The following is a 46,218-nucleotide window of genomic DNA, read 5'->3' as shown; positions in this document are numbered from 1 at the left end:
CCTTTCTATTAATTCCATTTTAATAGGTTTGAGAGTTTACACAAAGAATTTTACAGCCTCAGCATGCTCAGAAATCCAGAAAGAGTTGGATCGGATCCGAATCCTCATACCTGGATAGCCCACACATCGAGAATCGTTATGGAACATTCTATCATGTCCAACCTCTCAAGCATTTCAGCTAATTGAGCGATCGATCCTCGATATATTTACATCGGAGCCGTTTTTGTCCGAGTGCAGGAGATTACAAGGGGAAGCTTCCTGCTTGATCTGTTTGCGCAAGGAGAACTACGTGTGGTGGCTGTCCGTTGGAGACTGTATGTTATTTCTATCGCACGCGGAGCTGGCACGCTGGGGACAAGCCATGCTCAATCAACGGAATTTTTACGAATGGATTGGCAGGGTTAACACCTTTGAGCTTTCCGTTCCTTGCTACTCTTCAGGACGAAGGCAGCTGCGATCAGGGACTAGCGAAATCATAATGATTACCGATGGATTTTTGGATACTGGGTATGGATTAAATGGAATAGCGGACGTTCTGCAAGGCAGAATTAACATGAACAAGTTCTTTGAAATGCTCCACAATGAAAGTACCGTAGACAGTACAACGATGATTTATTGGTCGGTTGTTAATCCAAAATCGGCTGCCATTCCAAGTAATTGAAAGCGAGGCGTTACCATGTCGTGGAGCGAGCTGCGCATAATCCCAAATGAATACAATGATGAGATCAAAGCTATAACAATGGGCTGCCGATTTCAACATGGACATTTCTCAAATGAACTGGATCTTTCAAAGTCTTGCTGAACGTAACACCCCTGCTCGGCCCGATGGACCGGGCAAATTGCTGACTGTGCTGCCGCTGCTCAAAACATCCGTAGTAGATGGCTTCGAGTACGAGCTGACGCATGCCATGCAGCATGAACATGGAAGTATCGTGTTTCTCGAAATCAATCGATGTCAACTGGATGAAAGTATCGGCCCCATTTTCCCGCATTTGTTATTAGAGGTGAACGGGGGGCAGGAGTACAGCGTCCGCAGAAATGGTTCTCACAGTTTGCCTTGATTCCGTATGCTCATCCGTTGGAGATGCCTCCTAAGGAAGTCATTTTGGATCAAGAGGTTTCCTTCTAGCGGTTGCCTTGTTTTTACAGTCTTCGCCCCCATTCCCGATCCAGGTCAAATACGTTATAGTAGACTCATAACGGATTCCGAATACGAAATCGATTTCAATGATCGGGGAGAAGAGCTTGCATGAACTTTCTTGAATCAATATGGCACCATATCCAGTCCAAATCGATAATTAATTATCCTAACCCGATCGCGTTAAATATGGGGATGGCCTATACGGTAAAATTACCGGATGGGGTAACGAATCTGTTCTGGCTTCCTTATGAATATACAGGGCTGGCTTATCGCGATTTTGCCGGCGGGCAGTGCGTCGATGTCATGCCGTTTTACCGCGGAGTCATCATCGAAGAGGTCGTGCTGTCCAGAGGGACCGATTTACATAAGCCGAAGACCGAGCAAGCCTTCCTGCAATCGCTGTACGAGCATTCTTGGGAGATTCAAAAAGTGGTGTCCTCTGAAAAGTTCCAAGCGGCAGGCGGCTGGGGGATGGCTGCGGATTATTTGTATAAAATGCATTTCTTCTGCGATTGGCTAAGATATTACAATTCGGCAGTAACGATACCTAAGAGGTAGTGCGTGCTTTCACGCTCCAGCAAGTGGAGACTCCGCAAAATTGGTCAATACAGCCAGATACAGCTTCAGGGGGATGCACAGATGATCAAAAAACAGCACGTGGTATTTTTTGGGGCGGGGATTCTGCTCGGATTCGTATGGCTAGGGATTTCAGCTTGGTTTCATATTCCGTTTCATACGTCAGTTCCGATATATTTGTTACTCGATGCCGGAGGAATCGCCTATATCGGGTTTCGAGCAGCCAAAGTGCAGCGCTTGGCGGCCATGGGCGTTGTCTGCTATGCGCTTAGCGCGTTGTTCATATCGGTTGCATATTCGGTGTCGACAATACTGTAAAATAGACAAATTAGCCGTGCCGCACTTCACTGCGGTCACGGCTTTTCATATTTCTCTCTTCAGCCTGCACTGGCTGTTGCAGAGGAATGCGGCTTCACCAGTGCTTTGCGCTCCCAGGCGCGGCTTCGCCAGCGGAGCAGCATCAGCAGACCCCGGATCCATTCGTCGGCTGTAAACGCGATCCATACGCCGAGCAGCCCCATCTCCATCCGAATGCCGAGCCAATAAGCGAGAGGCACGGCGACGCCCCACATCGACAAGACGCCCATCAATACAGGGAATCTGGCGTCTCCCGCGGCGCGCAGCGAGTTGATAACGACAAGATTAAACGTGCGGCCCGGCTCCAGGATGATCGAGAGCAGCAGGATGGAAGAGCCGATCGCGATAATTTCCGGATTGGCGGTAAACAGCCCCAGCAAACCCTCGCGGAATATCGAAGCGGCCCCGACGATCCCGAAGGTCACAAGAAAGCAGAAGCGGAGGCTTCGCAGCAATCTTCGGTAAGCCAGTTTGTACTCCCCCGCACCGACCATATGGCCGATGAGGATTTCCGTACCCGCACCGATCGCCATGCCAAGCGCCATGTAGTAATTGGAGATGTTCATGACATAGACATGGGTGCTTAACGCAGCCTGCCCGATTAGGTTAATAAAGCTGACGATCATCATGTGCTGCGATTGCCAGGAGAGGTGCTCGCCCGCAGCCGGAAGCCCGACGCTGAGCACCTGCTTCAGGTGCTGACCTTTAATGGATACATAATCCTTCCAGCGAATCGGAACGGTAATGCGCCGGTATAGGAAAATAAACAGCACTGCCAGTCCTAGCAGCCGGCTGCCGACCGTTGAGACCGCCGCTCCCGTTACGCCAAGCTCGGGAAATCCGAAATGGCCGAAGATCAGCAGGAAATTACCGGCGACATGGATGATATTGACGCCGAGCGTCACATACATGACATCCCTGGTGTACCCGTAAGAGCGGATGACGGAAGAAATCGCATTCGACAGCGCCTCAACCCATATGAATGCGCCGATCAGACTTAAATACTTCACGGCAATGGCGATCTGATCCTGAGGCAGATTCATCAGACGCATGATCGGCTCGCCGAAGGAGAAGAGGAGCAGGCTCACGACGATACCGAACAAGCCGTTGACCGTGATGGCCAGAGCGGAGATGCGGCTCGCATCCTGCGCCCGTCCGGCGCCGAGATATTGGGTGACGGCGACGCTGGTGCCGATTCCGACAAAGCCGAACATCAGAATGCAAAAGACGATGATTTCATTAGCGAGGCCAACCGCCCCCGTCACTTGGTCGGAGATGCGGCTGAGCATAAAGACGTCGGCCGAGCCCAGCATCATGCGCAGCACCATATCGACGAATATCGGCCAAGTGACTGCGAATAGACTCAGTTTCTTCCATGAAGGTAAAGCGGATTCTTGAAGACTCACAACGGTTCGCTCCCCGGTTTCCTAAATGCTCAAAGTGTAGGATATGAGAGCGATTGCAGTCAAATGTTACTTCTAGCCATTGCTCAATACACGAACCGGCGTCCCTGCCAAGTAAGCCTCGATGTCCTCTACAACCCCCTGATAGAACGCCCGATAGCTGGATTCGGTCACATAACCGATATGCGGCGTGGCGAGCACGTTAGGAAGCGAACGCAGCACATGGTTGTGAGGCAATGGCTCGATATCGTATACATCCAGACCAGCCCCGGCAATCCACCGATGGCTCAGCGCTTCCAGAAGAGCTTCCTGATTTATGATCGGTCCGCGGGACGTATTGATCAAGTAGGCAGTGGGCTTCATTCGCTTCAGTTCGCTCCGGCCGATTAGCCCTCTGGTACGTTCGCTAAGAACCAAGTGAATCGAAACAAAGTCGCTGCTCGCGAGCAGCTCCTCTTTCGATGAGGCCAATTGGGCTCCTGCAGCTTCGGCCTTTCGCCGGTTAAATTTTGACTCCAGGCGACAACCTTCATCCCGAACGCATTGCCGATACGAGCGACATTGCTTCCGATACGTCCGAGCCCTAACAGGCCGAGTTGCTTGCCGAACAAATCAGTGCCGATCGTACGCTGCCACGGGCCGTTCGACCGCAGGGCCTCGTTCTCTTGAACGAGATGTCTGGCCAGACCTAATAGTAACGCCCAAGTCAGCTCTGTCGTTCCTTCGCCGCCGCCGCCCGTGCCGCATACGGTTACACCATGCCTTTGTGCGGAAGCCAAATCGACCGATGCGTTCCTCATTCCCGTCGTTACGAGCAGCTTCAAGCTGGGGAGACGCTGAAACAGAGCATCGTGGAAAGGCGTGCGTTCACGCATAATGACGACAATTTCACTGTCACGGATCGCGGCGATAAGATCGTCTTCATTCGTAAAATGCTCGGAGAAGACACGCAGATCCAGCTTCCCGTCAAGCCGCGACCAATCTGCCATAGATAAGGAGACTTGCTGGTAATCGTCCAAAATAGCGCAGCGATAAATCATTGTCATTGTGCCGGCCTCCTTCAGGTAAGGTTTGCATAATCATTGTACCTGCATAGCATATTCCGGACAATGAGCCTGGCTCCGCTGCGGAAGCCTACGAAAGGATCGCGCTTCGGAGCCAATCCGCCGTTGGAAGCGGAGCTTCGATCGGGAATTGGTGACCATAAGGGAGCGAGTGAATGTCGAAGCGCCGGAACGGTTCCGGCAGAAAAAACGCGCGTTCCCGCTCGCCCCGCAGCATCAGCACCTTGTCCCGATTCCAGGTTTCCGGCCGCAGCTCGAAGGAGCGGGTTCGCGTGAGGAGCGACATCGCCCACGCGTTCGTATGGCGGATGCGCGGCGATCGAAGCTCGCGGATCGTTGCTGCGACGTACCCTTCCATCAGCTCTCCCCCCTCGGGGAAATCGCCGCCCTTACGCAGCTCGCTTCCGAAAGCGGACGACTTCAACCGCTTTAAGATCGTACCGGTGAGAGCCGAAGACCTATATTTCAGCGATAAAGGGTGCAGAACGGGCTGCAGCAGCGCCAGCTTCCGAATGCGGGGCTCGATACGCTCCATGACCTTCGCGGCGATCAGTCCGCCGAACGAATGACCGGCCAAGACGACCGGCTCCTCCAGCTGGGCAATGAGCGCGGTTACGGCTTCCACGCAGTCCTCGATCAAAGAAGAGCCGCGCGAGACCGGCGATCGGCCGAATCCCGGCAAGTCTATCAGAATTGTCCGATGACCGTTCAGCCGCTCGGCAACAGGGACGAGCCGGTCTGCGCTGCTGAACGCGCCGTGCAGCAGCACGACCGGCGGCCCTTCTCCTTCTCGTTCCAATGTGACGACCTTCGATCTTCGCTTCTGCATGAACGGTTCCGGCACTGCGGATTGAGGGTGGGTTAACCGATAGTCCAGATCGGCGATAACGAAAGGAAGGGTGTCCTTCGCCAAAGAGGTGCGCTCTCCATGCTTCTCCTCGATGTCCGTCTTCGAGCGAACCGGGAAGTCCCGATCCACGATGAAGTTTAAAGATTCTGAGGGAATGCCAAGCCGTTCCCCGATGCCTGCGCCAAGGGCCGCTTTCAACAACCTCGGCGGCACGCTGCCGATCGGCTGCATCGTCCGCAGCTCGGTCGCGATGGTGCGGATCAGCTCGCGCATGGTCGGACTGCCGCTCCGGGGATCCAGCAAGTAATACGTATCGCTGGAGATGTTTTCCGTGCTAACGAGGTTGGCGACAAAGGAAGCGACATGGTCCAGGTGCACCATTGGAAGCCAGTAACGGTCTCCTCCGGGTACGAGGGGCATCAAATTTCTGCGCACGGCGTCGACCAAGATCCCGAGTCCTCCGAGCTGTTCCGTCATCCCGGTTAAGGAGTCGCCGATCACGACGCTCGGATTGACCGTGGACAACGGGATCGAGTGCTGGTAGAGCGCTTGCCGAAGGTAGGCGTCCGCTTGAAACTTCGAACGTTCGTACGGCGGGGCATGCCCGAGTGCAGCGTCTTGGTCCGTCAGCGCGTTCGCTTCGTCGTACGGACTCATGAACCCGACGAGATGGATAAATTGCTTGAGCCCTTTGTTCCGATGAATTCGCACGGCCAATTCGGCCAGCTCCTTCGCCGGATGAAGGAAGGCACGCTCCGCCTCCGCTGCGCCCAGGCGAATGTTCATGGGACCGCCCGCATGTATGATCATGTCGGTGTCAGAGACACGCTCATAATTGGCCGAACTCAAGCCCAGGCGCGGTTGTGATAAGTCCCCGGCGATCGGCACGACCGCCTGCGATACGCTTAACGGCAGCTGCGCGACCGCCTGGCGGAAGCGTGGCAGATCGCGCACCAGCGCATACACCTCATACCCCTGTGATGTTACCGTGGCCAACAAGGCCTTTCCGATGAAGCCGGTTGCTCCAGTTAGGAAAATTTTCATTATGAAGTCCTCCTTGATACTGGAATTAGTACTGATTAGTACTATTTAATCCGAAAAAAGCGCCTAAGCGATTAAAGCTTAAGCATAAGCATGGAAACCAGACCTAGATACAGCTCCTCCAGCAGCTGTGGACGTCCGCTGGCTTTAGCGACGAACAGCGCGCCTTCGACGGATGACACGATCAGTGCGGCCGCGGCCGCCGCAGGCATATCCGCAGGGAGCTCACCTCTGCTCTTCGCATTCTCAAGCATGCGTTCGACCCCGCTCAATTGGCGGTCGAAGAACGCTTTGATCTTCGCCGCGACTTCCGGGGAGTCGTGAGCGGTTTGCGTATACAGGGTGAGGAAGGGGCAGCCCCCCAGAATGTCCTGCTGTTCCTGTTGGTCGGCGAACAGGCGGAGCATTCGTTCCAAGCGATCCGGAATGGACCAATCGTCCTGCGACAACACCAGCGAAATTTGCCGATCGTAACGATCGATGAATCGATCAACGATGGCGAGTAACAGTTCTACTTTGTTTTTGTAGTGATAATAGATGTTGGTCTTCGAGACGCCGCTTACGGCGACAATTTCGTCCATGCTCGTCAGCTGATATCCGCGAGTCAGGAAGAGCGACGCAGCCGTCTGAAGCACGATCTCCTTGTTGGACAGACGTGATGGGTTCTTTTTCATATTTGCTACTATACAGTACTAAAAATGAACGGTCAAGCCGGGGGGAGAACGCATGCCGGAATATGCGTTTGTCTGCAGGGATAGTCAGTGTACATAAGCTGCGTCAATGGCCTCCCATAGAAAGCGTCGTCGGGGCGGGCCTCGCACACGTAGTGGCCAAATGCAGGCCGCTGGCGACGGTTAAAGGTGTATAAGGGTCGCCGACAGGGCCGTCTTCAGGCCATTGCACCGCGAGTGCGGTTTCATGCAGTTTTCACGGCATCTGCTTCACATTGTTAACCTTCGGAACTAGTCTGGCATTTCCCATCAAGATGCAGGCAATCAGAGCGATGATGACAAAGCCGAGCCCTAGGAGGAAGATGCCATTCAGGGCATCGCCCAGTATCATTTTATCGACCAATTCGTTTACGCCAGATCCGATTCGCTGTGTCAACAAGCTGCCCAGCACGCTAACCCCAATGGTTCCTCCGATAGAGCGGAATAATTGGGATGATGCGGTGGCGACACCTCGGTAAGTAGGCCCCACAGCACTTTGGGCAGCAGTTCCGATGACCGGATAAACCGCACCCATGCCCAGGCCCGTAACGATCATGTACAATACCAGCTGCGGCGGAGTCGTATCAGCCGTCATCCCGCCTAGCAGCCCGAATCCGATTGCCATCAGAGCCAGACTGGGAACGAGAATGGCCCGATACGAGACCTTGCTCATGAGCTTGCCGCCGAGTGTCGTCGTCACGACTACGGACAGCATCAGCGGGATCAGGATGGAGCCGGCATAGGTCGGGCTCACTTCCATCACGTCTTGGGCAAACAGAGGAATGAACGTAATGGCACCGAACATACCGGCGCTCATAAAAAATCCGGCAACGTTGCCGAAAGCGATGACGCGGATTTTGAACAGGTGAAGCGGAAGCATCGGCTCTGTCGCTTTCGTCTCGATCCACAGAAACAAAGCAAGAAAGAGGGCGCTTAGACAGAACAAGGCGATAACGCTGGGCGAAACGAAAGTGCTATGACCGGAGCTCCCTGAGGAATCCCCGCCGAAAACGAGCGCCAGTAAAAGAGAGACGATCGAGATGGTGAACGAGACGACTCCGGCCCAGTCGAAAGGTTTTCTTGTATAACGCTTGGTTTCTTTCCAAGCAGCCATCAAGCAAATGGCCGGAACCCCCAACGGGAGGTTGATCAAGAAAATCCAGCCCCAGCCTAAGTGTTGGGAGATCAGTCCGCCGAGTGCGGGTCCGAGAATGCTGGAAATCGAGAACACGGCGCTAAACAAGCTCATGAACTTCCCTCTGGATTCCGGCGGGTACAGATCCCCGACTATGGTGAATGCGATTGGCATTAAGGCGCCGGCGCCCAATCCCTGAATTCCTCTGAAGACAATCAATTGCGTAATGCTTCCCGCGAATCCGCAAAGCACGGAACCGGTCAGGAAGAGGGATAAGCCGATTACGTACACATTTCTGCGGCCGAATACATCCGCCATTTTCCCGTAAACCGGGATCGTCGCCGTCGAAGCTAACATATAGACCGTGAAAACCCAGCTGTAAAGGGATAATCCGTCTAATTGATTGATGATGGTCGGCATGGCCGTGGATACGATAGTCTGGTCTAGAGAGGCTAGGATCAGTCCCAACAATAGGCTGATGGTGATTGATTTTACTTGCGGCTGCCGATGTGGAGCAGAATGTTCGCTGGACATGGCATTGTACGCTTCCTTTCCATATATTGCTGGCCCGCGGAAGCAGCAACAACAATATACCGGGAAACCGAAAAAAAGAATAGACTTATTCTTTCCGGTGAATTATTCTATAGCTAGAGAGCGCCCCGAGAGAAGGTGCTCCTTTTTCTATTTTTTGGGATAAAATTGTGATAAGATAAGTAACAACGATCTATGAGAGGATTGAACCGTTATGATTTTCAGCGATATTAGACTTTTCGAAGAGGAAAAGCATACATACCCCGCGGCCGTCCGCAGAGGGCTCGAGTATATTAGAAGCCAAGATTTTAGCCGAATGGAGCTCGGGAAATACAGCATCGAAGGCGATGACATGTTTGCGCTCGTGCAGGAAATGAACACAGGCCCGAAATCGGAACGAAAGCCGGAATCTCACCGCAAATATTTGGATATTCAGTACTTGGTGAGCGGAACGGAAATCATCGGCGTGGGGAAGAAGAACGAAGCTAACGAGGTGCTGGAGGACGATTTGGCGAATCGGGATATCGTGTTTTATCGCAACTTGACGGACGAGACGGATTTGCTGCTGAAGCCCGGCATGTTCGCGGTATTTTACCCAACGGATGTCCATCGTCCCGGTGTCATGGCGGCAAGCGAAGAACGGATCCGCAAGGTCGTCATCAAAATTGCTATGAGTTTGTTGTAATGGATAGACGAGGCAAATAACAGCTATGAGAGACTCGGTTTCGTTGAGTCTCTTTTTCATTTTATGAATAGATAGAAGCAGCTTATCCGTGGATAAACCTATATCGCTGAGTTGAATACGATTGTATCGGAACCATTTGAAATAACCGCTCAGTGAAATGGTTGCCGGCAATTCAATCAATGTCAAGATCGAATTTTGAAGGGATTTGACGTTTAATATCGAAACCTTGATCAAATTGAGATATTATTTGAGACGAGGTAAAGAGAACATGCATCCAAGACTAGCATTTTTTCTGGAAAATTTAACTGCCATTCAGAATTTATTTTTTGATGGGGCTGCTATGCTCTTAGCAGATGATAAAATTGTTCTGGAGTCATTATCTTCCGATAAAATCTCCTTTAACAACAAAGGGATGCCAGTAGATCGGTTTAAGGGAAGCGTGTCGTATAAAGCCTTAACAACGGGGAAGTTGATCAAGGAGGAACGCGGACCGGAAATGTTCGGATTCCCTTATTTCTCAACGGCTGTACCGATCTTTGACGATGACGGAAAAACGGTAATTGGTGTCATATCTGCTTCAACAACGAACGAAATGCTAAATAAAATACGGCACGAGGCTTCTAATTTGTTCTCAATTGTGGAGAAGATGTCTGCTACAACCGTACAAATATCTTCCGGTTCTCAAAGTTTGGCCAATGATATGAAGGGGTTCTCGGCAGTATCCCAGGCGATGGTGGAAGATATCCAGAAGATCAGGAAAACGCTGGAGTTCGTTCAAGAAGTAGCCGGCCAATCAAACCTGCTTGGGTTGAATGCAGCTATTGAGTCCGCAAGAGTTGGGGAAGCGGGTCGGGGATTTTCCATAGTAGCCCAAGAGATTCGCCGGATGGCTGATAAATCGAAAGAAGCTTCTTTGATCATCAAAGAACAACTTAGCTCAATCCAAGCATCTGTAAAACAGTTTGAAAGCTTCATTCACACGATTACTCACAATACTGACCTGCAGGCCATGAGTCTGTTTGAGTTAAATCAGTCTTTTGAACATATTGTTTCTACGGCAGAAAACTTGGCTAATAATTAATTCCCTTCTTCAAGACTGGCTCTATTGCGTTGGCTGAGCCAGTTTTGTTCATGCAATGGCCTGTACCGCAGGAGCTCATTCACTGTTCAGCTCATCGTTATAGCCGGAACGCGCCATACTAGGCGATTTCCGGTCTTCGATGTAAATCAAACTTGACATAAAGAATATTATAGATTACATTATGTACATAAAACTTAACTCGATGTAAAAAATACCGAACGGGTGGTGCCGCGAATGACTTATCAAGAAAAGAAAAGCATCGTTACTTTGATTAGCGCCATAGTTATTTTCGTAGGTTATGGTGCTTACATGTACCCGAAGCTGCCCGAAGGGGGGCTGGAATCGGCGGAAACGTTTCGTTACTGGGGCTCCTACGTACTCATCTTGACTTTGGTTTCCATTATCGCTCATATCGTGATCAGCATTGGATTTAACATTGTTTTTAGGATTACGACGGGGGAGAAGGAGCCGAGCTTCGCGGATGAGCTGGATAAACTCATTGATTTGAAGGCAGCCCGAAATTCATTCTTCGTATTTATCGTCGGCTTTCTTATCGCTATGGGATCGCTGGTTTTCGGCGAACCGACGCAGGCGATGTTTGTGATCCTGATCGTGTCCGGGTTTATGTCCGATGTGACCGGTTCCGTTACAAAACTTTATCACTACAGGAGAGGAGTCTAAGATGGGCAAATATCTTGTCGGCAATCATATTCGAAAATTACGTTTCAACCATAACGAAATGACACAGCAGCAGCTGGCTGACAAGGTGGGCGTGACGAGGCAAACGATCGTCGCGCTGGAAAAGGGCAATTACTCCCCGTCCCTGGAGCTGGCCTTCCGCATTGCCCACGCCTTCAATTTGCCGCTGGAAGAAGTGTTTTTTTACGGGGAGCCGGCTAAGGAATAATTACATGACTATGGAGGAGATCAACGGTGTTTGCTAACCAGCTATCTGCGAAGATTGTAGGAGTGCTGTTTATCCTGGCGGCGGTTTCGTCGATCATCGGGTTGATGTTATACGATCCGATCTTGAACGGGCCGGATTATTTGCTTCAAGGTTCCGCCTACGGGGGCCAGGTGACCCTGGGGGCGCTGATGGAGCTGATTCTCGTCGTTTCGGCTGTCGGTACGGCAACGTCCATGTTTCCGATCTTAAGAACATACAATGAAACGATAGCTCTATGGCATGTTTGCTTCAGGTTTCTTGAGGCCGTAGTTATTACGGTCGGTATCATCAGCGTACTGGCGCTATTGACCTTGAGCCGGGAGTTTGCAGCGGCGGGAGCCCTCGATACCGCCTCGTTTCAAGCTGCAGGCACGTCATTGAAAGCGATACATGACTGGACATTTTTGCTCGGTCCCAATTTCATGCTGGGCATTAATACGATGATGTACAGTTATATCTTTTATCGAACGAAGCTCGTACCGAGGTTTATCGCGATTCTGGGAATGACGGGGCAGCGCTTATTTTTCTGTGCGCCTTATGCGTGATGTTCGGGTTATTCTCGCAACTTTCGGTTTGGGGCGGTTTATTGGCGGTGCCGGTAGCGGCGACTGAGATGACGCTGGCCGTATGGCTCCTTGTGAAAGGCTTCAACTTCGCTTCGATCCCAAACAATAGACAGCCAGGGATTTCCGTGCCCGCCCGTTGATGATCGGCGCCTAAAAGACTTACCCCGCATGGATTCAACTACACCCAATGAGAGGACCTCATTCCCGCTTGTACGGCGGAATACGAGCCCGGACTTGCTGGCCTGGACGTTTCCGCAGCAAGCTCGAGCTCAGCTCCGACCGGGTGATTGATGCTTGCCTATATCCGCAGCCCGCGGGAGGATTCCGGATGTGGTACAAGGATGAGGCGAACGGCTCGGCGACGTACGCGGCGGACAGCGCGAATCTGTACGATTGGCAAGTTATCGGCCCCGTGATCACCGGCCGGCCGCACGAGGGGCCGAATGTATTTTACTTCAAGGACAGCTATTGGATGATCGTGGATGCGTTGAGCCTGAGACCGGAATAAACGGCAAGCGAATCCAACGGAAGGCGCAGCCTAACCGAATCAATGGAATGAATCGGGGACATAATGGTAGGGGTAGAGAAAGGAAAATCGCTCATGCCTAATTATGTCCCTTATTTGGTGCTCTGTCTCATCCATATCCCGATGCTCATTACGGTTGCGGTGCGCAAACGGCAGTACAGCGTCATCGTCGTCAGTCTCGGTTTTTCCGGAATCGTCTATGTTGTGGAATATGTCATTCTTGTTCTTCTGGGGAGCTACAGTTACTATCCCGGGCTGCTTCCCGACCGATTTCAGGACAGTGTGCTGGGGGCCGTAGTGTCCAACCTCATCGCTATCCCGGTTACCGCCACGGTCATCGCCGTTAATCAACTGAGCAATAAGTGGATTATGGGAGCCGTACTATTATTTGCGTGTACAGAATGGCTCTTTGTCAAGCTCGGCGTTTATGAGCTGCACTGGTGGAGAATTCCATACACCTCGATCTGTTTGGTTGTCTTTTTTTCGTTCGGGAGGCTGTGGTACAAGGGTTTGATGCGAAGAAACCGATGGTGCCGGTTCGTTACTTTACATATGCAAACGTGGAGCATGGTTGCGACAATCATGTTTTTGTTTAACATTTCAGGTATACGGCTGTTTCATCTGGGCCTGGTGGAGGAAGTGCACCGCGACGATATTATGCTGGCCTCAATCTTCGGTTTTGCGGTATCTTTGCTGATCGCAGCTGCGATTTTGTTCACGAAGCACATCCTGTGGAAGCTCGGGGCGCTGTTGTTGATCGTTGCATTGAATGCGATCATGGCGCATTTCGGATACTTGGACATTAAGATTTCCAATTGGCTGTACTACGCAATATACATACCGAGTATGGCTTTGTGCATGTGGCTGTGCGAGGTCGCGCAACGCTCCTTACAGCGAATTGCACGCGCTGGAAGCAGTGTGCCGCAATAAGCTCTATTTTTCCTAATGAAAGGCCTCATTCCCCGCTTGAAGTGGAGACGGAGGTCCTTTTTGCTAGCTTTGGGTTATTCTCACGTCAGGCGAAAGCGTCTGAAGCAGCCTCTAGCTAATTGAAAGCCGCTTACTTATTGTACTAGGAGTTAATAAAATATTGGCAACATCAATGATGACGAAATCGCCTTTTCCTTCAATTGATCGTGAAAGCGCTTTTGCATTAGGATGAATACAGAAGCAGTTAACTACAAATGACTAACAATAAAGGGAGGTAATCCTAGTGGCAACAACTTCAGCTTCAGGCACGACTGCAGAAGCCGCAGGGGATTTGAAAGTCAAGGTACAGCGTTTCGGCCGCTTCTTGAGCGGAATGGTCATGCCGAATATCGGCGCTTTTATCGCATGGGGGATTATTACGGCGCTGTTCATTCCGACCGGCTGGATCCCGAACGAATATTTGGCCAAGCTGGTCGATCCGATGATTAAGTACTTGCTGCCTGTCCTCATCGGTTATACCGGGGGGACGATGGTGCACGGTACGCGCGGCGGCGTCATCGGTGCCGTAGCCACAATGGGCGTCATTATCGGAACCGATATTCCGATGTTCCTCGGCGCCATGATTGTCGGTCCTTTCTCGGCGTGGGTGCTGAAGAAGTTCGACAAAGCGATCGAAGGCAAAGTGAAATCCGGCTTCGAGATGCTCGTCAACAACTTCTCCTCAGGCATTATCGGTGCGATTCTTGCGCTTCTCGCCTACACGGTTGTCGGACCGGTCGTGCAAATCTTCAGCAAGGCGCTGGCATCCGGCGTTCAAGCACTTATTAGCGCAGGGCTGCTGCCGCTGGCTAACGTTCTGATCGAGCCGGGCAAGATTTTGTTCCTGAACAATGCGATCAACCACGGAGTGCTGAGCCCGATTGCGCTGGATCAGGCAGCCAAGACCGGCAAGTCCGTCCTGTTCATGCTCGAATCGAATCCGGGCCCGGGCTTGGGCGTACTGCTCGCCTACTGGCTCGTCGGCAGAGGCTCCGCCAAGCTGTCGGCGCCGGGTGCGGCCATTATCCATTTCTTCGGCGGGATTCATGAAATTTATTTCCCGTATATTCTGATGAACCCTCGTCTCATCTTGGCTGTAATGGCCGGGGGAGTTACCGGTACGTTCACCTTCCTGCTGTTCGGCGCGGGCCTCGTTGCTCCGCCTTCCCCGGGAAGCATATTCGCCTACATTGCGATGGCGCCTAAGGGCGGGCTTCTGCCGGTATTCACCGGTGTCATTACGGCGACGATCGTCTCGTTCCTTATTGCGGCTCTGCTGCTGAAAACAACGAAGAAGGATGAGCAGGAAGACGATCTGGAGCAGGCGACCGAGAAAATGAAGCAAATGAAAGCGGCTTCCAAGTCGGAAGCGGCCGGCGCTGCGGCAGCACCAAGTGCCGAGCCGAAACCTACGGCGACGGCGGATGTGCGGAAAATCGTCTTCTCCTGCGACGCCGGTATGGGCTCGAGCGCAATGGGGGCATCCATTCTGAGAAAGAAAATGAAGGATGCGGGAGTCGACGTGACGGTCGTGAATACGGCAATCAGCGAAATTCCGAGCGATGCCGACATCGTTATCACCCACAAGTCGCTCACGGATCGTGCCAAAGCCCAGCAGCCTCGGGCCGAGCACATCTCGATCGATAACTTCATGAAGAGCCCGGAATATGACGAATTGGTCAAACGTCTGAGCTGACGCCGTCCCTGTAATCTACTTAACGCTGGCTGCCGCCGGCGTTAAGTCCATTTTATTTACGAGGAAGATTCGTTATGCAGGTAAAGGGACGGCAACGCCAAATTTTGGAGCTGCTGCTGCGGCGCCGGGACGAAATGACGGCAGGAGAGATTGCGGAGGATATCCGAGTCAGCGTCCGCACGGTGCATCGGGAGCTGGCCGAATTGGAGACCTTGCTGGCAGCCAGCGGGGTAACGCTGCAGAAGAAATCCGGTCGGGGCATTCAGCTGCAAGCGGAAGAACCCGAGCTGGAGGCGCTTCGGGAGCTGCTCGCCAGCGGCGAGACGTCGAATTATTCTTCGGCGGAACGCAAGGTGCTCATTGTTTGCGCGCTGCTGAAGGAGCCGGAGCCGGTGAAGCTGTTTGCGCTGGCCCATGACTTGGGCGTTACGGTAGCCACTGTGAGCCACGATCTGGATGAACTGGAGAGCTGGATCGAACGAAGCAGCCTGAAGCTTGTGCGAAGAAGGGGCTACGGCATTGAAATTACGGGCCCGGAAAGCCGGATGAGAGATACGATTCGTCTGCTGGCGCGCAATCATCTCGATGACGACGAGCTGTTCGGCCATACCGCGGCAGCCGGCTTATACCCCGTGAAGACGGAAGTTCTCGCTTTGATGGGAAGAGAGCATATGCCGGCCGTGGAGGAAGCGCTCTGGAATGCGGAGGAAGGCTGGCTGAACGAGCTGTCGGAAAGCGATTATACGGACTTGCTCATCCGGCTCACGGTAGCTGTGAACCGGATTCGGCAAGGGAAGCTGATTGAGCGCGGAGAGGAAGCGGGCGCTGCGCATGAGGAATACGGCGCAGGATCGGGCAATTGGCTGACGCGGCTTTCGGAAGCGCTGGGGATCGATTTCCCGCCGGCGGAAACGCGGCATTTGATCGGTCTTGTGGAGCAGATCAGGAACGCCGGGCCGGATCGGCTGCTGCCCGAGCATGCGCTTACCATCAGGGAGCTCGTTCAGCGGCTGACGGAGAGGATGGAAGCGGAGTGCCGCGTTCCATTCGGCATCGACAGGCCGCTGCGCGAAGGGCTCGTTACGCACTTGGAGCATGCCGTTCATCGGCTGGAGGAGGGAGCGACGATCCGCAATCCGCTGCTCGCTTTAATCAAGCGGGATTATGAGCCGCTATTTGCCGCCGTCCGTAAGACGGTCAATGCGACGATTCCGGATTTGCCGGTTCCGGACGAAGAGATAGGCTTTCTTGTTATGCATTTCGGTGCGTCCGTCGAGCGTCTGAAGCAGCCGGGACGCGAGGTGAGAGCGCTGATCGTCTGCACGAGCGGAATCGGTTCGGCGAACATGCTGGCGGTTCGTCTCGGCAAAGAATTTCCGCAAATCCGGATTGTGGGCAACAGCTCGTGGTTCGAAGCGCCCCGCATTCCGCAAGACAGCTATGACTTCATGATTTCGACCGTGGATTTGCCGATTGAAGCGGAGCGCTATATCAAGCTAAGCCCGCTGCTGACGAAGGAAGAAACCGACAAGCTGAGAAGCTTCATTCAGGAAGTGACCTTGAAGCTGACTCCGGCCAACCGGCCTGAAGGACCTCCGGCAGCGGAAGGCTCGCTGGAACGGCTGGTTCGGCTGCAATCGTACCTGTCCGGCATCGTCAGTCTTGTCGGCCGATTCGAGGTCTACGAGCTTGATCCGTCAGGGCGAACGCTGGAGGACACGCTGCGGGAAGCGTGCGGGCGGATTGCACATAGGGAGGACGGCGGGCTGCACGATGCGGAAGCGGTCGTACAGCTGCTGATCGAGAGACAGCGGGCCAGCAGTCAGCTCATTCCGGACACACGCATCGCGTTGTTCCATACGCGGAGCGAGAGCATCGACCGCCCCTCCTTCAATTTATTCAGGCTTACGACGAGCCTGGAGCTGGAGCCGGACGGGTCGGGTACGATCGATCAGCTGCTGCTGATGCTGGCCCCTCGACAATTGTCCAAAGAAAGCTTGGAGATTTTGAGCGAAATCAGCTCGCTGCTGCTGAACGAAGCGCTGGTGTCGCTGCTCGAGACGGGACGGCCGCACCGGATCAGGTCGTATTTGGCACAAGCGCTTGAAGAATTCATCATCCATAAAAAATATTCGGTTATAAGGAGAGACCTGCGATGAGTGTACTATCGGTCAATAAAGTGAAGCTGAATGCGAAGGCTGAAGATAAGTTCGAGGCGATTCGATTGGCGGGCAAGCTGCTCGTCGATGCGGGCCATGCCGCTCCGGAATATATCGAGAAAATGATCGAGCGCGAAAATACGCTGTCCACTTACATGGGAGGCGGGCTGGCGATTCCGCACGGCACGCAGGATTCGAAAGGGCTGATCAAGTCGACCGGATTGTCGATCGTCCAGCTCCCTGAAGGGGTGGATTTCGGCGACGGCGAGAAAGCGCAGCTTGTAATCGGCATTGCCGCTCTTGGCGACGAGCATATGGAAATCTTGACGAACGTGGCGATGATTTGCTCGGAGGAAGAAAATATGGAGCGCATCGTCAAAGCGGAATCGGCGGAGGAAATCATCGGTATCTTCGAAAGCGGGATGGGGGCATGAGGGCGGTCCATTTCGGAGCGGGAAATATCGGCAGAGGCTTTATCGGACTGCTGCTGTCGCAGGCGGGGTACGAGGTCGTCTTTGTCGACGTGAACGATGCCGTCGTTGCGGAGCTGCAGCGGCGGAAGGAATACGTCGTAACCTTCGCCAGCGATGCGGGGGAGAAGATTCGAGTCGGCGGCGTAACGGCTGTCGACGGCAAGGACTTGGCGCTAGTGGCTGCTGCGGTGGCTGAAGCGGATTTGGTCACAACGGCTGTTGGCGTCAACATTTTGAAGCACATCGCCGAAGGCATCGCCCGCGGAATCGAGCGGAGACTGGAGAACGGGTCTGCGAGCCCGCTTCACGTCATCGCCTGCGAGAACGCGATCGGCGGCAGCACGCAGCTGAAGCATCACGTATATGAGCGCCTGAATGCGGAATTGCGCGGCAAAGCCGATCAGCATGTCGCCTTCCCGGACGCTGCCGTAGACCGCATCGTTCCGCTTCAGCACCACGAAGATCCGCTTGCCGTGACGGTAGAGCCTTATTGCGAATGGGTGGTCGACCGTTCCATGATGCTCCCCGGCGCGAAAGAAATTCAAGGCGTCCATTACGTCGACCGCCTGGAGCCTTATATCGAGCGCAAGCTGTTCACCGTCAATACGGGCCACTGCTGTGCCGCTTATTTCGGATATATCCAAGGCTGTGCGACGATTCAGGAGAGCATGGCGGACGATCGGATTGCGCAGCGGGTACGGGCAACGCTGCAGGAAACCGGCGCATTGCTGACGGCGAAGTACGGCTTCGACCCGGCCGATCATGAACGGTATATCGGGAAAATTTTAGAGCGTTTCCGAAATCCGCACCTGGCGGACGAGGTCGAACGAGTAGGCCGGTCGCCGATCCGCAAGCTGTCTCCGGACGACAGACTCGTCCGGCCGGCGCTGCAGCTCCATGAGCAGGGAGGCAATCCGGAGCATCTGGCGGAAGCGATGGCCGCTGCGCTGATGTTCGATCCGGAGTCCGATCCGGAGGCGCAGGAGCTGCAGAAGTCGCTTCATTCGGAAGGCTTGGAACGGACGATCACGGCCTATACGTCGCTGTCCGCAGACCATCCGATTCATCGCCGTATCGTTCATCATTATGAACGGCTGCGGGAACACGCTGCACAACAGTAATTCGGGGAGGGAAACCGATGGCGAAAATGATGGCGAAGGAACTGACCGGTACGGCCGCATCCCCCGGCATTGCTATCGCGAAAGCATATCGATTGAAGCATTCGGCATATGTGCCGACAAAAGTTACGGTAAGCGACAAGGAAAAGGAGAAGCTGCGGCTGACGAAGGCGGTAGAGGAAGCGCGTACGGAGCTTGAGGGGATTCGGGAGCTGACGGAGCGGCGGCTGGGGGCGCAGAAGGCGGAAATTTTCGAAGCGCATATGCTGCTCCTCGAGGATCCCGACTTGATTGATGCTACACGCGAGAAAATTGCCGACGAAGGCATCAATGCGGAATATGCGCTGCATGAGGTGGCGCAAAGCTTCATTGAGATTCTGAAAGGCATGGATAACGAGATGCTGCGGGAGCGGGCCGTCGATGTCGGCGACGTCGCGGGACGCGTAATCGCCCGCTTGCGCGGCGAGACCTTGGCGACCGCTGCAGCCATCAGTGAAGAGTCGATCGTGATTGCCGAGGATCTGACGCCTTCGGACACGGCGCAATTGAATCCGGATTACGTTCTCGGCTTTGTTACGGAAATCGGCAGCCGCACGTCCCATTCGGCGATTATGGCCAGATCGCTGGAGCTTCCGGCGATCGTCGGGGCCGGCTCCGGCGCAGCGGAAATCGAGAGCGGCGTAACGGTCATTCTGGATGCGCTCGACGGGCGCGTGCTGATCGATCCGTCCGAGGAGGAGCTCAGCCGCTACCGTCTCAAGAAGGAAGCTTACGAAACGAGACGGAAGGAGCTGCGCAAGCTGGTCGACCGTCCGACCGTGACGAAGGACGGCCACCATGTCGAGCTTGCAGCTAATATCGGCAGCGTCGAAGATCTTCAGAAGGTGCTGGAGAACGGCGCCGAGGGCATCGGCTTGTTCCGGACGGAGTTTCTGTATATGGGCCGCAGCTCGCTGCCAACGGAGGAAGAGCAGTTCCAAATATACAAGCATGTGCTCGAGAAGATGGCCGGCAAGCCGGTTGTCATCCGGACGCTGGATATCGGCGGGGACAAGGAGCTGCCTTATATGAAGCTTCCGTCCGAAAGCAATCCGTTCCTCGGCCTCCGCGCCGTACGGCTGTGCCTGAGCCGCCCGGATTTGTTCCGCACCCAGCTGCGGGCGCTGCTGCGCGCCAGCGTGTACGGCCAGCTGCGGATCATGTTCCCGATGATCGCCGTCATGGAGGAGCTGAAAGCAGCGAAGCGGCTGCTGCAGGAAGAGAAGGAGAAGCTGCTGAGCGAAGGGGTCCAGGTGTCGGACCGGATCGAGGTCGGCATGATGATCGAGGTGCCCGCCGCGGCGCTCGCCGCCGATTTGTTCGCCAAGGAAGTGGATTTCTTCAGCATCGGCACAAACGATCTGATTCAATATACAATGGCGGCCGACCGGATGAACGAGAACGTGTCTTATTTATATCAGCCTATTCATCCGTCCATTCTACGGCTCATCCGGACGGTCATCCAAGCCGGCGAGCAGGCGGGCAAATGGGTCGGCATGTGCGGGGAAATGGCCGGCGACCCGAAGGCGATTCCGATTTTGCTTGGGATGGGGCTGTACGAGTTCAGTATGAGCGCCAGCTCCATATTGCCCGCGCGGCAGTTTATGCTGCAGGCCTCGCGAAGCGAATGGGCGGCGTCCGTTGCCGAGATTATGGCAATGGACAGCCAGGAGCAGATCGAGCAGTATGTAAACACGAAGCTAAGGAGCGAAGCTTAATGAAAACACAAACTTATACCGTGCTGAATCCGGCCGGATTTCATGCGCGTCCGACGAAATTATTCGTTCAGAAGGCAAGCGGCTTTCCATGTAAGGTGAGTGTCGGTAAGGGAGACAAGAAGGTGAACGGGAAAAGCTCGCTCAGCATGCTGACTCTCGGCATTGAGGTAAACGACCGGGTGACGCTGGAAGTGGACGGCGAGCAGGAAGATCAAGCTCTGGCTGAGCTGGGAGAAATGCTGACGAAAATTTACGAAGAATAAATGGAATGTTTGAGGAAGGGCGCTTATCGAGGCGTCCTTTTTGCGTCCGGGGGCTGTCTGGACGAACCTATGCATCCGCTCTGTGTTCTATGGTAGAATAAGGCTGACAAAGTAACGGATTTGGCATTGGCATGAAACGGAATTGCTAGAGAAGAGGTGCGACTTATGAGCAACGACTGGGCTGCCGGCACGTCCAAGGCGGTCGGACAAACCGCTTCCGCCGGCTTTCAGATCGGCGTGCGCAGAACGCTGCCGATGACGGAGGAGCAGGCGTGGTCTTTCCTTACTTCCGCCGAGGGACTGAAGCTGTGGCTCGGCGAAGTGTCGGGTTTTGCCCTTCAAGCAGGGGAATCGTTCGTATCCGAGGAAGGCATCTCCGGAGAATTCCGGGTCGTCAAGCCGAAGCAGCAGCTGCGGCTCAGGTGGAAGCCCAGCGGCTGGGCGGCTCCTTCCACGCTGCAGATTCGATTGCTGCCTGCAAGCTCCGGCCGAACGACGATCAGCTTCCATCAGGAGCAGCTGGATGGACCGGAGACGCGCGAGCGGATGAAGCTTCATTGGGAACACGTATTGGACGAGATTCGGCGTTATACCGGCGAGTGATTTTACATCTATAGATTGGAGCAAGCGGATGAGTTATCGAAGTTTGGAGCAGTGTGTGATTGATTTGGAAAAGCACGGTCATCTCGTGCGGATTCGGGAGGAAGTGGACCCGCATCTGGAGATGGCCGCCATTCATTTGAAGGTACATGAAGCCGGCGGGCCGGCTCTGCTGTTCGAGAATGTGAAGGGTACGAAGTTTCGGGCCGTGTCCAATCTGTTCGGTACGGTGGAGCGCAGCAAATTCATCTTTCGCCATACATGGGAACGGGTGCAGCAGGTTATCGCGCTTCGAAACGATCCGATCAAGGCGCTGAAGCAGCCTTGGGCGCACCTCGGCAACGGGCTCGCCGCCATGAAGGCGCTGCCGCTGAAGACGTCGTCCGGTGCGCCGGTTTCCGCCCAGGAGATCAGCATTACCGACCTTCCGCTGATTCAGTCTTGGCCGATGGACGGCGGCGCATTCGTTACGCTGCCTCAAGTATATTCCGAAGACCCGGACAAGCCGGGCATTATGAATTCCAATCTCGGGATGTACCGCATCCAGCTGAGCGGCAACGACTATGTGCCGAACCGGGAAATCGGCTTGCATTACCAAATTCACCGCGGAATTGGCATCCATCAAGACAAAGCGAACCGGAAGGGGACTCCGCTGAAGGTCAGCGTGTTTATCGGCGGACCGCCTGCGCATACGCTGTCCGCGGTCATGCCGCTGCCGGAAGGAATGAGCGAAATCACGTTCGCGGGCTTGCTCGCCGGGCGCCGTTACCGCTACAGCTACATCGATGGACATTGTATCAGCAACGACGCCGATTTCGTTATCACCGGCGAAATTCGCCAGGGAGAGACGAAGCCGGAGGGCCCGTTCGGCGATCACCTCGGCTACTACAGCTTAACCCATCCTTTCCCCGTCATGCACGTGCATAAGGTGTATGCGAAACCGAACGCCATATTTCCGTTTACGGTCGTAGGACGGCCGCCACAGGAAGATACGGCGTTCGGCGAGCTCATTCACGAGCTGACCGGAGATGCGATCCGGCAAGAAATTCCCGGCGTGAAGGAAGTGCACGCCGTCGATGCCGCGGGTGTCCACCCCCTGTTATTTGCGATCGGCAGCGAGCGGTACACGCCTTACGAGCCCGTGAAGCAGCCGGCCGAGCTGCTGACGCTGGCGAATCGGATTCTCGGTACCGGGCAGCTGAGCTTGGCGAAATATTTGTTCATTACGGCGGAAGAGTCCCGGCCGCTTGACACGCACGATGTGGCGGATTTCTTGACGTATATGCTGGCCCGGATCGATTTGCGCCGGGATTTGCATTTTCAGACGAACACGACGATCGACACGTTGGATTACTCGGGTACGGGGCTTAATACCGGCAGCAAGGTCGTATTCGCAGCAGTCGGCGACGTGAAGCGGGAGCTGTGCGCGGACGTTCCCGGAGCTTTGCGGGAGCTGCGGCGGTTTGCGAATCCGCGGCTCGTCATGCCGGGCGTTGTGGCAATTCAGGGTCCGGCGTTTACGAGCTACGAGGAAGCGCAGCAGGAGCTGGACGAGCTATGCGCAGCGATTGCGGCGAGAGGGCCGGTTCCGGGCTGTCCGATGATCGTGCTCGGCGACGACAGCGGCTTCATTAGCGAGACGCTGAACAATTTCGTCTGGACCACGTTCACCCGCAGCAATCCGTCCCATGATCTGTACGGCGTGAACAGCTTCTACGACAACAAGCATTGGGGCTGCGACAACGTGATTATCGACGCCCGCCGCAAGCCTCACCAAGCGCCGCCTCTGGTCGAAGATCCGGCTGTAGCGAGGCGCATCGAGCGCTTGTTCGTCAAAGGAGCCAGTCTGGGCGATCTTGGTATTTGAGATTGGCTCTCTTGGGGGTTCTCTTGATCGTCATAGATGATGAAGAGAAGCCTCTTTTTCTAATTAACTAGAGGTGAAACGATGACGGATAAGAAGTGGTTCCTATGTATCGGGCTGGTCATGGCCTTATTTTTCTATTTATTCCTGCAATTCGTTCAGCAATCCCGGCAAATTCAGCATATCGTCAATCAACTAAAACAAGACAAGAAGCTGGAAAATCGGCATATCGTGTTGATTGTGCAGGAATTGGGGCATCCCTATTGGCAGATGGTGGCTAACGGGGCAATTGAAGCGGCGAAAGCCGATAACATTTCCATCGAAATCGTAGGCCCGGTCCGCAATAGTGTGGAGGAACAAATCAAATTGCTGGAGAAGGCGATCTTGTCCAAAGTGGACGCAATTATCGTACAAGGATTGAACGACGAAAAATTCACACCAATCATCAATAAGGCGATGGAACGCGGAATTCCGACATTAACCATCGACACGGATGCTCCGAACAGCAAACGGCTGGCTTATGTCGGTACGGATAATATGAGCGCAGGCAAAACATTAGGACAACTCGTCGTTCAAAAGAGCGGGGGCACAGGGGCCATCGGCGTCATCATCGGCAGCGAATCCGCCGAGAACCAACTGCTGCGGTTGAATGGCTTGAAAACTGTTGTAAGCGAATACAAAGGACTGCGAATCGTCGATGTCCGGGCTTCGAACATATCTATGATGGTGGCGATCCAACAGGCTACGGAAATGCTGCAGAAACACCCCGATATTTCCGTCATGGTAGGGACAAGCGCTACGGATGCTCTTGGAATTCTGCAAGCGATGAAGAGCTTGAATCGAAACGACATCGCGGTGATCGGATTCGATAATTTGCCGGAAACCTTGGACGCCATTCGCATCGGGGAGATCGAAGCATCGGTCGTACAGCAGCCTTATTGGATGGGGGCGACATCCGTCCATCTTCTGCGCGATTATTTTCGCGGACAGAGCCTTCCTTCTATTCAATTTGCCGAAGTAGAGATTCTCGATAAAACCGACAATAACAAGGGGATGCTTCCATGACCATTCGGAAAAGGCTGTTCATTTTCATCCCTTTGCTCGTATTGCTGATGAGTTTCGTTTCGTACTTTTTATTCGTAAGCAGCAAGAGCGCACAGGAAAGCTATCATTTACTTATGGATCGCATTTTGCTCTATAAGGAGGTTTCCAGCGAGAGCAAGGAAGTGGTACGGTACTTAAACCGCTATGTGATTCAAGTCAGCAAGGAGAGCTACCCCGAATTGGAAAAGCATTTGAACAGACTGGAATATTTACGAGAACAGTTAATCAATTTGGAAAAAAACGAAACAAACGCGCTTTCCGTTCAAAATTACATTAACATGATCAGTACGTTTCTGGAGCAGGCCTGGAACATAATTGAACGAACCGGCAATCAAGGCACCAACGTGAAGGCGAGCGCTTACATTCAGGTTGAGCAAATTTCCCGGTTCATCGGCGAAGACGGTCAAGCGCTGGTGGATTTGGAGCTGGAGAGCTATCGCCCCTTATATGAGAAACTGATGAAGTCGACAGCGGACATGAATATACTTGGCGTGTATTTGGTCGTTACGGTCGGATTGTTGAGTATACTATTTTCGTTTTGGTTGTCGAGCAGTATTAGCCGTCCGATATGGCTTCTGGTACTGACGGCCAAACAAATTTCCAAGGGGAATCTGCATATGAAGGCTCCCGAAATGCAGACGACCGATGAGATTGGCATCTTGTGCAGAACGTTTAACCAGATGATCGATAATATTCAGGAGCTGATGAATAAGCATGTGGAGAGCTTGAAGAACGAGCGTATGGTGAAAGAACTGGAGCTCAAGATGCTGCAAAGCCAAATCAATCCTCACTTCTTATTCAATACGCTGAATATGCTCGCGAAGCTGGCTTATATCGAAGGGGCGGAGAAGACAAGCGATTTGACGGTATCCGTATCCCGGTTGCTGCGCTATAATTTGCAGAAGCTCGATCATCCGGTGACGCTGCGGGAAGAGGTTCGCAATGCAATCGAATATATGACGATTCAAAGGGAACGGTTCGGCGACAGAATCCGTTTCATCACCGAGATCGATGAATGGAGCGTTGACCAGCATATCCCTTGCTTAACGTTGCAGCCGCTATTGGAGAACGCCATCATACACGGCATCGAGCATATGGAAGAAGGCGCCGTTCTGAAGCTGTCCATCGTGAAGAAGGAGGATCGGGTCTGTATCGAAGTAGCGGATAATGGCGTGGGGATGGATCAAGAAACCCGGGACCGTCTTTTACAGTCCGTCTGGGAGGACTCGCCGCGACCTCACACCGGAAAGAGCCATTCGTCCGGACTCGGAACCGCGAATGTGTTTAAGCGGCTGCAGCTGTTTTACGACGGCATGCAGTCGATCGAAATTGTAAGCGGTATCGGTCAAGGTACTACGGTAAGACTCCATTTACCCTTACATACGCAAGCCCAGGTCATTTCGAAATGAGGAGATCCGATGTATAAATTATTGATAGCCGACGATGAATTGCGGGAGCGGGAAGGTTTGGAGCTGATGGTTAGCCGGATGATGCCTTGCCAGTTTGAGATCCTGCATGCGGAGAACGGGCGGAAGGCAATTCAGATAGCGGAAGAACGACGGCCTGACATTATATTCATGGATATTCAGATGCCTGGCATTCAAGGATTAGACGCGGTGAAAGAAATCAACAGAATGCTGCCGGGAGCCCGCATTATATTGGTTACGGCTCACGAATATTTTGCCTATGCCAAAGAGGCGGTAACGCTGGGGATTAAGGAATACATACTCAAGCCGGCCAAGCGGGATGAAATCATTCATATTCTTCGCAAGCTGATCCATGAATTGGACGAGGAGAGAGGGAAGCGGCGGGAAGAGCTGGAAGTCAAAGAAAAGCTCAACCGGCTGCTGCCGCTCGCGGAAAATGAGATGGCACTCATGCTGCTGATGGACAGCATTCATGAATTTGATTGCGAACAGCTTGCAGAGCTGTTAGATATTCGCTGGGAGCAAGGCTACGCGATGGTGCTTTCCTTCCCGTTCAAAGAACAACAGGATTGGAACGTTTTTCAAACCAGAAGAAAAGAACTGTACGAAGGGGTCAAGCCGTACATCAAGTCTCAGCTCGGATGCTTGATTAGTCCGTTGATCGGCAGCAGAATGGCCATATTTATCCCTGCGGCGTCGTGGGAGGCGGGAAAGTCCCCGCGGGCACAATCCTTGAACTGGGGGGAGCGGTTGCACGCATGGATAGAGGCCAGCTTCGGACTGTCCGCTGCGATCGGGATCGGCTCGCTGAAGAAAGGCTTCGAAGGATTGCGGCAGTCCTATCAAGAAGCGGCTGCAGCTGCGTCGACTGCATCGAGTGCCGAGCCGATATGCCATGCGGACGATCTTCTGCTGAACGGCGGGGGAAGGAGCAGAATTACGCCGGAGGAGGAGAGAAAGCTTCTTGATTCCCTCTATCGGCAAAATCGGGAAGAAGCCGGGATGCGGTTCTCTCAAGTGCTCGAACGTCTGTTTGCCGAAGCCGGGGACAACGTGCCGCAATGCAGAGATGAGATCATAGCCCTGCTGATCTCGATTACGCGGCAACAGGTCCATTGGTCGCCTGCCGATTTACTTGCTCATTTTGACAGTGCTGCGAATATCGCCATGCTGCGGCAAGCTGCTATAGAACAAATGGAACGAATACTGGAGGAGGTCGGCAAAGAGCGGGAGAAGCGCAAGTTCCACGCGGTCGAGAGGGCGAGAATGTATTTGGCCGAATGCTACAAGTCGGATATCTCGCTGGAACAGACAGCCGAATACGTCAATTTGAGCCCGTTTTATTTCAGTAAACTGTTTAAGCTTCAAACCGGGGAGACATTCATTGATTACATTACCCGGCTGCGAATCAACGAAGCCAAACGATTGTTAGAGCTTGAGGAACTGAGCTTCAAGGAAATATGCTACGAAGTCGGGTACAACGACCCTAGCTACTTCAGCAGGATTTTCAAAAAAACGACCGGCTTCACGCCTTCCGAATATCGTCAACAATCCGCCCTCCTATAGCATTCTTTTGCTGTGGGAGACAGGAAAATGCAAGTTCCTGAAAATGAAATGGCACCGCTTTCAAGACAAAGCAAAGGAGTGCTGATTCAAGGCAAAGAAGTGCAAGCCTCCGCTGTGGGAAGCCCTATTAGCGTTTGCTACAATCAACTTGTAAGCGCATTCCGCTTGCTAATCTGCATAATAGGGGAGAATGGGAAGATTGAAAACGTTGTATAAAGTAACGGGCTGGGGTCTCGCTGCATTGCTGCTGACCGTAGCTGCAACAGGCTGCGGCGTCGTATCGACGGACAGCAAAGAAACGAGCGGTACCGGAGCTGGAGCCGCTGCCGAGACAAAAGCAGACGGTAAAATCGTGATCGGGATGTCGATGGATACGTTGAAGGAAGAACGCTGGCAGAAGGACCGCGACTTGTTCACCGCGAAGGTGAAGGAACTCGGCGGTGAAGTGAAAGTACTTGCGGCCAACGGTGACGATGCAACGCAGCTGAGCCAAGCGGAGCAGCTCATTTCGCAAAAAGTCAACGTACTCGTCGTCATTCCGCACAATGCGGAAGCAACAGCGCCGATTGTAGAGAAAGCGCATAAAGAAGGCATTAAAGTGATCTCCTATGACCGGCTGATCAAAAACTCCGATGTTGATTACTACGTTTCGTTCGATAATGTTCGAGTAGGCGAAATACAAGCGAAAGCGATTACGGACAAAGTGAACAAAGGAAACTTTGTTTACATCGGCGGCGCGGATACGGACAACAACGCTCATATGTTCAAGCAAGGCGCCATGAATATATTGAAGCCTTTGGCGGATAAAGGCGATATCAAAATTGTATACGATCAGTTCTCCAAAGACTGGAAGCCTGAGGAAGCGCTGAAGAATATGGAAAATGCGCTGACTGCCAATAAAAACAACATTCAAGCGGTCGTTGCAGCCAATGATGGAACGGCCGGAGGCGCCATTCAAGCGCTGACAGCTCAAGGCATGGCGGGGAAAATTCCTGTATCCGGCCAAGATGCCGATTTGGCGGCCGTTCAACGGATAGCAGAAGGTAAGCAAACGATGACCGTTTACAAGCCGATCAAATCGATTGCGACCAAAGCGGCCGAAATGGCGGTTGCTCTTGCGAAGAATGGCAAAGTAGACGGTGCTTCCAGCAAAGTCAACAATGGAAAAGTTGACGTTCCTTCCGTTCTGCTGGATCCGATTGCGGTAGACAAGTCCAACTTGGCGGATACGGTGATCAAGGACGGCTTCCACAAGGTAGAGGACGTTTATAAGAACGTGCCGAAGGATCAATGGCCGAAGCAATGAGTTCAATTGGGAGGGGAGGCGGCGCTGGCAGCCGCTTCCGCCTCTACTCTTTGAGATGCGAATTGGTTAGGAGCTGGAGTTATGTACGCACTGGAGATGATTGAGATTACCAAGGAATTTCCCGGTGTTAAGGCGCTTAACAACGTGAATTTCAAGGTGCGTCAAGGAGAAATACATGCTCTCTGCGGCGAGAATGGGGCAGGCAAATCCACTCTGATGAAAATATTGAGCGGTCTATACGCCGCACGGACGTATACGGGTGAAATACGCATTAACGGGGACAAAAAGGAATTTCACAACATAACGGATGCCGAGAATGCCGGGGTTTCGATCATCCATCAAGAACTGGCACTGGTCAAAGATATGACCATCGGGGAAAACATTTTTTTGGGCCGCGAGCTGAGCAAACGGGGTCTCATCCAATGGGATCAGCTTTATCACGACGCGTCCGTCTGGTTAAAGCGGGTAGGACTTCATATGAAGCCGGATACGAAAATAGGATCACTGGGTATCGGCCAGCAGCAGCTCGTCGAAATAGCGAAGGCGTTATCCAAGCATACCAAAATACTTATTCTGGATGAGCCGACAGCCGCATTGACCGAAAGCGAAGTCGAAATTCTGATGGGCATCTTGCATGATCTTCGCCGCAGCGGTGTTTCCTGCATCTATATTTCACATAAAATGCCTGAAGTTTTTCGTATTTCCGACAGCATCACCGTACTTCGTGACGGACATACGATCTCCACGCTTGACACAAAACTTACTAATGACGATCATGTGATTTCTTTGATGGTCGGACGCGAGCTGACCGACCGCTATCCGCGAGTCGAGCATAAGCCGACAGAAGTCGTTCTCGAGGTTCGCAATTATTCAGTATGGCATAAAGAAAATAAAGATCAAAAGATTATTCGAGACGTTAATTTCTCAGTGCGAAAAGGCGAAATTTTAGGAATTGCAGGCTTGATGGGGGCAGGACGTACGGAGCTCGTCACTTCCATCTTCGGGGCTTACGAGGGAAGGACGGAAGGGGAGGTACGGATCGAGGGGCGAACCGTCAGTATTCGATCGGTATCGGACGCTATTCGTGCGGGCATCGGACTCGTATCGGAAGATCGCAAGCGCCAAGGGCTAGTCCTTACTATGGATGTGAAGACCAATACGACAATGGCTACGATGGATCGGGTTTCCAGATTCGGTATTATTAATGAGAATGAAGAGATTAAGTGGGGTCAGAAGTATGTACAGGAACTGCGTACAAAGACGTCGTCTCTGGAAACTCCGGTCGGCACTTTATCCGGAGGGAACCAGCAGAAGGTAGTCATCGGGAAATGGCTGATGTCCGATCCGAAAATATTAATCATGGACGAACCAACGCGGGGAATTGATGTCGGGGCCAAATATGAGATTTATAATCTGATGAATCGGCTGGTCGAACAAGGTGTCGCTATTATTATGATCTCATCGGAATTGCCGGAAGTGCTCGGGATGAGCGACCGGATATTGGTGATGTGCGAAGGGCGGTTTATCAAGGAATTCGACTATCGGGAAGCGACGCAGGAAAATATTATTTTAGCCGCTACTGGGGGGAAATAAACGTGAATTCGTATTCGCATCAGACGGAAATCGGAAAGCATCAAATACAGTGGAAATCTTTATTCAAAATGGATGTCCGTGCATACACGATGGTGGGTGCATTAATATTAATATGGATATTATTTGGCGTATTGAACGAAACGTTCCTGACCCCTCGCAACTTGTCCAACCTATTTACGCAAATGTCGGTAACATCGATTTTGGCTATCGGCATGGTGCTGGTCATCGTAGCGGGCCATATCGATTTGTCCGTAGGCTCGATCGTCGGATTGACGGGCGGGATTGCGGCCATACTTAGCAATTGGATGGGACAGCCGACGATCATAGTCATTCTCGGAACGATCGCGGTCGGCTTGGTGCTCGGCATGCTGCAGGGATGGCTTGTCGCCTATAAGGCGGTTCCGGCATTTATTGTGACATTAGGCGGTATGCTAGTGTTTCGGGGCTTATTGATGGGGATAACCGAATCGATGACGGTCCCTATTTCCGATCCCGTATTCGCGCTGATGGGCAATGCTTATTTTGCCAAAGGGTTTGGTTGGATCCTCGCCGCCATCACGATATCATGCCTGCTCTGGTCCGTATACAACAAACGGAAATCCAGACTTCGCTATGGATTCCAGGTCGAACCTCTCGCCTTCGACTTGTTGAAGGCAGTCGGCCTTAGTCTGCTCGTCGTCGCTTTTGTACTGGTTGTAAACAGTTACAAAGGAATTCCGTTCCCGATCATCTTCGTTGCTGTTCTGGCTGTTTTATTTTCTCTGCTATCGACGAAGACGACTTTCGGCCGCCATATATATGCCATTGGGGGAAACATCGAAGCAGCGCGGATGTCCGGGATTCACATCAAGCTCAAAACGATGATGGTTTTTGTATTCAGCGGCTTGCTGGCTTCCGTTGCATCGATTGTCCTGACTTCCCGGTTGTCGTCGGCTACGATTACGGCGGGGAATATGGCCGAGATGGATGCCATTGCAGCTTGCGTGATCGGCGGGACTTCGCTTATGGGCGGTTCCGGCAAAGTAAGCGGGGCTATTCTCGGCGCATTGGTGATGACGTCTTTGGACAACGGAATGTCGTTGATGGGTTTGGAATCCTTCTGGCAGTATTTGGTTAAAGGCAGCATTTTAGTGTTCGCGGTATGGTTGGATATTTCCAATAGAAGTAAAAATAGCCGTGCGTGACCAATGAAGCTAATGCAAACATGCGAAGAGGGGGGAACCTCTCTTTTTTAATTTGACGGATTCCGTAACGCCGATGTTGGAGAACGCAGTGAATAGCAGGACGAATAGCTGCTTGACGAAATCCGGAGAGATGGCATATAATGGCTATAAAATGTAAGTGAACACTTGCATCGAGAGGTGTACATCAGCGTGACCGACAAAACGGAAAGCAGCAGCGACAAGCTCCTTCGGGCAGCGATCGAATTGATTGCGGAAAAAGGCTACAACGGCGTATCGACCAAAGAAATCGCGGCGGCGGCGGGCGTGAACGAAGTGACGTTGTTTCGCAACTTTGGCACGAAGCTGCAGCTGCTCGAGGCCGCATTTCACCGGTTCCATTACGGAGACGAGATGACGAAGCTGTTTCAAGAGAAGCTCGTCTGGGATTTGCATACCGATTTGCTGCTGATCGGCAGGACGTACCACGAGATTATGAACCGCAACCGGAAAATGCTGCAGATCGCCGTCAAGGAGTCCAACATTATTGTCGGCTTTCGGGAGAAGGTGAACAAGCATCCTCGGATCTTAAAAGAGCTGTTGACGAATTACTTTCAAACGATGCATGACCAGGGCAAGCTGATCGACACGAATATGGAGCTGCAGGCCTTATCGTTCATGTGGATGAATCACGGCGCCTTCATGACGAGCTTGAGCGCGGAACCTACGTTTGCGAACGTTTCGCTGGAGGCTTTCATTCAAGAAAGTGTTCGAACGTTCACTAGGGCGCTGACCCCCTAGCCGTTCTCTCACATTAGATGCAAGTAAGTACATGCATACATTCGAAGGAGGATGATACCATGATTGCGAAAACCAATACGGCAGACAACCCTGTGCTCATTCGTCTGCTGATGATTACAATGATGCTGTCGTCGATGAGCGCCATGATGTTTACGATCGTGCTGCCCCGCATCTCCCAGGAATTCGGCCTGACCATGGCGGAGGTCAGCTGGCTGACGTCGGCTTACACACTGATTTATGCCATCGGTACCGTCACCTACGGGAAGCTGGCGGACCGCTACGCGCTAAAGCATTTGCTGACGTTCGGTTTGCTCGTCTTCGCCGCAGGCTCGCTGTTCGGTCTCGTCTCGCAATCGTACGGAGCGGCACTTGCCGCGAGGTGCCTGCAAGCCGCCGGAGCTGCGGCCGTACCGGCGACAGCGACGCTCATTCCGGTGCGTTACGTAGCTCCGGAGCGAAGGGGAGCAGCCCTAGGCACATTAATGTCAGGGCTGGCTCTTGGCAGTGTGCTCGGTCCGATCGTCACCTCCTTGATCGTTTCCGTTGCCCACTGGCGGTGGCTGTTTGTCATTCCGCTGCTTTTGCTGCTTACCCTCCCGTATTATTACCGCTACCTGGGTAATGACAAAGGCGAAGCGAAGCCGTTCGACTGGATCGGCGGCGGACTGCTCGGTGGCGCCGTCACGCTGCTGCTGCTCGGCATCACGAACGGCTCCTGGGGAGCGGCATTCGGCTTTGCGGTCGTGCTCTTCATCTTCGTTCTTCGCATCCGTTCGGTGAAGGAGCCGTTCGTCAAGCCGGAGCTGTTCCGCAACCGCCATTATACGATGGGGGTCGCACAGGCCGCGTGCATCATTGCCATCGGCACATCGTTCTTTTATCTCACGCCGATTTTGCTCAGTGAGGTGCAGAAGCTTCCCCCTTATTGGATCGGCTTTGTCATGATGCCTGCTGCGGCGGCTTCGGCGCTGCTGGGGCGCAGAGGGGGGAAGCTGGCCGACCGCAAAGGCAACCCGGCGCTGTTTTACACCGCATCGGGCCTGCTGCTCGCCTGCTTCCTCCTGATGTCGACCTTCACCGCGGCGGCCCCTGTATGGCTGGCGGCGATATTGATCCTGGGCAACGTCGGCCAATCATTTATGCAAATTGCGATGTCGAATTCCGTGTCGCAGGTGCTGCCGAAAGAACAGTCCGGGGTCGGGATGGGGCTGTTCGGCATGCTGAACTTTTTGTCTATGGGCATCGCAACCGGCGTGTACGGCAAGCTTGTCGATATCGGCGCGGCGGCCCCCTGGAATCCGGTCAACGGACAGGCGAGCGGGGCGATTTTCAGCAATGTGTACTTGATCTTGGCCGCATTGCATGCGGGAATCCTGCTCTGGTTTTGGAAAAGCAAGTCCGCAGCGGGCGGGCCCGCAGCCGTTTCGCCTCAACCGGCGGTAAAGCGGGCGGATGGATAGGGGCGCAGTAGACAGTAAGGGAAGTCCCGCCGCCCGCTATACGGCTTAGCACGAAAACGATGAAAGCCCAAGCCATTCCGTGATGGCCTGGGCTTTACTTTATTTTTTCAACAACGCGATCGCCCTCTCCAGCACCGGATCTTTGCCGGCCTCGATATCCGCCTTCTGAAGAAGCACCTCTTCGCCCGGCTTCAGACCGATTTGCTCATACACCTTGCCGTCGGCAGCGATATACTGTTCGGCGCTTAGGGTCACGAGCCACTTGTTCGGCAAAATGTTCATCAGCATATCGGAATGGATGCCGTTCGTCGTTTCGCCGATGATCGTAACGTGTTTCATCGTGCCGAACGCCATCCGGGCCGCTTCCGCCGCGCTTGCGGTTACCCGGCTCGTCAGCACGACGACCCGTTCCGCCTGGACGCGATTCTGATGAGGCTCCACGTAGATCGGCGTAGGCTTGTAAAATTCCGTATACCCGCCGCTGCGCGCATGCTTCGAGAAGGCCAGCGCCCTCTCTTTGGCGAATCGGCTTGCGGCGTCCAGGGCGAACACGTCCGTGCCTCCCCCGTTAAACCGAAGATCGACGACAATTCCCCGGTAGTTTCCCTGGTCGCGGACGAGCCGGTCCAGCGCCGCATCGATGGCATCCTTATCGAATTCCATGAACGAATCGAACGCTACATAACCGAGGTTGCCCTCCAGCTGGCCGTACAGCACTTTATCGTTCAGCTCGCTTTTCGGTTCCCCGCTCAAATAGCTGCGGATGTTCGTCTTCAGCTTCTTGCGGTTGTCGGCGTACAGCTTCTCCCGGTCGTCCTCGGCAGGCTTGGAGCTTTCGCTGCTTAATCCGGGGATGATTTGCGTGTGACCGTCTTTGAGCTGCCGAATCATGCCGGTCATGATGCCCAGCAGCTCTTCATTGGTCGTCTTCGGCGTGACCTTGGGCCGGTTCTCGGCGTACAACGCCTTCCAATCGACGTTATTCAAAGCGAACAAGGAGTAGTTCTCATCGAAAATTTGCCAGAACGCCTCGAAGTTCTGCTCAGGATCTTTAGTAAATTGGTTGATACGGACCTGCGGCAGCTCCGTGATGCGCTGGAACTTCTTCTCGTAGCCGAGATCGTCGCGCAGAACGCCATCCCGGAAGCGCCCGATCGGCGTTGATTCCCATATCAACAAATTAAACAGCGAATGGCGGTGCACATGGTCAACCACGATCAGGCCGTCCGGTTCCCGGCGTCCGTAGGCGAAAGGCAGCAGACTGTCCTTCGTATAGTTGTACATGATGACATCGTCCGCATCCATTTCGAGAATGTAATTGTAGGCGTCGGATTTCCAAATTTCACGCTGGGCGGCTTCAAGCTTCGGCGGCTTGCCGCTGTTCGCCTGCAGGAGGAGGAAGGCTCCCGCACCAAGAAGTACAGCGGCGGCCGCGACTGCCCCTCGAACGATAGTCTTCATGATTCTCTCCTTTGTTACTAGACTTGTAGCAGTATATCCCTCCGGAAAAAAGACTAGTCATAGCCAGGGGGAAATTTACAATTCGTTTACATATGGCAGGAAAGGTTTCCCTTACGTACAGCTTTCGCTGGCGGTTAGCGGGTTCGGCGGGCAGCGGGGCATATTTTTCCATAAGCCGGGGTACCTTAATCGAAAAATCGTTCCGGAGGCAGCTATGTTGAACTTATCCGAACTCGAAAATATTCACCCCGACATCGAAGCCGTTCACGAAATCGTACATCAGCTGAAAGCCCGCATCGACGGCAAGGAGATCGGCGTGAGCATTTTCCGCAATCGGCACGGCCATTACTTCTTCGAGCTCAGTCATTATTACCGCGGCGCGGACAATGCCGATCCTCACATTGTTGCGGAGAACCGGTTCGACTCGGCGGAGGAGGCGGCGCGCGGCGCACTGCGTACGGCAACGCTGTTTTACCGCAGCACCGACGAAGGCGGCAGATGGATCCGAAACGACTCGCTTCTGCATTAGCTTCAAACGAATTCACTCGTATTCGGGGAGTCCTCTATATTGAGGAGTCCCCATATCGCTATGCACGAAAATCTTCATATTGTTGCATTGATGAGAAAATGTTTGGATTTCGGCGCTCCCCTCTTTTGATTACACTAGAGGTATGAGGTCATAAGAACATGAATGAGGTGCCGACATGCCGAAACCAAGCAAATTTTCCTATGTACCGCCGCAGAACGGCTATCCGGAGTGGAACAACAATCCTGACATTTTCGAGCTGAATCGAATGAAAGCGCATGCTGCGCTCATGCCGTTTCCGTCGGTGGAGCAAGCGCTGCAGGGCGACCGTGCGGCTTCTCCGTATACCATATCGTTAAACGGCAGCTGGAAGTTCAGCTTCGCCGAATCGCCGGACCGGCGCCCTGCCGACTTCTATAAGCTCGATTACGACACCGGCGGCTGGAGCGAGATTCCGGTACCGAGCCATTGGCAGCTGCAGGGCTACGATTACCCGCAATATACGAATATCCGGTATCCGTGGCACGGCAAGGAGGACATTCAGCCGCCGTTCGCGCCGACCCGGTACAATCCGGTCGGTTCGTACGTGCGGACGTTCACGGTGCCTTCCGAATGGGAAGGCCAGCCGGTATACATCAGCTTCCAGGGCGTCGAGTCGGCTTTCTATGTATGGGTCAACGGCGATCTGGTCGGCTACAGCGAAGACACGTTCACACCGGCGGAGTTCGATTTGACGCCTTATGTGACCGCCGGCGAGAACAAGCTGGCCGTTGAGGTGTACCGCTGGTGCGACGCGAGCTGGCTGGAGGATCAAGATTTCTGGCGGATGAGCGGTATTTTCCGGGATGTGTATTTGTACTCCACACCGCTTGCCCATGTGTACGATTTCGGCGTAACGGCCGATTTGGACGACGATTACCGGGACGGTCATCTTGCGGTGAAAGCGACGGTAACGAGCGCGTTCGCCGATCCGATCGGGCGGTACAAGCTCGAAGCGCTGCTGGTGGACGGCGGCGGAGGGCGGGTGCTGTCTGTTCCGCTGACGGTTGAGGTCGATCTGGACAGCTCGGCGGAGCGCCGGGTACAGCTGTCGGGCCATGTGCCGAACCCGCTGCAATGGAGCGCCGAGTCGCCGAATTTGTACACGCTGGTCTTGACGCTGACGGATGCCGCGGGCAAGCTGGTTGAGGCGGTATCGTGCAAGGTCGGCTTCCGCCGGTTTGAGCTGAAGGACGGGCTGATGACCATCAACGGCAAGCGCATTCTGCTGAAGGGCGTCAACCGCCATGAATTCGGCTGCGACAACGGCCGGGCCGTCTCCTACGAGGAGATGGTGCGCGACGTGAAGCTGATGAAGGCCCACAACATTAACGCCGTTCGGACGTCCCATTATCCGAATCAGCAGGTCTGGTACGAGCTGTGCGACGAATACGGCCTGTATGTGATCGACGAGACGAATTTGGAGACGCACGGCAGCTGGGAGTACGGCGCCGAGAACGAGAGCGCGAGAGTCGTGCCCGGCTCCAAGCCGGAATGGAAGGCGAACGTGCTCGATCGCGCCAATTCGATGCTGCAGCGGGACAAGAACCATCCGTCGGTTATCATTTGGTCGCTCGGCAACGAGTCGTGGGGCGGGGACAATTTTATCGCGATGCATGATTTCTTCCGTTCGGCCGACCCGTCCCGGCTTGTGCATTACGAAGGGATATTTCATGCCCGCAAGTGGGATGCGGCGTCGGATATCGAGAGCCACATGTATTCGCCTCCGGCCGTGCTCGAGCAGTATGCGCGCTCCAAGCCGAAGAAGCCGTTCATCCTGTGCGAGTACAGCCACGCGATGGGCAATTCGTGCGGCAACCTGTACAAATATTGGGAGCTGTTCGAGAAATATCCGGCGCTGCAGGGCGGCTTCATCTGGGACTGGATCGATCAGGCGCTGCGGACGAAGACGGCGGACGGCATCGAATATTTGGCCTACGGCGGCGACTTCGGGGATACGCCGAACGACGGCAATTTTAGCGGGAACGGGCTGATTTTTGCGGATGGCACCGTCACCCCGAAGCTGTTTGAAGTGAAAAAATGTTACCAAAACGCGAAATTCGAAGCGGTGAAGCTGACAGAGGGACGGCTGCGGGTAACGAACGGGAACTTGTTTACGAACTTGAACGCGTTTGAATGCCGCTGGGAGCTAAGCCATGACGGTATTGCCGTCGAGACGGGGACAACGGAGCTCGATGGGGAGCCGGGAGCCGTAGTGGAGTTTGCGCTGCCGGTGAAGCTGCCCGAGCCCGGAAGCGCCGCGTACGATGCGACGGTGACGGTGTCGCTAGTGTTGAAACAGGCGACGTTGTGGGCGGACGCCGGTCACGAAGTGGCGTATGAGCAGTTTACCGTGCCGGCGAAGGTGCGGCATGCGGAGCCGGCGAGCCCGGCCGCCAAGCTGCATACGGAAGAGACCGACACTTCGTACATCGCTGCAGGCGACGGTTTCCGGATCGAGTTCGACAAGCTGACTGGCGCGCTGACGTCATACGCCGTGCATGGAGCGGAGCTGCTGCGTACGGCGCCTCGGCCGAACTTCTGGCGGGCTTACACGGATAACGACAAAGGCAACGGGCTGCCGGAGCGCTGCGCAACATGGCGCGAAGCAGGGATGGAGCGGCGGATGCTGAGCCTCAGCATCGTATCGCACGAGGACCGCGCCGAGGTTGTAGCGGATTACCGCCTGCCGACGACGACGGCGTCTTACTGCACTGTAGTTTATACGGTGTTTGGAGACGGACGCATTCGGATCCGCGAGGAGCTGCAGCCGGGAGCGAAGCTGCCGGAAATTCCGGAGATCGGCATGCTGTTCGAGCTTGACGGCAGCTTGAATGCGCTCAAGTGGTATGGCAAAGGGCCGCATGAAAACCATTGGGATCGCGCTCACGGCGCCAAGCTCGGCATCTATGAGGGCACGGTCGAGGAGCAATTCGTGCCTTACTTGCGCCCGCAGGAGTGCGGCAACAAAGTCGACGTCCGCTGGGCCGAGCTGCGCCGCGCCGATGGGATCGGCTTGCGGGTAGTGGGCTTGCCGACGGTGGAGCTGAACGCGCTGCCGTATACGCCGGCCGAGCTGGAAGCTCACGATCACGTCTATAAGCTCCCGCCGAGCGATCGGACGGTGCTGCGCGTCAACTACCGGCAGATGGGCGTCGGCGGCGACGACAGCTGGCAGGCGAAGACGCATCCGGATTATACGCTGTTTGCGAACCGGACGTATGCCTTTGAATTCTTGATTCAAGGAATATCCTGCGTGTAAACTGGGAGCAAACGGATGTCAGGTTAGGAGTGCTCCTATGAAGAAGTTTGTAGCAGAGCTGATTCGTCCGCCCGGGACGGGGACGTGGACTTATTTGAACGTGCCGTTCGCCGTAGAGGAGGAATTCGGTGTCCGGACGCGCGTGCCCGTCAAGGGGACGATCGGCGGCGTGCCGTTCCGCAGCTCGCTGATGCCGCAGGGCGGCGGACTTCATATTTTGGTTGTGCCCGGCGATATTCGGGACCGGCTCGGCGTTCAGTCGGGCGATTCGGTGGAAGTGGAGCTGGAGCGCGATGATGAAGTGCGTACGGTCGAGGTGCCGGACGATATGGCGGCTGCGCTCGCCAAGCAGGCCGAGGCGAATGAGGCGTTCACGCGGATGAGCTATTCGCGGCAGAAGGAATATGTCGTTTGGATTGAAGCGGCGAAACGGGCGGTGACGCGGGCGTCCCGCATCGCGAAAGCGATGGAGCTGCTGGCGCAAGGAAAGCCGCTGAAATGATCGTGAAGAGGGGTAACTTGACGAACGGGCTCGTTTTGCGGCAGTATGAAACTATACTTGTTGAAGAACGAGGGGAACCCGCATGTCGATGCAATCACACGACAATGACCGTGAACACGATCATAAGCACACGATAGATGAAATTATTCGCGCCATGAGCTCGAAGGGATGGCGCATTACCGAGCAGCGGCGCTCGCTTGCGAAGCTGTTCGCGGAAGCGGGGGGATATTTGGCCCCCAAGGATGTGTATGAAGCGATGCGGGCCCAATACCCCGGCGTCAGCTTCGATACGATCTACCGCAACTTGCGGCTGCTGAGCGAGATGGGCGTGCTCGAGCAAGTGCACCTGAACGACGGGCTGAAATTCCGGGCCAGCTGCCATAACCATCATCATCATCATTTGATATGCGTGCAATGCGAGAAGACGCTGCCGCTGGATTATTGTCCGATGCCCGATCCGGCCGTGCTGCCGGGCGGCTACGAGATTTTGCACCATCGCTTCGAAATATTCGGATATTGCCCGGCTTGCGCGAAGCTGCCGCATTCCGGGGAATCCCAGTAATAGCAAAGAAGCCCGGCCTCCTTGCGGAGACGGGCTTCTTTGCGCTGTGGCGTATGGCTCCGCTCAACCCTCCCGGATAAATTGCCGCACATCGACCTTCTGCCCGGTTCGGGCGCTCTCCAGCGCGGCGAGCACCATCGCCATGCTTTGGATATTATCGCTTCCGGCTGTCTCGGCAGGGCGATTCTCCGCAAGTGCCGCGAACATGTCGTCCAGGCAGCCCTGGTGGCCTTCCCGTCCGTTCCAGCCCGGCTCCGGCTCCACCTTCTTGTAATCTTTAATAAACTTGCCCGGCTGCTGTTCGGGGGATACGATCTCGGCATAGGGGAGCTGCCGGCCGTCCCAAATGGCGGTCCCCCGTTCGCCGGTGATCCGCCATGACGCCTCCCACGACGTCGGCGCACCCTCCGCGCACCACGAGCCGCGGTAACAGAAGACGGAGCCGTCGGACATTTCAAATATACATATCGCGGCCGCGTTGCCGGCGTACCAGGAGCCGGCCGGATTGAATTCGTGGCAATACACGGTGGCGGGATTCGCTCCGGTCAGGAAACGGGCTTGATCGAACGTATGGATCGCCATGTCGAGCACGAGCGGACTATCCATCTGCTCCCTGAAGCCCCCAAAATGCGGTCCCAGGAAAAAATCGGCGCCAACGTAACCGACTTTCCCGATCGTTCCGCTCTCGATGATGCTGCGGAAAGCGCGGATGCCCGCATTGAAGCGGCGGTTTTGCATAACGGACAGCGAGCGGCCGGTTTGCTCCGCTACATGAAGCAGGTCTCTCGCTTCCTCCATTGTCGCCGCCATCGGCTTCTCGCCCATCACATGGCAGCCGAGCCGAAGCGCAGTCGCGCCGATATGGTGGTGGCTGGCGGGAATCGTGACGTCGAATACAACGTTGGCGCCGCTCTCCCGAATAGCCGATTCGATATCCGTGAAGACGGGGCAGGACAAGCCGTGACGCTCCGCCATCGCTTGTGCGGCCTCAAGCCGAATGTCCGCCAGAGCGACGATCTCCGCATCGGTCCGGCTTACAGCGTATTCCACCCAAGCGTTGGCCATGCCGCCGCAGCCCGCGACGGCGATTCGATAAGGCTTCATGATACCGCTCTCCATTCTTATTGTAGATGTAGTCCATTAGCGATTGGTGAAGATTGGAACGACAAATCTATTTTATCGTGAACCGAAAGCGATTTCGCTATGCAATTGTGGCGAGTATGAATGCGATCTTGGTATGGATGTCCATGCATAAACATATTTATTTGAGAGCGCTACCATATAAGATTTGCTTATATATAATCTGGGCAAAAAATGGTTGCCACCTAGCATTTCCCTGCTACAATGGGATTAGTACTAATTTTCTCACAGTTCTACTAGCTTACTTATGGAAGGGAGACTTGGGAGTGGTCACATTACCCAAAATGAACGAGCTCGGCTTCTTTGAGATTCGTCTGGAATCCATCGGCGGTCTTGGCGCCAATCTCGCCGGCAAAATGCTGGCGGAGGCAGGCGTTATGGGCGTCGGCCTGAACGGGGTCAGCTTTTCCTCGTACGGCTCCGAGAAGAAGGGCTCTGCGGTAAAAGCGCACATTCGCTTCTGCGACATTGACACCAACATCCGTGATACCTCTCCGATCGAACGTCCTCATGTTGTGGGCGTGTTCCATGAAGCGTTAGCGAAGACGATTAACGTAGTAAGCGGGATATATGAAGACAGCATTGTACTTGTCAATTCGACCAAAGCACCTGAAGAGCTAAAACAAAACCTGAAGCTGATCGGCGGTACGATCGCCGTTGTTGATGCAACCGGCATTTCTCTGGAGGAGAAAAACCGCGTCAACATGGCGATGCTCGGCGGCTTGTTCCGCATGTGCGAGTTCCTCGATCCCGAATATATGAAGGGCGTTATCCGCAAATCGCTGGAGAAGAAATATCCGCAAGCGGTTCAGCCTGCAATACGCACGTTTGAAAGGGGTTACAACGAGGTGAAGTTCCAAACGTTCACCTTGGGCGAAGGAGAGTCGATGCCGGCATTCGTCCGTCACGATACCCCTATTCTCGGCTACGAGACGCAGCCGATCGGGGGCGTTATTACGAATCCGGGCAACTCGATCCTGAAAGATCTCAGCATCTCCCGCGCCGGGATGATGCCGCATTTTGCCGACGACAAATGTATTCATTGCGCTGCTTGCGACAACGTGTGTCCGGATTTCTGCTTCGTCTGGGACGAGCAGCCGGACAAGAAGGGCAGGCCGCAAATGTTCCTGCAGGGCATTGACTACCAATATTGCAAAGGCTGCCTGAAATGCGTTCAGGCTTGCCCGACGGAAGCGCTCAGCTCGAACCGCGAGGTAGAAGGCTACGCGGATGCGCATCGTGTGCCTCATCGTTTTGCATTGGCAAAATAATCGATTGAATCCGAATCATGCGAAGAAAGGTGGCTTAAGCCCACATGTCCATTGACGTTAAAAGGGAGCTTGGTCAAGCGAAGATCGAGCAGCGCATGGTATACGAATCCGGCAACGAGATGGCGGCATACGCCGCGCACCAAATCAACTACCACGTCATGGGGTATTTTCCGATCTCCCCGTCGACGGAGGTCGCACAGTTCCTGGATCTGATGAAAGCGAACGGCCAGCACGATATCAAGCTCATTCCTGCGGACGGCGAGCACGGCTCGGCGGGTATTTGCTACGGCGCGTCGACGGCGGGCGGCCGCGTCTTCAACGCGACTTCCGCGAACGGTTATTTGTATATGCTGGAGCAAATGCCGGTGCAGTCCGGAACGCGCTTCCCGATGGTCATGAACCTGGTGTGTCGCTCCGTATCGGGCCCTCTCGATATTCACGGCGACCACTCCGATCTGTACTACGCGCTCAATACGGGCTGGCCGATCTTGATGTGCCGCGATCCGCAAGCCGTGTACGATATGAACATTATGGCGATCAAGCTCGCCGAAGACCCTGAAGTGCGCCTGCCGGTGCTCGTTGCCTCCGACGGCTACTTCACTTCGCACCAGAAGCGCCGCGTTCAGACGTTCGCGCACCGCGCCGACGTTCATGCGTTTGTGGGAGAGCGCCCGCCGGCCGGCTTCCCGATGACGCTGGACCGCGAGAATCCGATTACGGTCGGACCTTACATGAACGAGCCGGATTATATCAATAACTGCTACCAGCAGTCGATGGCCATGTACCGCGCCGAGGAAGTGTATGACCGCATCCGCAAGGAGTACTTTGAGCTGACCGGCCGCGACTACCCGATTCTCGACCTGTACCGCATGGAGGATGCGGAAGTCGCCGTATTCCTGATGAATTCCGCTTCGGAAATTATCAAGGACGTCGTCGATCAGCTGCGCGAGAAGGGCATTAAGGCCGGCTCGATCGCACCGAACCTGATTCGTCCGTTCCCGGCGAAAGCGATCGCCGAAGCGCTGCGCGGCGTGAAAGCCGTTACCGTCGGCGACCGCGCCGATTCGTACGGCGGCCACGGCGGCAATATGGTCAACGAAATCAAAGCGGCGCTGTTCACGCACGGCGTGAAAGACACGATGGTCATTTCCCGCATTTACGGTCTCGGCGGCAAAGACTTCTACGCCGAAGACGGCCATAACATGTTCCAATTCGCTATCGACGCGGTCGAGAAGGGCTTCGTAGAGAAGCCGTTCGACTACTACGGCCATACGCCGGGAGACCCGGCCAAGGCGCCGAAGCGCGTGCTGGAGCCGATGAAATATGAGGATCTTCGAACAGGTCTGATCACGGTTACGCCTGATGAAGAGACGGGCAAGCTGAACGTCCGCATTCCGCCGCTTCGCAGCTTGACCAAGAAGCCGAAGCGGCTCGCTCCGGGGCACGGAGCGTGCCCGGGCTGCGGCATCTTCTCCGGCTTGGAGCTGTTCTTCAAAGGGATCGAGGGCGATATCGTCGCACTGTACCATACCGGCTGCGCGATGGTCGTTACGACGGGCTATCCGTACTCCGCCCACAAGGCCACCTATATCCACAACCTGTTTCAGAACGGAGCGGCTACGCTGTCCGGCGTCGTCGAAATGTTCTGGGAGCGCAAGCGCCGCGGGGAGCTTGACGAGCTCGGCCTCAAGGACGACTTCACGTTCGTGATGATTACCGGCGACGGCGGCATGGATATCGGTATGGGACCTGCGATCGGTGCGGCGCTCCGTAACCATCGCATGATCATTCTCGAGTACGATAACGAGGGCTACATGAACACCGGCGCTCAGCTGTCCTACTCGACACCGCTCGGCCACCGCACGTCGACGTCCAACGTCGGCAAGCATCAGGGGGGCAAGACGTTCCACCACAAGGATACGGCGCAAATTATGGCCGCTACGCATATCCCGTACGTGTTCACAGGCGCCGAAGCGTTCCCGCAGGACCTTGTGAAGAAGGCGGCGAAGGCGCAGTGGTATGCCCAGAACGAGGGTCTCGTCTACGGCAAAATCTTGATCACCTGCCCGCTCAACTGGCTGTCGGAGGATCAGGACGGCTCCACGATCATCGAGCAAGCGGTCAACTCCTGCTTCTTCCCGCTCTACGAAGTGGAGCACGGCGTGACGAACATTACGTACAACCCGGAAGAGAAGAACAAGAAGGTGCCGCTCGGCGACTGGCTGAAAATGATGGGCAAGACAAAGCACATGGGCAAGCCGGAGTACGAAGAAGCGCTCAAGCTGTTCGAGAAGGAAGTCGAGCGCCGCTGGAGTATCTTGAAGGCGAAGCACGAGAACGAGTTCCTGTAAGTTTGCGTGAGGCCGGCGCGCCCGATGAGGGCGGCCGGCTTCTTTGCTGGGACGTTATAGAAGTTTATTTGGGGGAGACGGAAGGGAGTCGTGCGGACATGCCGTTTGTATTGAAGCATCGCGAAACAGCTCAAATTTACACATGTATCCTGGTGAATCATTACCAGCTGGCTTATTATGGGGTCAAATTTTGGGAGCAGGAGGAGGCGGCGCGCGAAGAGGCTTCGGCTTGGCTGGAGGAGCGTGCGGTTGCAGTCGGAGTCAGGGCGGGTGTGCCCGCCGAGTCGTTGGTATCGTTGGACCCGGCTGAGTGGGATGTTGTTGAGCTTAGCGAGCCGGCAATGAAGATGGGGAACGTGAAGCTGAAGAACGACCCGTCGTATCGGCTGGTCTTGGATGCCGACGGCCGTCCGGTGGCGGAGCGGGTTGGCGGCTGAACGGTAGGACCGATGGGGAGCGGGCGCACGGCTGTGGGGGTCCGAGGGTATGGCGGGTGGCACTGCCGTGGGGGACCGAGGGTATGGTGGGTGGCACTGCCGTGGGGGACTGAGGGTATGGTGGGTGGCACTGCCGTGGGGGACTGAGGATGTGGTGGGTGGCACTGCCGTGGGGGTCTGCAGGTATGGCGGGCGCACGGCTGTGGGGAAACGAGGTATGGTGGGTGCTCTGACGTGGGGGTCTGCAGGTATGGAGGGCGCACGGCTGTGAGGGAACGACGGCAGAGCCGGCACACGGCTATGAGCGGATCGACAGCAAGCCGTTACGTTAATGAAGAGCGGCGTGTGAGGGTGAAAGTGTCGTACGGGGGTGGGCGAATCAATAGCGGATTTTCAGGGAGTTATTTTATTAAAATCTCGGATGTCTAAGAAAATAGCGGATTTCCAGTCTCTTATTCGAAACGAAACCCCAGAAAACGAACGAATTCAAGGGGTTTTGCGAAAAATAAGACCCTGGGGATCCGCTATTTTCCATTTGAGCAAGAAATTACGTATAATAAATCCGCCAGGAACCGTTATTTATGGACGCAGGGAGGGTCAGTCTTTCCTCTACAATAGAAAGCTCTTAGTCTCCAAGCACAATTGATAGGAACGAACGCGGGATACGCCGCTAGCCGGGAGGCTGTAAAATTCTTTGTGTAAACTCTCAAACCTATTAAAATGGAATTAATAGAAAGGT

The 46,218-nt window shown here is 54.4% G+C and carries 41 protein-coding genes and 1 pseudogene; 35 read left to right on the top strand and 7 right to left on the bottom strand.

The window, feature by feature from the left end:
* The first annotated feature begins 289 nt into the window (after positions 1-289).
* From ACFFK0_RS22175 to ACFFK0_RS22160, 4 genes are all read left to right on the top strand, one after another.
* Positions 290-661 (top strand): hypothetical protein, encoded by a 372-nt coding sequence (locus ACFFK0_RS22175; protein ID WP_512700677.1) that lies wholly within the window; start codon positions 290-292, stop codon positions 659-661.
* Positions 662-758: 97 nt separating this feature from the next.
* Positions 759-1,061 carry a hypothetical protein gene (locus ACFFK0_RS22170; RefSeq protein WP_377472545.1) on the top strand — a complete coding sequence of 101 codons (303 nt, stop codon included), beginning with the start codon at positions 759-761 and terminating at the stop codon, positions 1,059-1,061.
* A gap of 188 nt (positions 1,062-1,249) precedes the next feature.
* The gene (locus tag ACFFK0_RS22165) at positions 1,250-1,699 is read left to right on the top strand and encodes a hypothetical protein (protein WP_377472544.1); all 450 of its coding nucleotides are present in this window, start codon (positions 1,250-1,252) and stop codon (positions 1,697-1,699) included.
* Between the two features lie 81 nt (positions 1,700-1,780).
* Complete coding sequence (locus ACFFK0_RS22160; RefSeq protein ID WP_377472543.1) at positions 1,781-2,035, top strand: hypothetical protein; 255 nt, start codon at positions 1,781-1,783, stop codon at positions 2,033-2,035.
* A 59-nt stretch (positions 2,036-2,094) separates the two neighbouring features.
* Here ACFFK0_RS22160 and ACFFK0_RS22155 read toward each other — a convergent pair whose 3' ends face one another.
* From ACFFK0_RS22155 to ACFFK0_RS22135, 5 genes and pseudogenes are all read right to left on the bottom strand, one after another.
* On the bottom strand, positions 2,095-3,480 hold the full coding sequence (locus ACFFK0_RS22155) for an MATE family efflux transporter (RefSeq protein ID WP_377472542.1): 1,386 nt from the start codon (positions 3,478-3,480) through the stop codon (positions 2,095-2,097).
* Between the two features lie 72 nt (positions 3,481-3,552).
* Positions 3,553-4,466: pseudogene (locus ACFFK0_RS22150) on the bottom strand (D-2-hydroxyacid dehydrogenase family protein).
* 145 nt (positions 4,467-4,611) lie between these two features.
* Positions 4,612-6,435 (bottom strand): alpha/beta fold hydrolase, encoded by a 1,824-nt coding sequence (locus tag ACFFK0_RS22145; protein ID WP_377472541.1) that lies wholly within the window; start codon positions 6,433-6,435, stop codon positions 4,612-4,614.
* Positions 6,436-6,506: 71 nt separating this feature from the next.
* Positions 6,507-7,106, bottom strand: coding sequence for a TetR/AcrR family transcriptional regulator (locus tag ACFFK0_RS22140; RefSeq protein WP_377472540.1), 600 nt, complete (start codon positions 7,104-7,106; stop codon positions 6,507-6,509).
* 253 nt (positions 7,107-7,359) lie between these two features.
* Positions 7,360-8,811 carry an MDR family MFS transporter gene (locus ACFFK0_RS22135; RefSeq protein WP_377472539.1) on the bottom strand — a complete coding sequence of 484 codons (1,452 nt, stop codon included), beginning with the start codon at positions 8,809-8,811 and terminating at the stop codon, positions 7,360-7,362.
* Between the two features lie 211 nt (positions 8,812-9,022).
* Here ACFFK0_RS22135 and ACFFK0_RS22130 point away from each other — a divergent pair, with 211 nt between their 5' ends.
* The 24 genes from ACFFK0_RS22130 (at position 9,023) to ACFFK0_RS22015 (ending at position 33,928) form a co-directional block, all read left to right on the top strand.
* Positions 9,023-9,493, top strand: a complete 471-nt coding sequence (locus tag ACFFK0_RS22130) for a NanQ anomerase/TabA/YiaL family protein (protein ID WP_377472538.1) — start codon at positions 9,023-9,025, stop codon at positions 9,491-9,493.
* Positions 9,494-9,761: 268 nt separating this feature from the next.
* Complete coding sequence (locus ACFFK0_RS22125) at positions 9,762-10,574, top strand: methyl-accepting chemotaxis protein (protein WP_377472537.1); 813 nt, start codon at positions 9,762-9,764, stop codon at positions 10,572-10,574.
* 234 nt (positions 10,575-10,808) lie between these two features.
* Positions 10,809-11,255 carry a hypothetical protein gene (locus ACFFK0_RS22120; RefSeq protein WP_377472536.1) on the top strand — a complete coding sequence of 149 codons (447 nt, stop codon included), beginning with the start codon at positions 10,809-10,811 and terminating at the stop codon, positions 11,253-11,255.
* 1 nt (position 11,256) lies between these two features.
* Positions 11,257-11,481 (top strand): helix-turn-helix transcriptional regulator, encoded by a 225-nt coding sequence (locus tag ACFFK0_RS22115; protein ID WP_377472535.1) that lies wholly within the window; start codon positions 11,257-11,259, stop codon positions 11,479-11,481.
* A 26-nt stretch (positions 11,482-11,507) separates the two neighbouring features.
* Positions 11,508-12,065, top strand: coding sequence for a DUF4386 domain-containing protein (locus ACFFK0_RS22110; RefSeq protein WP_377472534.1), 558 nt, complete (start codon positions 11,508-11,510; stop codon positions 12,063-12,065).
* 349 nt (positions 12,066-12,414) lie between these two features.
* Positions 12,415-12,594, top strand: a complete 180-nt coding sequence (locus ACFFK0_RS22105) for a hypothetical protein (RefSeq protein WP_377472533.1) — start codon at positions 12,415-12,417, stop codon at positions 12,592-12,594.
* 93 nt (positions 12,595-12,687) lie between these two features.
* A complete protein-coding gene (locus ACFFK0_RS22100; RefSeq protein WP_377472532.1) occupies positions 12,688-13,542 on the top strand; it encodes a hypothetical protein in 855 nt (284 codons plus the stop codon).
* A 283-nt stretch (positions 13,543-13,825) separates the two neighbouring features.
* Entirely contained in the window at positions 13,826-15,277 is a 1,452-nt protein-coding gene (locus ACFFK0_RS22095) for a PTS mannitol transporter subunit IIBC (protein WP_377472530.1), read from the top strand.
* A 74-nt stretch (positions 15,278-15,351) separates the two neighbouring features.
* The gene (locus tag ACFFK0_RS22090; RefSeq protein ID WP_377472529.1) at positions 15,352-17,436 is read left to right on the top strand and encodes a BglG family transcription antiterminator; all 2,085 of its coding nucleotides are present in this window, start codon (positions 15,352-15,354) and stop codon (positions 17,434-17,436) included.
* On the top strand, positions 17,433-17,870 hold the full coding sequence (locus ACFFK0_RS22085; RefSeq protein ID WP_377472528.1) for a PTS mannitol transporter subunit IIA: 438 nt from the start codon (positions 17,433-17,435) through the stop codon (positions 17,868-17,870). Before ACFFK0_RS22090 ends, ACFFK0_RS22085 begins: the two co-directional genes overlap by 4 nt.
* The gene (locus tag ACFFK0_RS22080) at positions 17,867-19,030 is read left to right on the top strand and encodes a mannitol-1-phosphate 5-dehydrogenase (RefSeq protein WP_377472527.1); all 1,164 of its coding nucleotides are present in this window, start codon (positions 17,867-17,869) and stop codon (positions 19,028-19,030) included. The genes ACFFK0_RS22085 and ACFFK0_RS22080 overlap by 4 nt, the downstream gene beginning before the upstream one ends.
* A 29-nt stretch (positions 19,031-19,059) precedes the next feature.
* Complete coding sequence (ptsP, locus tag ACFFK0_RS22075; RefSeq protein WP_377472548.1) at positions 19,060-20,784, top strand: phosphoenolpyruvate--protein phosphotransferase; 1,725 nt, start codon at positions 19,060-19,062, stop codon at positions 20,782-20,784.
* On the top strand, positions 20,784-21,047 hold the full coding sequence (locus tag ACFFK0_RS22070; protein ID WP_377472526.1) for an HPr family phosphocarrier protein: 264 nt from the start codon (positions 20,784-20,786) through the stop codon (positions 21,045-21,047). The genes ptsP and ACFFK0_RS22070 overlap by 1 nt, the downstream gene beginning before the upstream one ends.
* Positions 21,048-21,212: 165 nt before the next feature.
* Positions 21,213-21,650, top strand: coding sequence for an SRPBCC family protein (locus ACFFK0_RS22065; RefSeq protein WP_377472525.1), 438 nt, complete (start codon positions 21,213-21,215; stop codon positions 21,648-21,650).
* A 28-nt stretch (positions 21,651-21,678) separates the two neighbouring features.
* Positions 21,679-23,514: a UbiD family decarboxylase gene (locus ACFFK0_RS22060; RefSeq protein WP_377472524.1), complete on the top strand. Its 1,836-nt coding sequence runs from the start codon at positions 21,679-21,681 to the stop codon at positions 23,512-23,514.
* 81 nt (positions 23,515-23,595) lie between these two features.
* Entirely contained in the window at positions 23,596-24,576 is a 981-nt protein-coding gene (locus tag ACFFK0_RS22055; RefSeq protein WP_377472523.1) for a sugar-binding protein, read from the top strand.
* Positions 24,573-26,024, top strand: a complete 1,452-nt coding sequence (locus ACFFK0_RS22050) for a sensor histidine kinase (protein WP_377472522.1) — start codon at positions 24,573-24,575, stop codon at positions 26,022-26,024. Before ACFFK0_RS22055 ends, ACFFK0_RS22050 begins: the two co-directional genes overlap by 4 nt.
* A gap of 9 nt (positions 26,025-26,033) precedes the next feature.
* A complete protein-coding gene (locus ACFFK0_RS22045; RefSeq protein WP_377472521.1) occupies positions 26,034-27,608 on the top strand; it encodes a helix-turn-helix domain-containing protein in 1,575 nt (524 codons plus the stop codon).
* A 27-nt stretch (positions 27,609-27,635) separates the two neighbouring features.
* Positions 27,636-27,824, top strand: a complete 189-nt coding sequence (locus tag ACFFK0_RS22040) for a hypothetical protein (RefSeq protein WP_377472519.1) — start codon at positions 27,636-27,638, stop codon at positions 27,822-27,824.
* Entirely contained in the window at positions 27,817-28,914 is a 1,098-nt protein-coding gene (gene xylF / locus ACFFK0_RS22035) for a D-xylose ABC transporter substrate-binding protein (RefSeq protein WP_377472547.1), read from the top strand. The genes ACFFK0_RS22040 and xylF overlap by 8 nt, the downstream gene beginning before the upstream one ends.
* 81 nt (positions 28,915-28,995) lie before the next feature.
* Positions 28,996-30,507 (top strand): xylose ABC transporter ATP-binding protein, encoded by a 1,512-nt coding sequence (locus ACFFK0_RS22030; RefSeq protein WP_377472518.1) that lies wholly within the window; start codon positions 28,996-28,998, stop codon positions 30,505-30,507.
* A gap of 68 nt (positions 30,508-30,575) precedes the next feature.
* The gene (locus tag ACFFK0_RS22025) at positions 30,576-31,691 is read left to right on the top strand and encodes a sugar ABC transporter permease (RefSeq protein ID WP_377472546.1); all 1,116 of its coding nucleotides are present in this window, start codon (positions 30,576-30,578) and stop codon (positions 31,689-31,691) included.
* A 189-nt stretch (positions 31,692-31,880) separates the two neighbouring features.
* The gene (locus tag ACFFK0_RS22020) at positions 31,881-32,468 is read left to right on the top strand and encodes a TetR/AcrR family transcriptional regulator (RefSeq protein WP_377472517.1); all 588 of its coding nucleotides are present in this window, start codon (positions 31,881-31,883) and stop codon (positions 32,466-32,468) included.
* A gap of 59 nt (positions 32,469-32,527) precedes the next feature.
* Positions 32,528-33,928 (top strand): MFS transporter, encoded by a 1,401-nt coding sequence (locus tag ACFFK0_RS22015; RefSeq protein ID WP_377472516.1) that lies wholly within the window; start codon positions 32,528-32,530, stop codon positions 33,926-33,928.
* Positions 33,929-34,027: 99 nt separating this feature from the next.
* On the opposite strand, the gene ACFFK0_RS22010 is transcribed toward ACFFK0_RS22015, so the two are convergent.
* Positions 34,028-35,389, bottom strand: a complete 1,362-nt coding sequence (locus ACFFK0_RS22010; RefSeq protein ID WP_377472514.1) for a S41 family peptidase — start codon at positions 35,387-35,389, stop codon at positions 34,028-34,030.
* Between the two features lie 214 nt (positions 35,390-35,603).
* Here ACFFK0_RS22010 and ACFFK0_RS22005 point away from each other — a divergent pair, with 214 nt between their 5' ends.
* From ACFFK0_RS22005 to ACFFK0_RS21990, 4 genes are all read left to right on the top strand, one after another.
* Positions 35,604-35,918, top strand: a complete 315-nt coding sequence (locus ACFFK0_RS22005) for a hypothetical protein (protein WP_377472513.1) — start codon at positions 35,604-35,606, stop codon at positions 35,916-35,918.
* Between the two features lie 175 nt (positions 35,919-36,093).
* Positions 36,094-39,216: a beta-galactosidase, LacZ type gene (gene lacZ, locus ACFFK0_RS22000; protein WP_377472512.1), complete on the top strand. Its 3,123-nt coding sequence runs from the start codon at positions 36,094-36,096 to the stop codon at positions 39,214-39,216.
* A 37-nt stretch (positions 39,217-39,253) separates the two neighbouring features.
* Positions 39,254-39,718 (top strand): DUF1905 domain-containing protein, encoded by a 465-nt coding sequence (locus ACFFK0_RS21995; RefSeq protein ID WP_377472511.1) that lies wholly within the window; start codon positions 39,254-39,256, stop codon positions 39,716-39,718.
* Positions 39,719-39,800: 82 nt separating this feature from the next.
* Positions 39,801-40,280 (top strand): Fur family transcriptional regulator, encoded by a 480-nt coding sequence (locus ACFFK0_RS21990; protein ID WP_377472510.1) that lies wholly within the window; start codon positions 39,801-39,803, stop codon positions 40,278-40,280.
* A gap of 63 nt (positions 40,281-40,343) precedes the next feature.
* Here ACFFK0_RS21990 and ACFFK0_RS21985 read toward each other — a convergent pair whose 3' ends face one another.
* On the bottom strand, positions 40,344-41,384 hold the full coding sequence (locus tag ACFFK0_RS21985; RefSeq protein WP_377472509.1) for a Gfo/Idh/MocA family protein: 1,041 nt from the start codon (positions 41,382-41,384) through the stop codon (positions 40,344-40,346).
* 302 nt (positions 41,385-41,686) lie between these two features.
* On the opposite strand from ACFFK0_RS21985, the gene ACFFK0_RS21980 reads away from it, so the two are divergent.
* The 3 genes from ACFFK0_RS21980 to ACFFK0_RS21970 all read left to right on the top strand — a co-directional run bounded on the left by ACFFK0_RS21980 (position 41,687) and on the right by ACFFK0_RS21970 (position 45,479).
* Positions 41,687-42,691 (top strand): 2-oxoacid:acceptor oxidoreductase family protein, encoded by a 1,005-nt coding sequence (locus ACFFK0_RS21980; protein ID WP_377472508.1) that lies wholly within the window; start codon positions 41,687-41,689, stop codon positions 42,689-42,691.
* Positions 42,692-42,735: 44 nt separating this feature from the next.
* Complete coding sequence (locus ACFFK0_RS21975; protein ID WP_377472507.1) at positions 42,736-45,042, top strand: thiamine pyrophosphate-dependent enzyme; 2,307 nt, start codon at positions 42,736-42,738, stop codon at positions 45,040-45,042.
* Between the two features lie 98 nt (positions 45,043-45,140).
* Positions 45,141-45,479, top strand: a complete 339-nt coding sequence (locus ACFFK0_RS21970; RefSeq protein ID WP_377472506.1) for a hypothetical protein — start codon at positions 45,141-45,143, stop codon at positions 45,477-45,479.
* Positions 45,480-46,218 lie beyond the last annotated feature (739 nt).

Source organism: Paenibacillus chartarius (assembly GCF_042432825.1).
Taxonomy (GTDB): domain Bacteria; phylum Bacillota; class Bacilli; order Paenibacillales; family NBRC-103111; genus Gordoniibacillus; species Gordoniibacillus chartarius.
This window is presented reverse-complemented; position numbering and strand designations above follow the sequence as displayed.

Coding starts and splice junctions, on each gene's coding strand:
- ACFFK0_RS22170 (WP_377472545.1), top strand. CDS start 759: ATGGACATTTCTCAAATGAACTGGATCTTTCAAAGTCTTGCTGAACGT.
- ACFFK0_RS22165 (WP_377472544.1), top strand. CDS start 1,250: ATGAACTTTCTTGAATCAATATGGCACCATATCCAGTCCAAATCGATA.
- ACFFK0_RS22160 (WP_377472543.1), top strand. CDS start 1,781: ATGATCAAAAAACAGCACGTGGTATTTTTTGGGGCGGGGATTCTGCTC.
- ACFFK0_RS22145 (WP_377472541.1), bottom strand. CDS start 6,435: ATGAAAATTTTCCTAACTGGAGCAACCGGCTTCATCGGAAAGGCCTTG.
- ACFFK0_RS22140 (WP_377472540.1), bottom strand. CDS start 7,106: ATGAAAAAGAACCCATCACGTCTGTCCAACAAGGAGATCGTGCTTCAG.
- ACFFK0_RS22135 (WP_377472539.1), bottom strand. CDS start 8,811: ATGTCCAGCGAACATTCTGCTCCACATCGGCAGCCGCAAGTAAAATCA.
- ACFFK0_RS22130 (WP_377472538.1), top strand. CDS start 9,023: ATGATTTTCAGCGATATTAGACTTTTCGAAGAGGAAAAGCATACATAC.
- ACFFK0_RS22125 (WP_377472537.1), top strand. CDS start 9,762: ATGCATCCAAGACTAGCATTTTTTCTGGAAAATTTAACTGCCATTCAG.
- ACFFK0_RS22120 (WP_377472536.1), top strand. CDS start 10,809: ATGACTTATCAAGAAAAGAAAAGCATCGTTACTTTGATTAGCGCCATA.
- ACFFK0_RS22115 (WP_377472535.1), top strand. CDS start 11,257: ATGGGCAAATATCTTGTCGGCAATCATATTCGAAAATTACGTTTCAAC.
- ACFFK0_RS22105 (WP_377472533.1), top strand. CDS start 12,415: ATGTGGTACAAGGATGAGGCGAACGGCTCGGCGACGTACGCGGCGGAC.
- ACFFK0_RS22100 (WP_377472532.1), top strand. CDS start 12,688: ATGCCTAATTATGTCCCTTATTTGGTGCTCTGTCTCATCCATATCCCG.
- ACFFK0_RS22090 (WP_377472529.1), top strand. CDS start 15,352: ATGCAGGTAAAGGGACGGCAACGCCAAATTTTGGAGCTGCTGCTGCGG.
- ACFFK0_RS22085 (WP_377472528.1), top strand. CDS start 17,433: ATGAGTGTACTATCGGTCAATAAAGTGAAGCTGAATGCGAAGGCTGAA.
- ACFFK0_RS22080 (WP_377472527.1), top strand. CDS start 17,867: ATGAGGGCGGTCCATTTCGGAGCGGGAAATATCGGCAGAGGCTTTATC.
- ptsP (WP_377472548.1), top strand. CDS start 19,060: ATGGCGAAGGAACTGACCGGTACGGCCGCATCCCCCGGCATTGCTATC.
- ACFFK0_RS22070 (WP_377472526.1), top strand. CDS start 20,784: ATGAAAACACAAACTTATACCGTGCTGAATCCGGCCGGATTTCATGCG.
- ACFFK0_RS22065 (WP_377472525.1), top strand. CDS start 21,213: ATGAGCAACGACTGGGCTGCCGGCACGTCCAAGGCGGTCGGACAAACC.
- ACFFK0_RS22060 (WP_377472524.1), top strand. CDS start 21,679: ATGAGTTATCGAAGTTTGGAGCAGTGTGTGATTGATTTGGAAAAGCAC.
- ACFFK0_RS22055 (WP_377472523.1), top strand. CDS start 23,596: ATGACGGATAAGAAGTGGTTCCTATGTATCGGGCTGGTCATGGCCTTA.
- ACFFK0_RS22050 (WP_377472522.1), top strand. CDS start 24,573: ATGACCATTCGGAAAAGGCTGTTCATTTTCATCCCTTTGCTCGTATTG.
- ACFFK0_RS22045 (WP_377472521.1), top strand. CDS start 26,034: ATGTATAAATTATTGATAGCCGACGATGAATTGCGGGAGCGGGAAGGT.
- ACFFK0_RS22040 (WP_377472519.1), top strand. CDS start 27,636: ATGCAAGTTCCTGAAAATGAAATGGCACCGCTTTCAAGACAAAGCAAA.
- ACFFK0_RS22030 (WP_377472518.1), top strand. CDS start 28,996: ATGTACGCACTGGAGATGATTGAGATTACCAAGGAATTTCCCGGTGTT.
- ACFFK0_RS22025 (WP_377472546.1), top strand. CDS start 30,576: ATGGATGTCCGTGCATACACGATGGTGGGTGCATTAATATTAATATGG.
- ACFFK0_RS22015 (WP_377472516.1), top strand. CDS start 32,528: ATGATTGCGAAAACCAATACGGCAGACAACCCTGTGCTCATTCGTCTG.
- ACFFK0_RS22010 (WP_377472514.1), bottom strand. CDS start 35,389: ATGAAGACTATCGTTCGAGGGGCAGTCGCGGCCGCCGCTGTACTTCTT.
- ACFFK0_RS22005 (WP_377472513.1), top strand. CDS start 35,604: ATGTTGAACTTATCCGAACTCGAAAATATTCACCCCGACATCGAAGCC.
- lacZ (WP_377472512.1), top strand. CDS start 36,094: ATGCCGAAACCAAGCAAATTTTCCTATGTACCGCCGCAGAACGGCTAT.
- ACFFK0_RS21995 (WP_377472511.1), top strand. CDS start 39,254: ATGAAGAAGTTTGTAGCAGAGCTGATTCGTCCGCCCGGGACGGGGACG.
- ACFFK0_RS21990 (WP_377472510.1), top strand. CDS start 39,801: ATGTCGATGCAATCACACGACAATGACCGTGAACACGATCATAAGCAC.
- ACFFK0_RS21985 (WP_377472509.1), bottom strand. CDS start 41,384: ATGAAGCCTTATCGAATCGCCGTCGCGGGCTGCGGCGGCATGGCCAAC.
- ACFFK0_RS21975 (WP_377472507.1), top strand. CDS start 42,736: ATGTCCATTGACGTTAAAAGGGAGCTTGGTCAAGCGAAGATCGAGCAG.
- ACFFK0_RS21970 (WP_377472506.1), top strand. CDS start 45,141: ATGCCGTTTGTATTGAAGCATCGCGAAACAGCTCAAATTTACACATGT.